The organism is Micromonospora sp. CPCC 206171, from assembly GCF_036906755.1.
In the GTDB taxonomy this organism is placed as follows: domain Bacteria; phylum Actinomycetota; class Actinomycetes; order Mycobacteriales; family Micromonosporaceae; genus Micromonospora; species Micromonospora purpureochromogenes.
In genome coordinates this window covers 1-55,575 of sequence record NZ_JBAKHT010000029.1, presented here as the reverse complement: position 1 = coordinate 55,575, position 55,575 = coordinate 1, and the positions used below count along the sequence as shown (strand labels likewise).

The 55,575-nt window shown below is 73.6% G+C and carries 56 protein-coding genes (1 of these 56 only partly in view); 29 read left to right on the top strand and 27 right to left on the bottom strand.

The window, feature by feature from the left end:
* From V6U89_RS25710 to V6U89_RS25700, 3 genes are all read left to right on the top strand, one after another.
* Positions 1-111: the end of a peptidoglycan recognition protein family protein gene (locus V6U89_RS25710; RefSeq protein WP_334574407.1), read on the top strand. 1,023 nt of this gene lie to the left of the window's left edge; 111 of the gene's 1,134 nt are visible here — the last part of the coding sequence; the start codon falls outside the window, past its left edge; the stop codon is at positions 109-111.
* A 325-nt stretch (positions 112-436) separates the two neighbouring features.
* On the top strand, positions 437-850 hold the full coding sequence (locus V6U89_RS25705; protein ID WP_334574405.1) for a VOC family protein: 414 nt from the start codon (positions 437-439) through the stop codon (positions 848-850).
* Between the two features lie 73 nt (positions 851-923).
* Positions 924-2,498 (top strand): FMN-binding glutamate synthase family protein, encoded by a 1,575-nt coding sequence (locus tag V6U89_RS25700; RefSeq protein WP_334574403.1) that lies wholly within the window; start codon positions 924-926, stop codon positions 2,496-2,498.
* Positions 2,499-2,502: 4 nt separating this feature from the next.
* On the opposite strand, the gene V6U89_RS25695 is transcribed toward V6U89_RS25700, so the two are convergent.
* Positions 2,503-3,216, bottom strand: a complete 714-nt coding sequence (locus V6U89_RS25695) for an RraA family protein (protein WP_334574401.1) — start codon at positions 3,214-3,216, stop codon at positions 2,503-2,505.
* 80 nt (positions 3,217-3,296) lie between these two features.
* A complete protein-coding gene (locus V6U89_RS25690; protein WP_442933987.1) occupies positions 3,297-4,070 on the bottom strand; it encodes a dienelactone hydrolase family protein in 774 nt (257 codons plus the stop codon).
* Between the two features lie 76 nt (positions 4,071-4,146).
* On the opposite strand from V6U89_RS25690, the gene V6U89_RS25685 reads away from it, so the two are divergent.
* Together V6U89_RS25685 and V6U89_RS25680 are read left to right on the top strand one after the other, a co-directional pair.
* Positions 4,147-4,671, top strand: coding sequence for a GNAT family N-acetyltransferase (locus tag V6U89_RS25685; RefSeq protein ID WP_334574399.1), 525 nt, complete (start codon positions 4,147-4,149; stop codon positions 4,669-4,671).
* Between the two features lie 40 nt (positions 4,672-4,711).
* Complete coding sequence (locus tag V6U89_RS25680; RefSeq protein WP_334574396.1) at positions 4,712-5,071, top strand: hypothetical protein; 360 nt, start codon at positions 4,712-4,714, stop codon at positions 5,069-5,071.
* 35 nt (positions 5,072-5,106) lie between these two features.
* Here the strand turns inward: V6U89_RS25680 and V6U89_RS25675 are convergent, their stop codons facing one another.
* The 4 genes from V6U89_RS25675 to V6U89_RS25660 form a co-directional block, all read right to left on the bottom strand.
* Positions 5,107-5,901, bottom strand: a complete 795-nt coding sequence (locus V6U89_RS25675) for an ABC transporter permease (RefSeq protein ID WP_334574394.1) — start codon at positions 5,899-5,901, stop codon at positions 5,107-5,109.
* A complete protein-coding gene (locus V6U89_RS25670) occupies positions 5,898-6,878 on the bottom strand; it encodes an ATP-binding cassette domain-containing protein (protein ID WP_334574392.1) in 981 nt (326 codons plus the stop codon). The genes V6U89_RS25675 and V6U89_RS25670 overlap by 4 nt, the downstream gene beginning before the upstream one ends.
* Positions 6,879-7,028: 150 nt before the next feature.
* Complete coding sequence (locus tag V6U89_RS25665; RefSeq protein ID WP_334574390.1) at positions 7,029-7,874, bottom strand: DUF4097 family beta strand repeat-containing protein; 846 nt, start codon at positions 7,872-7,874, stop codon at positions 7,029-7,031.
* Positions 7,875-7,912: 38 nt separating this feature from the next.
* On the bottom strand, positions 7,913-8,446 hold the full coding sequence (locus V6U89_RS25660) for a toxin-antitoxin system HicB family antitoxin (RefSeq protein WP_334574388.1): 534 nt from the start codon (positions 8,444-8,446) through the stop codon (positions 7,913-7,915).
* Positions 8,447-8,585: 139 nt separating this feature from the next.
* On the opposite strand from V6U89_RS25660, the gene V6U89_RS25655 reads away from it, so the two are divergent.
* Positions 8,586-9,032, top strand: a complete 447-nt coding sequence (locus tag V6U89_RS25655; RefSeq protein WP_334574386.1) for a ribosomal maturation YjgA family protein — start codon at positions 8,586-8,588, stop codon at positions 9,030-9,032.
* Positions 9,033-9,128: 96 nt separating this feature from the next.
* Here V6U89_RS25655 and V6U89_RS25650 read toward each other — a convergent pair whose 3' ends face one another.
* Positions 9,129-10,265 (bottom strand): CaiB/BaiF CoA transferase family protein, encoded by a 1,137-nt coding sequence (locus tag V6U89_RS25650; RefSeq protein ID WP_334574384.1) that lies wholly within the window; start codon positions 10,263-10,265, stop codon positions 9,129-9,131.
* Between the two features lie 187 nt (positions 10,266-10,452).
* Between V6U89_RS25650 and V6U89_RS25645 the strand changes: the two genes are divergently transcribed.
* Complete coding sequence (locus tag V6U89_RS25645) at positions 10,453-11,250, top strand: maleylpyruvate isomerase family mycothiol-dependent enzyme (protein ID WP_334574383.1); 798 nt, start codon at positions 10,453-10,455, stop codon at positions 11,248-11,250.
* Positions 11,251-11,399: 149 nt separating this feature from the next.
* Here the strand turns inward: V6U89_RS25645 and V6U89_RS25640 are convergent, their stop codons facing one another.
* A complete protein-coding gene (locus V6U89_RS25640; protein WP_334574437.1) occupies positions 11,400-11,510 on the bottom strand; it encodes a LuxR C-terminal-related transcriptional regulator in 111 nt (36 codons plus the stop codon).
* Here V6U89_RS25640 and V6U89_RS25635 point away from each other — a divergent pair.
* The gene (locus V6U89_RS25635) at positions 11,485-12,216 is read left to right on the top strand and encodes a hypothetical protein (protein WP_334574382.1); all 732 of its coding nucleotides are present in this window, start codon (positions 11,485-11,487) and stop codon (positions 12,214-12,216) included. The genes V6U89_RS25640 and V6U89_RS25635 overlap by 26 nt on opposite strands.
* Before the next feature lie 387 nt (positions 12,217-12,603).
* On the opposite strand, the gene V6U89_RS25630 is transcribed toward V6U89_RS25635, so the two are convergent.
* The 4 genes from V6U89_RS25630 to V6U89_RS25615 all read right to left on the bottom strand — a co-directional run bounded on the left by V6U89_RS25630 (position 12,604) and on the right by V6U89_RS25615 (position 16,262).
* Positions 12,604-12,885, bottom strand: coding sequence for a hypothetical protein (locus V6U89_RS25630; RefSeq protein ID WP_334574380.1), 282 nt, complete (start codon positions 12,883-12,885; stop codon positions 12,604-12,606).
* 130 nt (positions 12,886-13,015) lie between these two features.
* Positions 13,016-13,678, bottom strand: a complete 663-nt coding sequence (locus V6U89_RS25625) for a DUF2238 domain-containing protein (RefSeq protein WP_334574378.1) — start codon at positions 13,676-13,678, stop codon at positions 13,016-13,018.
* 186 nt (positions 13,679-13,864) lie between these two features.
* Positions 13,865-15,493: an MFS transporter gene (locus tag V6U89_RS25620; RefSeq protein WP_334574376.1), complete on the bottom strand. Its 1,629-nt coding sequence runs from the start codon at positions 15,491-15,493 to the stop codon at positions 13,865-13,867.
* A gap of 70 nt (positions 15,494-15,563) precedes the next feature.
* On the bottom strand, positions 15,564-16,262 hold the full coding sequence (locus V6U89_RS25615) for an SDR family oxidoreductase (RefSeq protein ID WP_334574373.1): 699 nt from the start codon (positions 16,260-16,262) through the stop codon (positions 15,564-15,566).
* Between the two features lie 114 nt (positions 16,263-16,376).
* Between V6U89_RS25615 and V6U89_RS25610 the strand changes: the two genes are divergently transcribed.
* On the top strand, positions 16,377-16,856 hold the full coding sequence (locus V6U89_RS25610; RefSeq protein ID WP_334574371.1) for a winged helix-turn-helix transcriptional regulator: 480 nt from the start codon (positions 16,377-16,379) through the stop codon (positions 16,854-16,856).
* A gap of 40 nt (positions 16,857-16,896) precedes the next feature.
* Here V6U89_RS25610 and V6U89_RS25605 read toward each other — a convergent pair whose 3' ends face one another.
* Complete coding sequence (locus V6U89_RS25605) at positions 16,897-19,914, bottom strand: ATP-binding protein (protein ID WP_334574369.1); 3,018 nt, start codon at positions 19,912-19,914, stop codon at positions 16,897-16,899.
* A gap of 439 nt (positions 19,915-20,353) precedes the next feature.
* On the opposite strand from V6U89_RS25605, the gene V6U89_RS25600 reads away from it, so the two are divergent.
* Positions 20,354-20,488, top strand: a complete 135-nt coding sequence (locus tag V6U89_RS25600; protein ID WP_334574366.1) for a hypothetical protein — start codon at positions 20,354-20,356, stop codon at positions 20,486-20,488.
* A 132-nt stretch (positions 20,489-20,620) separates the two neighbouring features.
* Here V6U89_RS25600 and V6U89_RS25595 read toward each other — a convergent pair whose 3' ends face one another.
* From V6U89_RS25595 to V6U89_RS25580, 4 genes are all read right to left on the bottom strand, one after another.
* A complete protein-coding gene (locus tag V6U89_RS25595) occupies positions 20,621-20,878 on the bottom strand; it encodes a hypothetical protein (RefSeq protein ID WP_334574364.1) in 258 nt (85 codons plus the stop codon).
* A gap of 54 nt (positions 20,879-20,932) precedes the next feature.
* Positions 20,933-21,523 carry a hypothetical protein gene (locus V6U89_RS25590; protein WP_334574362.1) on the bottom strand — a complete coding sequence of 197 codons (591 nt, stop codon included), beginning with the start codon at positions 21,521-21,523 and terminating at the stop codon, positions 20,933-20,935.
* 134 nt (positions 21,524-21,657) lie between these two features.
* On the bottom strand, positions 21,658-22,809 hold the full coding sequence (hflX, locus tag V6U89_RS25585; RefSeq protein ID WP_334574358.1) for a GTPase HflX: 1,152 nt from the start codon (positions 22,807-22,809) through the stop codon (positions 21,658-21,660).
* A gap of 330 nt (positions 22,810-23,139) precedes the next feature.
* Entirely contained in the window at positions 23,140-24,018 is an 879-nt protein-coding gene (locus tag V6U89_RS25580; RefSeq protein WP_334574356.1) for an alpha/beta fold hydrolase, read from the bottom strand.
* Positions 24,019-24,167: 149 nt separating this feature from the next.
* On the opposite strand from V6U89_RS25580, the gene V6U89_RS25575 reads away from it, so the two are divergent.
* The 4 genes from V6U89_RS25575 to msrA all read left to right on the top strand — a co-directional run bounded on the left by V6U89_RS25575 (position 24,168) and on the right by msrA (position 28,886).
* On the top strand, positions 24,168-27,548 hold the full coding sequence (locus V6U89_RS25575) for a BTAD domain-containing putative transcriptional regulator (protein WP_334574354.1): 3,381 nt from the start codon (positions 24,168-24,170) through the stop codon (positions 27,546-27,548).
* A 51-nt stretch (positions 27,549-27,599) separates the two neighbouring features.
* Complete coding sequence (locus V6U89_RS25570; RefSeq protein ID WP_334574352.1) at positions 27,600-27,920, top strand: hypothetical protein; 321 nt, start codon at positions 27,600-27,602, stop codon at positions 27,918-27,920.
* Positions 27,914-28,204, top strand: coding sequence for a hypothetical protein (locus tag V6U89_RS25565; RefSeq protein WP_334574349.1), 291 nt, complete (start codon positions 27,914-27,916; stop codon positions 28,202-28,204). The genes V6U89_RS25570 and V6U89_RS25565 overlap by 7 nt, the downstream gene beginning before the upstream one ends.
* Before the next feature lie 163 nt (positions 28,205-28,367).
* Complete coding sequence (msrA, locus tag V6U89_RS25560) at positions 28,368-28,886, top strand: peptide-methionine (S)-S-oxide reductase MsrA (RefSeq protein ID WP_179804930.1); 519 nt, start codon at positions 28,368-28,370, stop codon at positions 28,884-28,886.
* A 93-nt stretch (positions 28,887-28,979) separates the two neighbouring features.
* Here msrA and V6U89_RS25555 read toward each other — a convergent pair whose 3' ends face one another.
* Together V6U89_RS25555 and V6U89_RS25550 are read right to left on the bottom strand one after the other, a co-directional pair.
* Positions 28,980-29,597: a TetR/AcrR family transcriptional regulator gene (locus tag V6U89_RS25555; protein WP_334574346.1), complete on the bottom strand. Its 618-nt coding sequence runs from the start codon at positions 29,595-29,597 to the stop codon at positions 28,980-28,982.
* Between the two features lie 65 nt (positions 29,598-29,662).
* Entirely contained in the window at positions 29,663-31,882 is a 2,220-nt protein-coding gene (locus tag V6U89_RS25550; protein ID WP_334574344.1) for a molybdopterin-dependent oxidoreductase, read from the bottom strand.
* Positions 31,883-32,204: 322 nt separating this feature from the next.
* Here V6U89_RS25550 and V6U89_RS25545 point away from each other — a divergent pair, with 322 nt between their 5' ends.
* The 4 genes from V6U89_RS25545 (at position 32,205) to V6U89_RS25530 (ending at position 38,051) form a co-directional block, all read left to right on the top strand.
* On the top strand, positions 32,205-33,206 hold the full coding sequence (locus tag V6U89_RS25545) for a GGDEF domain-containing protein (RefSeq protein ID WP_334574342.1): 1,002 nt from the start codon (positions 32,205-32,207) through the stop codon (positions 33,204-33,206).
* Positions 33,207-33,376: 170 nt separating this feature from the next.
* Positions 33,377-34,921 carry a ricin-type beta-trefoil lectin domain protein gene (locus V6U89_RS25540; RefSeq protein ID WP_442933986.1) on the top strand — a complete coding sequence of 515 codons (1,545 nt, stop codon included), beginning with the start codon at positions 33,377-33,379 and terminating at the stop codon, positions 34,919-34,921.
* Between the two features lie 120 nt (positions 34,922-35,041).
* Positions 35,042-36,304 (top strand): family 16 glycosylhydrolase, encoded by a 1,263-nt coding sequence (locus V6U89_RS25535; protein ID WP_334574340.1) that lies wholly within the window; start codon positions 35,042-35,044, stop codon positions 36,302-36,304.
* Positions 36,305-36,404: 100 nt separating this feature from the next.
* Positions 36,405-38,051 (top strand): beta-1,3-glucanase family protein, encoded by a 1,647-nt coding sequence (locus V6U89_RS25530; RefSeq protein WP_334574338.1) that lies wholly within the window; start codon positions 36,405-36,407, stop codon positions 38,049-38,051.
* A gap of 118 nt (positions 38,052-38,169) precedes the next feature.
* On the opposite strand, the gene V6U89_RS25525 is transcribed toward V6U89_RS25530, so the two are convergent.
* The gene (locus V6U89_RS25525; protein WP_334574336.1) at positions 38,170-38,652 is read right to left on the bottom strand and encodes an SRPBCC family protein; all 483 of its coding nucleotides are present in this window, start codon (positions 38,650-38,652) and stop codon (positions 38,170-38,172) included.
* Positions 38,649-39,011, bottom strand: a complete 363-nt coding sequence (locus V6U89_RS25520) for an ArsR/SmtB family transcription factor (RefSeq protein WP_334574335.1) — start codon at positions 39,009-39,011, stop codon at positions 38,649-38,651. Before V6U89_RS25520 ends, V6U89_RS25525 begins: the two co-directional genes overlap by 4 nt.
* Before the next feature lie 170 nt (positions 39,012-39,181).
* On the opposite strand from V6U89_RS25520, the gene V6U89_RS25515 reads away from it, so the two are divergent.
* The 3 genes from V6U89_RS25515 (at position 39,182) to V6U89_RS25505 (ending at position 42,193) form a co-directional block, all read left to right on the top strand.
* On the top strand, positions 39,182-39,379 hold the full coding sequence (locus tag V6U89_RS25515; RefSeq protein WP_334574333.1) for a hypothetical protein: 198 nt from the start codon (positions 39,182-39,184) through the stop codon (positions 39,377-39,379).
* Between the two features lie 63 nt (positions 39,380-39,442).
* The gene (locus V6U89_RS25510) at positions 39,443-40,786 is read left to right on the top strand and encodes a low temperature requirement protein A (RefSeq protein WP_334574433.1); all 1,344 of its coding nucleotides are present in this window, start codon (positions 39,443-39,445) and stop codon (positions 40,784-40,786) included.
* Between the two features lie 69 nt (positions 40,787-40,855).
* On the top strand, positions 40,856-42,193 hold the full coding sequence (locus V6U89_RS25505) for a serine hydrolase domain-containing protein (RefSeq protein WP_334574331.1): 1,338 nt from the start codon (positions 40,856-40,858) through the stop codon (positions 42,191-42,193).
* Positions 42,194-42,242: 49 nt separating this feature from the next.
* On the opposite strand, the gene V6U89_RS25500 is transcribed toward V6U89_RS25505, so the two are convergent.
* Entirely contained in the window at positions 42,243-42,986 is a 744-nt protein-coding gene (locus V6U89_RS25500) for a YqjF family protein (RefSeq protein WP_334574329.1), read from the bottom strand.
* Positions 42,987-43,148: 162 nt separating this feature from the next.
* Here V6U89_RS25500 and V6U89_RS25495 point away from each other — a divergent pair, with 162 nt between their 5' ends.
* Positions 43,149-43,883 carry an FkbM family methyltransferase gene (locus V6U89_RS25495; RefSeq protein ID WP_334574431.1) on the top strand — a complete coding sequence of 245 codons (735 nt, stop codon included), beginning with the start codon at positions 43,149-43,151 and terminating at the stop codon, positions 43,881-43,883.
* A gap of 85 nt (positions 43,884-43,968) precedes the next feature.
* Here V6U89_RS25495 and V6U89_RS25490 read toward each other — a convergent pair whose 3' ends face one another.
* On the bottom strand, positions 43,969-45,078 hold the full coding sequence (locus V6U89_RS25490) for an anti-sigma-D factor RsdA (protein ID WP_334574327.1): 1,110 nt from the start codon (positions 45,076-45,078) through the stop codon (positions 43,969-43,971).
* Entirely contained in the window at positions 45,075-45,647 is a 573-nt protein-coding gene (gene shbA / locus V6U89_RS25485; protein WP_334574325.1) for an RNA polymerase sigma factor ShbA, read from the bottom strand. Before shbA ends, V6U89_RS25490 begins: the two co-directional genes overlap by 4 nt.
* Positions 45,648-45,936: 289 nt before the next feature.
* Between shbA and V6U89_RS25480 the strand changes: the two genes are divergently transcribed.
* The 7 genes from V6U89_RS25480 to prfH all read left to right on the top strand — a co-directional run bounded on the left by V6U89_RS25480 (position 45,937) and on the right by prfH (position 52,736).
* Positions 45,937-47,154, top strand: coding sequence for a S8 family peptidase (locus V6U89_RS25480; protein WP_334574323.1), 1,218 nt, complete (start codon positions 45,937-45,939; stop codon positions 47,152-47,154).
* A 240-nt stretch (positions 47,155-47,394) separates the two neighbouring features.
* Positions 47,395-48,324 (top strand): hypothetical protein, encoded by a 930-nt coding sequence (locus V6U89_RS25475; protein ID WP_334574320.1) that lies wholly within the window; start codon positions 47,395-47,397, stop codon positions 48,322-48,324.
* Entirely contained in the window at positions 48,321-48,776 is a 456-nt protein-coding gene (locus V6U89_RS25470) for an ABA4-like family protein (protein WP_334574318.1), read from the top strand. Before V6U89_RS25475 ends, V6U89_RS25470 begins: the two co-directional genes overlap by 4 nt.
* Before the next feature lie 4 nt (positions 48,777-48,780).
* Positions 48,781-50,019: a sensor histidine kinase gene (locus V6U89_RS25465; protein WP_334574315.1), complete on the top strand. Its 1,239-nt coding sequence runs from the start codon at positions 48,781-48,783 to the stop codon at positions 50,017-50,019.
* Positions 50,016-50,642, top strand: coding sequence for a response regulator transcription factor (locus tag V6U89_RS25460; protein ID WP_334574312.1), 627 nt, complete (start codon positions 50,016-50,018; stop codon positions 50,640-50,642). Before V6U89_RS25465 ends, V6U89_RS25460 begins: the two co-directional genes overlap by 4 nt.
* Before the next feature lie 220 nt (positions 50,643-50,862).
* The gene (locus V6U89_RS25455; RefSeq protein WP_334574310.1) at positions 50,863-52,050 is read left to right on the top strand and encodes an RNA ligase RtcB family protein; all 1,188 of its coding nucleotides are present in this window, start codon (positions 50,863-50,865) and stop codon (positions 52,048-52,050) included.
* A complete protein-coding gene (prfH, locus tag V6U89_RS25450) occupies positions 52,047-52,736 on the top strand; it encodes a peptide chain release factor H (RefSeq protein WP_334574308.1) in 690 nt (229 codons plus the stop codon). Before V6U89_RS25455 ends, prfH begins: the two co-directional genes overlap by 4 nt.
* A gap of 140 nt (positions 52,737-52,876) precedes the next feature.
* On the opposite strand, the gene V6U89_RS25445 is transcribed toward prfH, so the two are convergent.
* The 3 genes from V6U89_RS25445 to V6U89_RS25435 form a co-directional block, all read right to left on the bottom strand.
* Positions 52,877-53,716, bottom strand: a complete 840-nt coding sequence (locus tag V6U89_RS25445; protein WP_334574306.1) for an amino acid ABC transporter ATP-binding protein — start codon at positions 53,714-53,716, stop codon at positions 52,877-52,879.
* Positions 53,717-53,721: 5 nt separating this feature from the next.
* Positions 53,722-54,516 carry an amino acid ABC transporter permease gene (locus V6U89_RS25440; protein WP_334574304.1) on the bottom strand — a complete coding sequence of 265 codons (795 nt, stop codon included), beginning with the start codon at positions 54,514-54,516 and terminating at the stop codon, positions 53,722-53,724.
* A gap of 81 nt (positions 54,517-54,597) precedes the next feature.
* Positions 54,598-55,416: a basic amino acid ABC transporter substrate-binding protein gene (locus tag V6U89_RS25435; RefSeq protein WP_334574302.1), complete on the bottom strand. Its 819-nt coding sequence runs from the start codon at positions 55,414-55,416 to the stop codon at positions 54,598-54,600.
* Positions 55,417-55,575: the final 159 nt, after the last annotated feature.

The following is a 55,575-nucleotide window of genomic DNA, read 5'->3' as shown; positions in this document are numbered from 1 at the left end:
GTCCAGGACATCCAGCGGTTGCACGGGTTGCCGGACAACGGGAAGGTCAGCACCAGCACGTGGTGTGCGCTGGTCGGCGGGGTGGTGCGCCAGTCGTTCCGCCAGGACTGAGTACGCGACGGGGCCGGGTGGAGCGGTCGGCGAGACGCCTCACCGGGCCCCGTCGGCGGGACCGGTGAGGACGGCCGGCCAGCTCCGCGCGTCCGCCCTGAGCCCGCCGCGGCACACCTGCGCGGCCGTCGGTTCCTGTCGGGGCGGCATGTCGTGGCGAGCGGCCCTCCCGGGTCGACCGCACGGCGGCGAACGCCGGCACCCCGGCCACCGCCGCCTGCTCCCCCGCGTCCCTGCCGGTCAGTGTCCCGATCGGCGGGTACGGCGCCATCGCACCCCGGACGGGTGGGACGATGCGCTGGTCACCAAGTCACGGAGGGGTGCCATGGCTACCCAGCTCAACCCGTACCTCAACTTCGCCGGCAACGCACGCGAGGCGATGGAGTTCTACCAGCAGGTCTTCGGCGGGGACCTGTCGCTGACCACGTTCCGCGAGTTCGGCACCGAGGACCCGGCGATCGCCGACCAGGTCATGCACGCCCTGCTCCGGACGGCCCACGGGCACGTGCTGATGGCCTCCGACATGCCACCCGGCATGGAGATCCGACGCGGCAACGCCAACACGGTCAGCCTCAGCGGCGACGACGCCGACGAGCTGCGCCGCTGGTGGGAGCAGCTCTCCTCCGGCGGCGTGGTCAGCGTGCCGCTGGAGAAGCAGATGTGGGGTGACGAGTTCGGCCAGTGCGAGGACCGGTTCGGCACCCCGTGGATGGTCAACATCACCCAGCCGCAGGCCTGACCCACGGCGCCGGGCCGCGGTAGCGCGCCGGCCGGCTGTTTGGGCGGCGGCGGGACCGGGGAGTGTGGCGGGCATGAAGTGGGCCAGTCGAGCCGTACCCGTCGTCGCCGCCGCTCTCGCCGGCCTCGCCGCCCGCGACGTCCTCCAGCGCGACCACGCGCTGCTGCGCAACTTCCCGGTGATCGGCCGGGCCCGCTACCTGCTGGAGTCGATCGGGCCGGAGCTGCGGCAGTACATCGTGGCCGGCAACAACGAGGAGCGGCCGTTCACCCGCGACCAGCGGCGCTGGATCTACGCCTCGGCCAAGCAGGAGAACAACTACTTCGGCTTCGGCACGGACAACGACATCGAATACACCCCCGGCTACCCGATCATCAAGCACCGCACCTTCGGCCGGGCCGTGCCGCCGTCGTCGCCGACGGCTGGGCACGACGTGCGGCTGCCGGCGGCGAAGGTGCTCGGCGGGGCGCGGGGGCGGGCGCGGGCGTTCCGCCCGGAGTCGGTCGTCAACATCTCCGGGATGAGCTTCGGCTCGCTCTCCGGCAACGCGGTCACCGCGCTGAACAAGGGCGCGGCGCTGGCCGGTTGCCTGCAGAACACCGGCGAGGGTGGGCTGTCGCCGTACCACCGCAACGGCGGCGACCTGGTGTTCCAGATCGGCACGGCGTACTTCGGCTGCCGCGACGAACGCGGCCGGTTCAGCCTCGACCGGCTCAAGGACCTGGTGGCCGGCGCCCCCGTCCGGGCGTTGGAGATCAAGCTCAGCCAGGGTGCCAAGCCCAGCCTGGGCGGGCTGCTGCCCGGGGCGAAGGTGTCCGCCGAGATCGCCGCGACCCGGGGCATCCCGCAGGGGCTGGACTGTGTCAGCCCGTCCCGGCACGCCGAGTTCACCGACTGCGACAGCCTGCTGGACTGGGTGGAGCTGCTCGCCGCCGAGACCGGCCTGCCGGTGGGCATCAAGTCCGCCGTCGGTGACCTCGGCTTCTGGGAGGAACTGACCACGCTGATGCGCGACACCGGGCGCGGCGTGGACTTCGTGACCGTGGACGGCGGCGAGGGCGGCACCGGCGCCGCGCCGCTGATCTTCACCGACTCGGTGTCGCTGCCGTTCCAGCAGGGCTTCGCCCGCGTCTACCGAACCTTCGCCGAGAAGGATCTGCACGAGCGGACGGTCTTCGTCGGGGCCGGCAAGCTGGGCCTGCCGGACAACGCCGTCGTCGCGTTCGCGCTCGGCTGCGACATGGTCAACGTCGGCCGGGAGGCGATGCTGGCGATCGGCTGCATCCAGGCGCAGAAGTGCCACACCGACACCTGCCCGACCGGCGTGGCCACCCAGAAGCCGTGGCTCGCCCGGGGCCTGGACCCCACCCTGAAGTCGGTCCGGGTCGCCAACTACCTGCGGACGCTGCGGCGGGACCTGGTGAAGGTGGCCGAGGCGTGCGGTGTCGAGCACCCCGGCCTGATCGACACCGACGCGGTGGAGATCCTGGACGGCCGGACCGCCTCCACCCCGCTGCGCGACGTGTACGGCTACCGGCCGGAATGGGGGCTGCCGTCGGCCGCCGACCGGGCGGAGATCGTCGCGCTGATGACCGGGGAGGCGCCCCAGGGCGGCAGCGCCCCGCCCTCGGCGACCGCGATGGGCTGACCGCTCACTCCTCGATCGCGCCGCCCACCGCCCGCAGGTGCTCGCGGAAGGTCAGCGACGGGTCCTCCGCCCGCCGGGCCAGGTACGCGCCGAAGCCCACCTGCGCCCGCAACGGCACGCCGGCGCGGATCAGGTCGGCCTGCCGCCGCTCGGTGTCCCGGATCGACTCGGCCAGGTCGAACAACTCCCCGGCCCGCTCGGCCGGCACGAAGAGCACCCCGTCGTCGTCGCCGAGGACGACATCGCGGCCGTCCACCGCCCACTGCCCCACCTCTGCCGACGCCAGCGCCTCCGGCGACCGGGCGTCGAGGCGCTGCGGACCGGTGGGGATCGCGCCCAGGCTGAACACCGGCAGCCCGACGGCGCAGATGTCGGCGGTGTCCCGGTGCAGGCCCCAGACCACCACACCGGTCAGGCCCGCCGCCCGCGCCTCCAGCACCACCAGGTCGCCGACGCAGCTCTCGTCGGTGCGCCCGCCGTTGTCGACGACGAGCACGTCGCCGGGGGACGCCCGGTCGATCGCCTCAAGGAAGATGTCGACGCTGCCGACGTGCCGGGCGGGCGTCACCCGGCCGGCGAGCCGCTCGCCGGGCAGGACGGGTCGTACGGCGGCCGGCGCGCAGCGTACCGGCACCCCGGCGCGCAGGCAGGCGTCGGCGACGTGGGCGGTGGTCAGCGCCGCGAACCGGCGGCGCAGGTCGGGGACATCGACGGTCATTTCCCGACCGTAGTGCGCCCGGCCCGGCCCGGTGGCCGGCCACTTCCGTACTCGTGGACTGCTTCCGGCGGCCCTGGCGGTCAGCGGCGGAAGGTCCGGTCGAGCAGGTCGAACAGGGCGGCCCAGTGCCGCTCGGTGGCCCGCTCGTCGTACGCCGGGGTGTCGGCCATGGCGTAGCCGTGGTGTGCGCCGGGGTAGACCTCGCAGCGGTGCCGGACGCCCGCCGCCGCCAGGGCCTTCTCCAGCGTCTCGATCTGCTCCGCGGTCATCGACCGGTCGTTGTCGGCGTGCCCGAAGTACAGCTCGCCGGTGACCGCGCCGACCGCCAGGTGCGGGCTGTCCGCCGCGTCGGTGACGATCCGGCCGCCGTGGAAGCTGGCCGCGGCGGCGAGCCGGTCCGGGTGCGCCTCGATCGCGCGCAGCGCAGCCGTCCCACCCATGCAGTACCCGGTGACGGCGGCCGGGCCGGACGTCACGCCGGGTTGGGCGGCCAGGAAGTCGAGGTAGGCGGCGGTGTCCCGGGCCACCACGTCCGGGGTCAGCGCCGTGATCAGCGGCATCAGCCGGCCGAGGAGCGCGCCGCGCTGCTCCGGGTCGCCGAGGCCGGTCAGGTCGACCAGGGGTGCCCGGCCGGCGCGGTGGAACAGGTTCGGCACCAGCACCACGTACCCTGCGGCGGCGATCCGCTGCGCCATCTCGGCCAGCCGAGGCCGCAGCCCGAACGCGTCCATGAAGAGCAGGACCGGCGGGAACGGGCCGTCCCCGTCCGGCCGGACCAGGTACGCGTCGGCGCCGCCGCCGCTGGTCGGCACGTCCACGGTCGTCGTCCGCACGGGCAGCCTGTTCGTCGTCACGTCCCGACGCTACCGAAGGTGGCGCCTGACGAAATGGGGTGGCCCGTCCCGCCCCGCTCCGGCAGGATCCGGACCGATGCTGATCAGACGTGAGACCCCCGCCGACATCGCCGCCATCCACGCGGTGCACACCGCCGCGTTCGCCTCGGCGGACGCCCCGGACGCCGTACCCGTCGAGGCCCCGCTGGTGGACGCGCTGCGCGCCGACGACGGCTGGCTGCCCGCCCTCTCCCTGGTCGCCGCCGACGCCGACGGGCAGGTCGTCGGGCATGTCGTCTGCACCCGGGGCACGGTGGCCGGCGCGCCGGTGGCGCTCGGCCTGGGCCCGCTCGGGGTGCTGCCCGCCTGGCAGCGCCGGGGCGTGGGGTCGGCGCTGATGCACGCGGTGCTCGGCGCGGCCGACGCGCTGGACGAGCCGCTGGTCGTGCTGCTCGGGCACCCGGAGTACTACCCGCGGTTCGGGTTCCGCCCGGCGGTCGACCTGGGCGTGACACCGCCCGGCCCGTGGGGTCCGCGGTACTTCATGGCCCGGCCGTTGAGCGCCTGGCGGCCCGACATCCAGGGCCCCTTCGAATACGCGAAGCCCTTCGCCGCCCTGTAGCGGCCTTCCCGCGCGCCCGCCGCTCGGGCATGCTGGGGAGATGGGAGAGGTGCTACCGATGCCCAGCTTCGGTGACCTGTTCACCGACACGCGGGGCGACGAGCGGACGATGCGGGTCAGCTACCACCCGGAACGCGGTGCCGTGGTGCTCTCACTGTGGAGCGGGCCCGTCTGCCGAGGCTCCTTCCGGCTGGCCGCCGACGACCTGGGCCGGCTGCGGGCCCTGCTCACCGCCATCGACGCGGACGCCGCGCGCCCCGCCGCCGGGTCGGGCGGCGCGCCGGCCACCGCCGGGGGCGAGGCCGCGGCGGAGGCCACCGAGGTCATCCAGACCGGCGACATCTCGGGTACGGCCCACCAGGCGGCGCTGCCGATCCTGCCCGTGCCGAGAGTCGCCTGAGACTTGTCCTCTCACCGCTCCAGGGCAGGACGGGCCTAGCGGGCCGCCCGCTTGTGGAACGAGTGCTTGGCCCACAGGTAGGACAGCAGCGAGATGGCGGCGCACCAGGCCAGTGCGATCGCCGCGCTGTTGCCGATTCCCGAGTCGAGCAACAGCCCGCGCAGCGTCTCGGTCACCGGCGTGAACGGCTGGTGGTCGGCGAACCACCGCAGGCCGGCCGGCATCGTGTCGGTTGGCACGAAGCCGCTGCCCAGGAACGGCAGGAGGATCAGGAACATCGGCAGATTGCTGGCGGTCTCGACGCTGTCGCTGACGAGACCGAGCGCCACCGACAGCCAGATCAGCGCGAACGTGATCGCGACGAGCACGCCGGCGGCGGCGAGCCACTCGAGCGGGGTGGCGGTGGGGCGGAAGCCGATGGCGAGTGCGACGCCGAGCAGGACGGCTATGCAGAGCATGGTCTGTACCAGGCTGCCGAGGACGTGTCCGGTCAGGACGGATGCGCGGGAGATGGCCATGGTGCGGAAGCGGTCGACGATGCCCTCGGTCATGTCCATCGCGATGGAGATGGCGGTTCCCTGGGCGGCCCCCGACACGGCGAACAGCAGCATGCCGGGAATCAGGTAGTTGATGTAGGCGCCGCGGTCGCCGCTCCCGCCGCCTGGAAGTCCGGCGCCGAGGGTCCCGCCGAACACGTAGACGAACAGCAGCAGCATGACAACGGGGAGACCGATCAGCATCCCGGTCAGCGAGGGGTAGCGCTGGATGTGGCGGATCTGTCGGCGGAACATGGTCGCCGAGTCGGTCAGGGTGTGGGCCAGGCTGGTCATCGGTCTCCCCCGGTGATGTCGTGTCCTGCGGCGGCGGATGCGGGCGTGCCGGTGAAGGCGAAGAAGACGTCGTCCAGGTCGGGGGTGTGGATCGACAGCTGTTCGACCTCGACGTGTGCGTCGTCGAGCCGGTCGAGCACGGCCCGCAGTGAGCGGACGTCGCCGTCGCTGGGGATCTGCAGGGTGAGGGCGACGTCGTCGCGCTGGGCGACGGTGAGTGTGCGAGCGGCGGTGTGCAGCGCGGTGGGGTCGGTGAAGCGCAGCAGGATGTGTCCGCCCGGGATGCGGCGCTTGAGTTCGTCGGGGGTTCCCTCGACGACGATGCGGCCGTGGTCGAGTACGGCGATGCGGTCGGCGAGCTGATCGGCTTCGTCGAGGTACTGGGTGGTCAGGAACACCGTGACGCCCTCGGCGACAAGTCCGCGGATGATCTGCCACATCGCGTGCCGGCTACGGGGGTCGAGGCCGGTGGTGGGCTCGTCGAGGAAGATCAGCCGCGGGTCGCCGACCAGGGTCATCGCCAGGTCGAGACGGCGGCGCATGCCGCCGGAGTAGACCGAGGCCGGCTTCTGCGCCATCTCACCGAGGTCGAAACGGTCCGTCAGCTGGGCGATGCGGCGCCTGCCCTCGGTGCGGCCGAGGTGGTGCAGGTCGGCCATCAGCTTGAGGTTCTCCGCACCGGTCAGGAGGTTGTCGACGGCGGAGAACTGGCCGGTCACACCGATCGCCGCCCGTACTCCGTCGGGCTCCTTGGTGAGGTCGTGGCCGGCGACCCGGATCGATCCGGCGTCGGCGGGCACCAGGGTGGACAGGATCCGCACCATGGTGGTCTTGCCCGCCCCGTTGGGCCCGAGCAGCGAGAAGACCGTCCCCTCGGTGACCATGAGATCGATGCCGTCGAGGACGACCTTGTCCCCGAACGTGTTGCGCAGGCCGGACACCGAGATGGCCGGCCGCGTCGCGGTTGTTACCGCCATTGCTCCTCCACTGATCAAGGGCTTGCACGAGTACGGAGGCGCGAGCCATCGCCGGTCGGGGCCGCACGGGCGGACCGGGGTACGAAGGCGCGCATCATCCCCGGTCCGGGCCGACCGCCCGCGACCGGATCACACGGTGGCTGGGACGCTTCAGGAGCGGTGGATCACGATGTCGCCGAAGGCGGTGCGGGCTCGCACTTCGGCCTTCTCGTCGGTGTCGGCGGGACCGGCGGCGGTGTCCAGGTCGTTGCGAACCTTGCCGAACTGGGTGTGCAGGTCGAGCCGGGCTGCGGTACCACGCCGGATACCGACCTCGATGCGCCCGGCTGCCGTGCGCAGCGTCGCCGACCCACGGACCAGCTCACCGATGCGGATGTCGCCGTTGGCGGTGTTCGCCGTGACCGAGGCGGCGGCGTGTTCGGCGGCGACGTGGCCGTTGGCGGCGCGGATCCGAAGCTCGCCGCCGGCGTCGCCGATCCACGTGTCGCCGTTGCCGTTCTTGAGTACGGCGTGCCCGCCGACGGCGCGGACACTGAGCTTGCCGGAGCCGGTCGTGATGTCGGCGTCGCCCGCCACGTTCTCGGCGATGGCCGCACCGAAGCCGGTGTGCAGGCCCAGCGTGGCGGTGTCCTCGACCTGCAGGTCGCCGGCGCCGGTCTTGAGGCGGCAGTCGGACAGCGACCCGGAACAGCTGATCCCCCCGACACCGAGCTTCCCGTCCACCTCAGAGCCGGCCGGTAGGTCGATGCTGACCTCGACGGAGCCGGTCCTACCGAAGATGCCGAAGCCGGGCTGCCTGGGGCCGCGGATCACGAGCCGGCCGGAGGCGTACTCCACCCGGGTCTGCGCGGCCGCACGCACGTCACGGTCGTCGGATTCGTCGGCCGGCCGCACGTGCACGACGGTGTCGGCCCGCGGACCGGCGGTGATCCGGACATCGCCGGCGACGAGTTCGACCGATGTCGAAATCGGTCCGGGGGTGTCGAAGGATGGCATGCTGCTCCCCTCTCGGGTAGTCGGTGGGGCCGGTGCCGCTAGCGCACCCAGCCGGTGAAGCGTTGACCGCCGGTCGGGGCGGCGGAGCGGTGCGGGGTGTCGGCCCGGCGGAGCTGGTTGTCGGCGTCGACGGCAGCGGCAGCAGCCCGGATCAGCCAGGTGTTGATCGAGACGCCGGCGCCGGCGGCCGCGTGCTCGACGCGCGCTTTGAGGTGCTCCGGCAGGCGCAGGCTGATCCGCACCGTCGCCTCGTCCTCGCCGTCCGCGGGTGGCACCGGCTTCGGCGGGGCCGCCGCTGCCGCCGCTGGCTCCTCGGCCCACTGCTCGGCCGGCGGTGGCGTCACCACGAAGCTCGGCTCCCGGTCACGCAGGCGCAGGTCAACCGAACCGGGCGCGAGGTCGCGAGTGATCTCGGTGGCCGCTTCGGAAAGCGCGTCCAGCAGGGCGAGCCGGATCGCGGACTCCAGCGGTGCGGTGAGCCGCTCGGCAAGTTCCCTGGCGTCGTCACCGCCCGCGGCGGCGGCCACCGCGAGCTGATGCCGGATCGCGTCGACGTAAGCGCGAAGTTCCATGACGCCACTATGGCATCATCTTGATGCCATATGCAAGGGAGATGATGCCATCGTGCGCAGGGCCGGCGGCTGTCGGACCACGTACCTAGGCCGAGGACGGAGGCGGCGTCTTCGACGTGCGGTGACTAGCATCCGTGAAATGTTGATCACGTCGAGGACGATCCGGCTGCTCATGCCGGTGGCGGCGGCGCTCTTCCTCGGCGTGGCCCTCGCCATCCGAGCCGTCGACGACGGCGCGTTGCGGCAGTATTCCGGCACCGCCCTGTACGCGTCGATGGTGTGGGCCGGAGTGCTGTTCCTGTGGCCGCGGCTGGCGCCGGCGCCGGTCGGGGTGATCGCGGTGCTGTTCTGCTGGATGGTGGAATGCGCGCAGCTCAGCGGGGTCCCGGCGGAGTTGTCAGCCCGGAGTCTGGTCGCGCGGCTGGTGCTCGGGGTCCAGTTCGATCCGGTCGATCTGCTCTGGTACCCGATCGGGGTGATCCCGCTGGCCGCACTCCACCGACGGGTGGCCCGTGGCGTCCCGCTCACGCCGCGCGGGCAGCAGCAGCCGGAGGGCTCTGCTCAAGGCAGTGGCATGTCTGAATGATCGCCTGCCGGGACCGCACATCCGGGTCGTCGGGCAGGCTCGTCGTCAGCCACCGTGTCGGCGTGGGCGGCCGCTGCCCGGGCCGGGCGGGGACGCTCAGCCGGTCAGCCAGGCGCGGATGTCGTCGCCGTGCTCGTCGAGGGCTGGCGGTGGCAGGTCGTAGCGGGGCGGGGTTTCGGAGAACTCGATCGGGTGTCGGACGCCGGGCACGCCGCCGGCCGCCACCACGGGTTCGAGCCCGAGCTCCCGGGCCAGCGCGACGCCGCCGTCGACGGTGGTGATCGGGGCGCACGGCACGCCCGCCGCGGTCAGGGCACGGAACCACTCGTCCCGGGTCCGCCGGGCCAACCGCGCCACCAGGATCGGGCGCAGGGCGTCCCGGTGCACGGTGCGGTCCTGGTTGCGCCCGAAGCGGGGGTCGTCGGGCAGCTCGGGCAGACCGAGCACCTCGCACAGCCGACGGAACTGCCCGTCGTTCCCGGCGATGACGACGAGGTCGCCGTCGGCGGTGGGCAACGGCTCGTACGGGAACAGGCTCGGGTGGGCGTTGCCCATCCGGTACGGGGCCGCGCCGCCGGCGACGTACCCGCTGGTGTGGTTGACCAGACCGGACAGCGCCGAGGAGAGCAGGTTCACCTCGACGTGCTGGCCGACGCCGGTGCGGTCCCGGTGGTGCAGGGCGGCGAGGATGCCGACCGCCGCGTGCAGGCCGGCGATCACGTCGAACACGGCGACGCCGGCCTTGTACGGCGGACCGTCGGGGTCGCCGGTGAGGCTCATCAGGCCCGACGCCGCCTGGACCATCAGGTCGTAGCCCGGTAGGTGCGCACCGCCGTGGGCGCCGAAGCCGCTGATGGAGGCGTAGACGATCCGGTCGTTGCCGGCCGCCACGCTGGCGTAGTCGAGGCCGAAGCGGCGCAGCCCACCGGGGCGGAAGTTCTCGATCATGACATCGGCGCGGCGGGCGAGCTCCCGCGCGACGGCCAGGTCCTCGGGGTCGGCGAGGTCGAGCGCGATGGAGCGCTTGTTGCGGTTCACGCCGAGGTAGTAGGTGGAGACACCCTCGCGCGCCGGCGGCGTCCAGGCCCGGGTGTCGTCGCCGCCGGGCCCCTCCACCTTGATCACCTCGGCGCCGAGGTCGGCCAGGAGCATGGTCGCGTACGGCCCGGCGAGGATGCGCGAGAAGTCCGCGACGAGGACGCCGTCGAGCGGCCCGGTCCGCTGCTCCCCCATCACCGCTCCCCTTCTCCGCCGTGGCTGCCGCTCGTCGACTGGATGGAGGACCACGATGGCACACCGAGGGTGCGTACCAGCAATGGAGCAGGATCGACCGATCGTTTCAGAATGAGGACACCGCGCCCTCCGCGTCGGCGGTGACACTCGCTGTCCGGTTGCCGGAGCATGGTGATAGACAGCCGGCGTGGACAAGACTCTGGAGTTCCCCGACCTGCTGCGGCTGATCGACGAACGGTCGACCGCCTTCCGCGCCGCGGTCGCCTCCGCGCCCAGCCTCGACGTGCAGGTACCGACCTGTCCCGAGTGGACGCTGTTCGATCTGGTGCAGCACCTGGGCGAGAGGCGCCGCTCCTGGGCCGCCACCGTCGCCGCAGGGCCTACCGCCTCGGCCAGGTCCGCATCGGAGGGCCCGGCTGCGCCTCGGGAGCGCGAGGCCCTGCTGGCCTGGCTGGCCGCATCGACGCAGCAACTGCTGGACGCATTGCGAGCGGCCGGCCCGGATCGCGGTTGCTGGACGTGGTGGGGTACGTCGCAGTCGCCGCGGACCTGCGGTGCCGTCGCCCGGCACCAGCTCCAGGAGATCGCGGTGCACACCTACGACGCCCAGGTCACCCTGGGCGCCCCGCAGCCGCTGCCGGACGAGGTCGCACTCGACGGTGTCGAGGAGTTCCTGTCCACCTGCTGCGCCACCACGACCGCCTGGCCGCACGAGCCCGCTGCCGTCGATTACCACGCCACCGAGGGCCGCTCCTGGCGCAACTGGCTCTCCGCCGACGGCGCACGGGCCGCCCGCCGGCCCACACCCGGCACAGTGCCCGCCACCCCTGGCGGCGAGGACCCGGACGCGGCTGACGCCTCCGCCCGAGGCACGGCCAGTGAGCTGGTCCTGGCCTTCTACGGCCGTATTCCGGTGGACTCCTTAAAGCTCGAGGGCGACCGGCGTCTCTTCGACCTGCTCATAGCCTGGGAACCGGATGAGTAGGACGTGACGATGCGCCACATCGTTCCGGTGCTGAAGCGGGGTAGCCGGCGGCGTCGCTGACAGCGTCCGTCGTCCGGACGCCGGGGGTCGGGGCGCGGCGGGCGGCCGTCGGGGTGCCGGCGACGCGGACGGGCCGGCGGCCGGCGGTGTCAGGAGAGGGCGCGGGCCAGCTCGGTCCGGGAGCGGATGCCGAGTCGGTGGAAGATGTTGCGCAGGTGGTGGTCGACGGTGCGGGTGGAGAGGAACATCCGCGCGGCGATCTCCCGGTTCGTGGCGCCCTCGGCGGCCAGTTGGGTGATCCGCAGCTGCTGTCCGGTCAGCAGTCGGGCCCCCGACGGGTCCGGCGCGCCGACCGACTCTCCCGCCGCCCGCAGCTCGGCGGCCGCCTGCTCGGCCCAGGTGGTCGCCCCGATCAGGGTGAACGCCTCCCGGGCGTCGTGCAGGTGCTCCCGCGCGTCCCGGGGTCGCCGGCTGCGCCGCAGCTCCCGGCCGAACAGCAGCTCGGTGCGCGCCCGCTCGAACGCGCCGGCGTCGGCCGGGTGCAGCCGCAGCGCGGCCCGGAACTCCCGCTCGGCCTCGGCGCTGCCCCGGGGCGCGAGCAGAGCGTGGCAGCGCGCGGAGAGGGCCCGGCGTGCTGCTGGCCCACCGGTCGAAGACGGCGAGCGCGGCGCCGGCCGCCGCCCGGTCTCCGCCGGCGGCGGCCGCCTCGACCAGGTACGGGGTGGCCATCACCTGGACGAGCACCTGCCCCCGGCCGGTGCCGGGCCGGGCCAGGGCGGTCAGCCGCGCCGCGGCGGCGGCGTGCCGGCCGGCGGCCAGATCGAGCACGGCGGGACCGCGCTCGTACGGGTTGTCGGCGGCCTGCGCGGCCGGCGCCGCGGCCAGGCCGCCCACGGCGGCCAGCACGGCCGCCACGGCCAGACCGGCGGCGCTGACGGCGGAACGGGGACGGGTGGTGGTTGGTGATGACACGTCGGGCACTCCCTGCAGTCGGGGGCATATCGACGTGGATCAGTGTTCGGTGGAGCGGGCGGTCCCCGCATCGGTGAAATCACCAGTCCCCGGGCGGGAGAAACCGTCCGGCCGGCGCAGCCCCGGGCAACTCGCGGCGCTCCGGGCGGCGGGCCGGTGACCTGGCTGGGAAGAGGGCCGGTCCGGTCGGCCTACGCGGCGAGCGGGCCGGGACGGCTCCCGCTCGCCAGCCGTCCCTGGCCCGGCTGGGGCGTTGTCCCGCCAGTGCTGCCGGAGTGTGCGGCCGAGGTGGCCGACGACGATTCAGGTGCCGATGGCCACGAGCGGGACGGGCCGGGAAGGCGGTCGTCATCCGGCCGGAGGCGGCGGACGGCGACGCGGTCAGCGCTCCTCCGCGTGGTGGGAGTGGACCGCCGGTTGGCCGGTGTAGTTGGGGCCCGCGCGGTCGTCGGCGCCCAGGAACCGGTACGGGAGGCGGAGCTCGCTGCGGCCGGTGCGGCTGATCCGGCGGCGGCGGGAGTCGTAGGCGAAGCCGGCGTCGTGCATCAGCGCGGTGAGGCGTCGCCCGGCCGGGCGCCCGTCGGCGAGCCGGATGCTGGACAGGTCCAGGTCGGCCACGAACCGTCCGTCGGGCGTCAGCCAGTCGGCGGCGCGGGCCAGCACGGCGAGCTTCTCCCCGACGTAGTGCAGTCCGTGCAGGCAGGTGATCAGGTCGAACGGCCGGTCCGGCGCCCAGGTGGCGACCGAGGCGCCGCGATGTCCAGCAGTGCGACGCCCGGCCGGCCACCGACCGTCACGCGGTCATCCTCGGCTGGTCGGGCCCCACCGACGACCGGCGGGGACCGGCGAGCGGCGGGAGTTGGCGGTCGTGCAGGCGGCTCAGCAGGGCCAGCGAGGTGATCGCGCCGGCCAGCGCCAGGAACATGTCCCACTGGGTGTCCCAGACGTCGCCCTGGGTGGCGAGGAAGTCGTCGGCCGCCGAGCCCGCGACCACCGCCGACCACCACTCGAACATCTCGAACAGGGCGCTGAAGGCCAGGCAGGCGCAGACCACGAGCGGCGCGAGCCACCGGCTGCCCCGCAACGGCGAGCGGCGGACCAGGAGCTCGCGGACCAGGATGGCCGGTACGAAGCCCTGCGCGAAGTGGCCGAGCCGGTCGTACGGGTTGCGGGACAGGTCGAACAGGTCCCGCACCCAGTTACCGACCGGGGTACGCGCGTAGGTGTGGTGCCCGCCGACGATGAGGATGATCGCGTGGGCCGCGAGCAGGCAGCACAGCAGTGTGGTCAGTGGGAAACGGCGCCAGGTGAGCAGCAGCACCGGGATCCCGACGATCACCCACACCGTCTCCAGCAGCCAGGTCAGCCGGTCGTACGGCCGGATGCCGGAGACGACCAGCGCGACGAGGACGACGCCCAGCAGCACCGGCGGGAGGAGGGCACGTGCTCGGGACACCGGCGACCGCCTGTTCGGGGCTGGCCGGGCCGGCCGGTCGCCGCCCGGGACGCCGACGATAGCAAGCGGCCCGGCCGATCCGGTCGGCCGCGAACCGCTCCCGTCCAACGGCCGGCCCGGGGCGCCCGCCCCGCCCGGCCGGGTGGGTGATGGCCGGTTCGCGGCCACCACCCCCCGCGAGCACGATCAGGTACCGCTCGGGTTCACGGCAGCCGCCTCGCCGCCGGTCGTCGGCCCGGGCTGGTGCCGGTGCGGCCGGTTACGGACGACGGCGAGCGCCAGGACGGCGGCGGCGAGGAAGACCAGGCCGTTGACCCGCAGACCGGCCTGCACGCCGGCGTTCAGGGACTCGGCGAGCGCCTGCCGCACCGGCCCGGGGGGCGTCGCGGTATCGCTGGTGCCGGCGCGCACGGCCGCCTGCACGGCCGTCCGCGTGGATTCGGGTACGCCGTGGGCGGCGAGCCGACCCGGCAGGTCGGCGATCAGCGTGGTGCTGAGCAGGGTACCCAGCAGCGACGCGCCCATCACGGCGCCGAACTGGCGGGCGGTGTTGACCGCCGCGGCGGCCATGCTCGCCTGCGGGGGCGCGACGCTGGCCAGCGCCGCGGCGGTGGCCGGCGCGGCGACCAGGCCGCAGGCGGCACCGAAGAGCGCGAGCAGCGGCCAGCTCTGGCTGAACGGGGTGCCCGGCGTGTGGGTGGACAGGCCCAGGCTGGCGAGGCCGCCGAGCAGCAGGCCGAGGGTGAGCGGTGCCTTGAAGCCGGTGCGGCGGATCGCCTGACCGGCGGCGAAGGCGGTGACCGCGTAGAGGCCGAACAACACCAGCATCCGCCAGCCGGTGTCGAGCGGGCTGAGCGCCTGGGCACGTTCGTGGAAGAGCACCAGCAGGATCGACACGCCGGTGAAGCCGAACAGCGACACGGCGGCGACGACCATGACGGCGCTGAAGGACGGCGACCGGAACAGCCGGACGTCCAGCATCGGCGCGGCGGTACGCAGCTCGACCACGACGAAGGCGACGAGTGCGGCGCCGGCGGTGAGCCACGCGGCCGCCACCGTCGGGCTGGTGTAGCCGTGACGACCGCCCTCGATCAGCGCGTAGACGGCGGCGGCGACGGCGAGCGTGCCCAGCAGCAGACCGGGCAGGTCGACACGGCTGGTGGGCTGGCGCGACTCGGCCACCCAACGGGTGGTGACGGCGAGGGTGAGCAGACCGAGCACCACGGTGGACAGGAAGACGCCGTGCCAGTGGACGTGCGCCAGCAGCGCCCCGGCAATGAGCGGGCCCACCGACAGCCCGACGCCGGACGCCGCCGCCCAGGCGGTGATGACCTCGGTACGGCGGTGCGGGTCGGTGAACGTCACGCCGAGGATCGCCAGGCTGTTCGAGAGGATCAGCGCGCCGCCGGCACCGGCCGCGAGCTGTCCCGCGACGACCCAGCCGGGGGCGGTGGCCAGGGCGACCACGGCAGCTCCGGCCATCATGGCGGCGACGCCGGCACTGAACATCCGCTTGCGGCCGTACCGGCTGCCGAGCGTGGCGGCGGAGAGCACGAGGCCGGCCAGCATGAGGGTGTAGGCGCTGGGGATCCAGACCAGACTGGTCGGGTCGACCCGCAGGTCCCGCTGGATCGTGGTCAGCGCGGAGACGGTCGCGGTGAGGTGGAGGAACGTGACCATCGCACCCAGGCACATGGCGACGAGGGTCGCCGCGTGCGAACCACGGGCGGTCGTCCGCCCGGTGGGTGCGGCGGCGGGCGGGCCGGGCGTGGTGGGCGCCCGCCAACCCGTCGTGGCGGTCTGCGGTTCGGGCACAGCTACTCCTTGCAGAGGTGATGGGGTCGGCCGGACGGTCCGCGCCGGCGCGGGTGCAGGCGGTGTCCGGCTACGGCAGCTGCGGGTAGAGGGCCGCGACTCCGCCGGAGAGCCCGGCGAGTACGCCTCGGCTGACGTCGTCGGCGACGATCTCGTACGCGTCCGCGGCCAGTTGGTCGACGGCGTACGCCGCCACGTCGGCCGGGTCGGCCTTGGGGGTGGTGACCGCCCGGGCCATGTCGGTGTCCATGTAGCCCACGTGCAGGCCCGCGACGCGGATCTTCGCCGGGGCGAGCGTGAGGCGCAGCGAGTTGGTCATGCCCCACTCGGCGGCCTTGGCCGCCACGTAGGCGCCGTCGGTGGGCAGCGCGAACCAGGACAGCGCGGACAGCACGTTGAGGACGGTGCCGCCACCGTTGCGCTCGATGACGGGGGCGAAGGCCCGCACCACGGAGAGGGTGCCGAGGTAGTGCGTCTCCAGCTCCAGGCGGATCTGGTCCAGGTCGCCGGTGAGCAGGTCGGCGCCGGTCGACGTGCCCGCGTTGTTCACCAGCAGGGTGACGTCGCCGGCGGTCGCCGCGGCCGCCGCCACGGATGCGGGGTCGGTGATGTCCAGCGCCAGCGGTCGGGCGCCCGGGAGGTCGATCAGGGCCGGGTTGCGGGCCGCCGCGTACACGGTGGCGCCCCGGGCGAGCAGCTCGCTGGCCAGGGCACGGCCGAAGCCCCGGTTGGCGCCGGTGACCAGTGCGGTGGTGGCGGAGATGTCCATGATAATCCTGTCTGTGAGGTTCGCTGCGCGGGTCTGGCTTTCCCTGAGAAAAGTCAGCTCGCCCAGTGAAGCACCTGACTAGCGTCAACGCAAGTCAGCCCGTAGGCTGGGGGCATGCAGGATCTGCGGGACGATCGGGAGGCGTGGTCGATGACGAACTGCTCGATCGCGCGGGCCATGGACATCGTGGGCAGCAGGTCGGCGATGCTGATCATGCGGGATGCGTTCCTCGGCACGCGCCGTTTCGACGACTTCGTCCGCCGGGTGGGCATCGGCGAGCCGGCGATGGCCGCCCGCCTACGGGAACTGGTCGGCGCCGGCCTGCTGGAACGGACGCCCTACCGCGAGCAGGGGCAGCGCACCCGGTACGAGTACCAGCTCACCCCCAAGGGGCGCGAGCTGCTGCCGGTGATCACGGCGCTCCGCCAGTGGGGGGACACCTGGGCAGCCGACGAGAGCGGCCCGCCGGTGCTGGCCACCCACCGGGACTGCGGGTGCCGGGTCCGCGCCGTGCTCCGCTGCGAACAGGGTCACGAGGTCGACCACGGCGACATCGCCCTGCTCGCCGGGCCGGGCCTGATCCCCCGGGACTAGACCGGCGGCGGGTGCGCCCAGTGGGTGGTGCGCACCCGGGTCAGCCCTGGTCGTCGGTGAGGCGACGCTCGATGGTCACCGTCGTGCCGGAGGCGGTCGACATCAGCCGCACGTCGCCGAAGGCGTTCATCAGGGTGGCGCCGCGGCCGCGGTCCATCGCCGACCGCCGGTCCCGCCAGGTGCCGAAGTCGCGGACGGTGAGCCGGGCGGTGCCGGCGCCGACCTGGAGCCGGACCCGCACCTCGGGTCGGGACGGCTGCTGCGCGTGCTCGACGGCGTTGTTGAACGCCTCGGACGCGGCCACCAGGAGGTCCTGCACGACGTCGGGGTCCACGTGCAGCGCCTCCAGCGAGCTCCGCACATCCCGCCGCATCGCCGAGGCGGCCCTCGCCTCCGAGGGATAGCTCCATCCGGCGTCCACCACGGACGCCGGCGCGTGGCCGTTCGGAACCCGCAGGGTGGCCGGCGCTCCGGCGGGGGCAGCGGGCCGCCGGGGGCCCGCTTCCGGATGGCCGGGGACGGCCGCGGCCACCTCGGACGAGACCGCGTCCATCGTCCTGGCCACCGCGGGCGCAGGATTCGGGGCTGCCCCGGCGGTACCGGCCAACGACGGCGTGGAGTCCGCCGCCCCGGCGGGGGCCGCACTGGCGGAGGCCGCTCCGGCGAGGGCTGCCCCGGCGGTACCGGCCAACGACGGCGTGGACTCCGTGGCCGCCTCGGCCGAGGAGGCCTCGACCGGGCCGGTGGCCGGCGGAGCAGGGCTCGGGGCCGCAGCGGCGGGACGGGTCGACGGCGGCGGTTCCGGACGGCCGTCCTCGGCGTCCGGTGTCCGCAGGCGCCGTCGCGCACCCTCCAGGGTGGCCCGTATCCGGGCGACGAGGTCGGCCGCGGTGAAGGGCTTGACCACGTAGTCGTCAGCGCCGAGGTCGAGGCCCTCGACGGCGGCGTCCGCGCCGGCGCGGGCGGAGAGCACCACCACGGGCAGCGCCCGGGTGTCCGGCTGTTCCCGCAGGGTGCGCACCAGGGCGAAGCCGTCGACCTCGGGCATCATCACGTCGGTCAGCACCAGGTCCGGCGGGTCCCGCCGGATCGCGTCGAGGGCCTGCCGACCGTTGCCGACCATGTCCACCCGCCAGCCCTGCGCGGTCAGCAACCGGGCCAGGTACGCGCGCATGTCGGCGTTGTCGTCGGCCACCAGGATCCGCACGCCCCGCCCGTCGTCGGGCAGCGTCCCGGACGACCCCTCCTCGCCCGGCTCGGGCCGGACGGGGTCGACCAGCCAGCCACTCGCCTCCTGCGTGACGGCGCGGGCGGTGTCACCGAGGTCGCTCACCGCCACGGTGTCGGCCGTGCCGCCGTGCAGCGCCGACCAGGGCAGCGCCACGGTGAAGGTGCTGCCGCGCCCGAGCTGGCTTTCCACCCGTACGTCGCCGCCCTCGAGCCGGGCGAGTTCGCCGACCAGTGCCAGCCCGATGCCGGTGCCCTCGTGGCTGCGGGAGCGGGCCCCGTCCACCCGGTGGAAGCGCTCGAAGAGCCGGGGCATCTCCTCCTCGGCGATGCCGATGCCGGTGTCGGCGACGGTCAGCCGCAGCTCCGTGGGGTGGGCGTGCAGCCCGACGCTGATCCGCCCCACGAACGTGTGCTTCAGGGCGTTGGACAGCAGGTTGGTGACGATGCGCTCCCAGTTGGCCGGGTCGAGCGCCACCGGCCGGGGCAGCGGCGGGCAGTCCACGTCCAGGCGCAGCCCGGCGCGTTCCACGGCCGAGCGGAACACGCCGGCCAGTTCTGCGGTCAGCTCCGGCAGGTCCACCTGCCGCGCCCGGCTGCGGGCACGCCCGGCCTCCAGGCTGGAGAAGGTCAGCAGGCTGTTGACGAGGGTGAGCAGCCGGGTGGCGTTGCGCCGGGCGGTGTCCACCCGTTCCCGCTGTTCCGGTGGCAGCGGGTGCCGCTCGTCGGCGAGGGCGTCGGTCAGCGGGCCGAGCATCAGCGTCAGCGGCGTACGGAACTCGTGGCTGACGTTGGTGAAGAAGCTGGTCTTGACGCGGTCGAGCTCGGCCAGGGCCTCGGCCCGGCGACGTTCCTCCTCGTACGCCCGGGCGTTGCGCACCGCGACGGCCACCTGCTGGGCCAGCAGGTGGAAGAACGACCGGTACGCCTCGTCCAGGGCGCGGCTGGGGCTCACCCCGGCCACCAGCACCCCGAGGGGCTGATCGGCCTCCGCGGAGGGCAACGGCAGCGCCACGGCGGTGGCCGCCGGGTCGTCGAACGCCCCGGCCGGCAGCGTCATCAGCTGGGCGACCCCGTGGACCTCGGTGGTCGCTCCCCCACCGGCGGCCCACAGTCCCCACGCCGGGTCGTCGTCGGCCACGACGTCGGGCAGCACGGCAGCCACCGGGCCGTCACCGGTGCAGGCCATCCGGTGCAGCGCCGCACCCTCCCGCAGGTAGATCGCGGCGAACGGTACGTCCAGCCGGTGCCCGCCGATCGCCTCGACCAGCCGGGCGCAGGTGTTGGCGACGTCCACCGTGCGCCCGTCGCCGCGCACCGAGAGGTCGCGCAGCAGTCCCAGCCGTCGTTCCCCGACCACCTGCTCGGTGACCTCGCTGCACACGGTGAACACGCCGACGGTCCGGCCGTCGTCGTCGCGGGCCGGGGCGTGGGAGACGCTGAAGTAGGCCTCCTCCCGGTAGCCCGACCGGTCGAGGAGCAACTGGAGGGCGGGCACCCAACTGGCCACGCCCGTCGCCATCGCGTCGCGGATCAGCGGCGCGAGCACGTCCCAGCCCTCGGCCAGGGTGGTCCGGACATCGTCGCCGAGCGCACCCGGGTGCTTGTCGCCGATCAGGGCGGAGTAGGCGTCGTTGTACAGCTGGGTGAACTGTTCGCCCCAGAGCAGCAGCATCGGGTACCGGGAGGACAGCACGATCCGCACGGCGGCGCGCAGGCTCTGCGGCCAGGACTGGACGGGGCCGAGCGGGGTGGCAGCCCAGTCGAGCCGGGCCATCAGCCGTCCGGTGGCGCTGCCGCCGCCGAACAGCTCCTCGGTGGGGCTGGTCACGTTCGAGTACACCTCATCGCCGTGCCCGTACCCCGTCATCGGCCCCGCCGAACCTCGCTGCCCGGGACGACGGTCGCGGGCCCGGTCGCAGCGCAGCGCCCGAGGTCGGACGGCGCGCCGCTCGGAAATTCGCCGCCGACCGCCAGCCGCCCCGCTCCGGCACCCACGCCCCCTCGCTCGCTCGACCCTGATGCCACCGCGCGAGCAGGGAAAATGACCCCGAGCCGGAGCAAGGCCAAAGGTTACCGCCGCCCGGGGTGTCCGGCGAGCAGCCGACCGGGTGTCGCTACGGCGGCTTGGGAAACGGGGGCGCGGTGCGGGCGGCCGAGTGACGAAGGCCACGTCCTCGGGTGACCGGCCGGCGGCACCTGTCGCACCCGCTGCGACGCTCCGGCCAGGGAGATGACCCTGCAGGTGACGACGGGGTCCGGGTGCGCTGGTGGTGGTCGACGGGCGGGTCCGGCTCGCGCTCAGCTTCATCGTCACCGACCGGATCATCGGCATCGAGGTGGTGGCCGACCCGACGCAGCTGGCCGTGCTGGACCTCGTCCCCGGTGCGACGGAGGCCCGCTGACCGCGACGATCGACGCCACCCCCGGCACCGCTCAGGCCGGCCCAACACTCCGAGGTGGGTACCGGCGGGCGGCGTTCGGCCCGGGACCGTCACCTCGGTGGCCGTACCGCCGGGCCCGGGATGCCGGCCCGGTCAGTCCCGGCGGTCCTCGTCGCCCGGCCCGACCACCTGGCGCTGCTCCAGGGCGTCCGCGGCGGTGGCGTCCTCAGGCAGGGACGTCGACGGCAGCGCGTGCTCCCCCGGCACCGAGGCGCCCTGCTCGGCCAGGTCGGCCTCGGTGGCGTCCGGTTGCGGTTCCGGCGGCTCGTCGGGCTGCCCCTCGTCGAGCAGCGGCTGCCGCTGCTCGAGCGCGTCGGCCTCCGGCGGCACGTCGAACGGTCCATCGGTCATGCCGACGCTCCTCTCCCCGCCGGTCCCTCGCGGGGCCGGCCTCGTGACGGCGGGTCAGTCCGGCAACAGCCGCCGGAGGACACCCTTGCCGGTGGCGCCCATCCGGTACGACTGCACGAGGTACGAGCCGCAGACGATGTTCGCGCCCGCCAGCGCCGGCACGACGAACTGCGCCCGGCGCTGACGCCGCTGCCACGTCGCGATCTCCGCCGGCGTACCTGCGGCCGGCACCGTGGCGTCGTGCACCTCGAGGCGGTCGCCCCGCTGGTGCGCCGCCTCGGCCAGCTGACCGATCCGGTTGCCGCAGTAGGCCGAGTAGGCGGTGGCCACGGCACCGGCGACGGTGATCCCCGCCTTCAACGCGCCCACCGTGCCGAATCCCTTCTGCAACGCGATGCGGCGTGTGCCGACCTGGGTCAGCCGCAGGCCGGCGAGCAGGGTCGCGCCGATGCCGAGCCACTGCACCGGGCTGAACCGGTTCCAGGCGGACTCGGCGACCCGGATCCGGTCGATGCCCTGCTGCAGGTCGCTGCCGGACTTGTTGACGCCGGCGACGCCCATGACGGTGCCGCCGAACCACAGCGCGGAGCCGACGTCGTGGACGGCCTGGGCGACGGCATGGTTGTCGGTCGCGGTCACCTGCATCCCGCACTCCTCAGCTCTTCGGGCACGTTGCCCTTCGTCCCGATTGAAGCACTTTCGCCGAGGTCGCCACGCCCTGTTCCCCGACCCACCAATCTCCGGGGCAGCACGTCCTCGGGCGGGCTGCCGCCGAACGGTCAGCGCCCGGTCAGGCGGCGGGCCAGCGTCCGGCGCAGCTCGTCGATGCCCGCGCCGGTCAACGCGGACACCGGCACCGCGTCCGGGTACGCGCGGCACAGCGCGTCGACCCACTCCGGCGGCGCAATGTCGATCTTGTTGAGCACCAGTAGTTCCGGCACCTGGCCCGCGCCGATCTCGTGCAGCACGCCGTGCACCGTGGTGATCTGGCCGAACGCGTCGGGCGCGGACGCGTCGACCACGTGCATCGCCAGGTCGCTGCGGGTGACCTCGTCCAGGGTCGAGCGGAACGCGTCGACCAGTTGGTGCGGCAGGTGCCGGACGAAACCCACGGTGTCGGTGACGGTGTAGGTCAGCTCGCCGGTGCTGATCCGCCGTACCGTCGGGTCGAGGGTCGCGAAGAGGACGTCCTGCACCTGGGCGGCCGCGCCGGTGAGGCGGTTGAGCAGGGCGGACTTCCCGGCGTTGGTGTACCCGGTGATCGACACCGAGGGGATCTGGTTGCGGGCCCGCCGCCCCCGGGTGCGTTCCCGCCGCCGGGCCAGTTCGCCGGCGTTGCGTCGCAGCCGGGTGGCCCGCTGGCGCAGCGTCCGGCGCTGGGTCTCCAGCCGCATCTCACCCGGTCCGCGCACACCGATGCCGGCGCCGCCGGCGACCCGGCCACCACCGACGCGGGACATCGACCGGCCGTCGCCGCGCAGCCGGGGCAACTGGTACGCGATCTGCGCCAGCTCCACCTGCACCCGCCCCTCGCTGGTGCGGGCGTGCTCGGCGAAGATGTCCAGGATCAGCGCGGTGCGGTCCACCACCCGTACCCCGACCCGTTCCTCCAGGTTCCGCACCTGGCCGGGGCTCAGCTCACCGTCGGCGATGACCAGTTCGGCCCCGGCGCGTTCGGTGGCGGCGGCCAGCTCGTCGACCTTGCCGGAGCCCAGGAAGGTGGCCGGATCCGGCTTCGGGCGGTGCTGCACCACCGCGTCGGCGACGTTGAGGCCGTCGGTGTCGGCGAGCCGTCGCAGCTCCTCCAGGGACACCTCACTGCCGGGGCCGTTGCCGCCCGCGCCGTCGTCCTCGCGCACCGCGACCAGCACCGCCGTCGGCCGTTGCCGGGAGGTCTCGGCTCCCGCACCGAGCAACCAGGTACCCGCCATCGTCCACCTCACCTCGCCTCGCCTCGCGCCGGACTACGGCCTACCCTGGCCGCCGCCGACCATGCCGCCGACGCCCTGCCCAGCCCAGCCGTCAGGTCGCATCGAGGTCCGAATCCACCCAGGCCGGGACATCCGGTCGCACCCCGGGTGAGCGAGCGACCAGGGAGGAGCGGCCTGGTACGGAGACGGCCCGGGACCCGGGACCGGAGCGACCCGGGACCAGAGCGACCCGGGACCAGAGCGACCCGGGACCAGAGCCCCCCGGGACCAGAGCGGCCAGGGGACGCCGGCGGGCTCCGGGCGGGGCCACTCGCCCGGAGCCCGCGCCGGTCATCGGCTCAGCAGCCCCCGGAGGGCCTTGACGACCTCGGCGGGTGCCTCCTCGGCCATGAAGTGCCCGCAGGAGACGGTGCGGTGGTGCAGGTCCGGCGCCCAGGCGCGCCACCGGCCGGCGGCGTCGAAGCCCAGCGCGGTGCCCCAGTCCTGCTGCAGGACGGTCACCGGCATGCGCAGCTGCCGGCCGGCGGCGCGGTCGGCGGTGTCGTGCTCCACGTCGATGCCGGCGGACGCGCGGTAGTCGGCGACGATGGACGGGACGGCCTGCCGGGACGCCGCCAGGTAGGCCGCCCGGACCTCGGCGGGGATGGCGTCGGGGTCCCGGGTCCAGATGTCGAGGAAGTGGCCGAAGAAGGCGTCCGGGCTGGCGGCGATGAGCTGCTCGGGCAGCCCGGGCGGCTGGGCCATCAGGTACAGGTGGAAGCCGACGGCGGCGGACGTGCCGCGCATGACGTCCCACATGTCCAGGGTCGGCAGGACGTCGAGCGCGGCCAGGTGGGTGACCGCCTCCGGGTGATCGAGACCGGCCCGCACGGCGACCAGTGCGCCACGGTCGTGGCCGGCCAGGGCGAAGCGGTCGTGGCCCAGGGCGCGGGCGAGCGCGACGATGTCGTCGGCCATGGTGCGCTTGGCGTACACCTCGGGGCCGCTCGCCGCGGGCTTGTCGCTGGCACCGTAGCCGCGCAGGTCGGGGCAGATGACGGTGTGGTCGGCGGCGAGGTCGGCGGCGACGTGCCGCCACATGAGGTGGGTCTGCGGGAAGCCGTGCAGCAGCACGATCGGGCTGCCCGAGCCGCCGACCGCGGCGTGCAGGGCCACGCCCTCGGCGACGGTGACGCGCTGATGATCGAATCCGTTGATCCTGGGGTTCACTGGGATCTCTCCTGCTCGTTCGGGTGTCCGTCGACCGACCGGGGGCAGGGCCCCGCGACCGGTCCTCGGGGTCGAGCCTGACCGGGGGCGATGAGCAGCGGATCAGCAGCGGATGAGTGCCCGGCTGGGCGGTGCCTAGAGTGGGTGCCATGAGCTGGCGGGCGGGGGCACCGGCGGTGACGTTCGGCGTGCTGGGGCCCGTGCAGGCGATCGGCGCGGCCGGGCCCGTACCGCTGCGGGGTCCGCGTCACCGGGCCGTGCTGGCCCGCCTGCTGGTCGCGCGGGGCCAGGTGGTGTCGGTGGACCGGCTCGTCGGTGACCTCTGGGAGACGCCACCGGAGCAGGCGGTGGCCGCGGTCCGAACCTTCGTCGCCGATCTGCGCCGGGCCCTGGAGCCCGAGCGGGCACCCCGCCAGCCGGCCCGGCTGCTGGTGACCGCGCCTCCCGGTTACGCGTTGCGCGCCGCTCCCGAGGCGGTGGACGCGTGGCGGTTCGAGACGGCGGTCACCGAGGCGGGCCGGCTGATCGGGGACGGCGACGCCGGCTCCGCACTGGCCCGGCTGACCGATGCCCTCGCCTGCTGGCGTGGCCCGGCGTACGCGGAGTTCGCCGACCAGGGCTGGGCGCGCGCCGAGGTCACCCGGCTGGACGAGCTGCGGATGCTGGCGGTGGAGCGCCGGGGCGAGGCGCTGCTGGCGCTGGGGCGGGCCGCCGAGGCCGCCGTCGAGCTGGAACAGCACGCCGCCGCGCAGCCGCTGCGCGAGGACGCCTGGCGGCTGTGGGCCACCGCCCTGTACCGGTCCGGTCGGCAGGGCCAGGCGCTGGCCGCACTGCGCCGGGTTCGGGAGACCCTGGTGGCCGAGCTCGGCCTGGACCCCGGCCCCGGGCTGCGCCGGCTGGAGGCCGACATCCTCGCCCAGGCACCGCACCTGGACCCGGCGGCGCCGGCGCGCCGGGCCGGCCGCCCCGATGACGGGCCGGCCCCGGACGGCCCCCCGGCGCCGGGCGGCGGCAGGGTGCCGGTGCCGGCGGAGGCGCCCGGCGGCGGATTGCCGGCGGAGGCGCCGCGTACCTTCGTGGGCCGGCGGGAGGAGCAGGAGCTGCTGGGGGCCGCGGCCGCAGCGGTGACCCGGCACCGCCGGCCGGCCCTCGCCCTGGTCTCGGGCGGAGCGGGGGCGGGCAAGACGGCACTGGCCGAGGCGCTCACCCGGCGGCTGGCCGGCGACGGCTGGGCCACCGCCTGGGGACGCAGTCCGGAGTACGAGGGCGCGCCGGTGGCCTGGCCGTGGACCCAGATCACCCGGGCGCTGGCCGTCGCGGACCCGTCATCGGGCGGCCCGACGGAGGAGCCGGCGGTGGCCCGGTTCCGCCGGCACCGGGCCGCCGTCGACCTGCTCACCGCGGCGGCCGGCCGAGGACCGGTGCTGCTGGTCCTCGACGACCTGCACCGGGCCGACGAGGACACCCTCGACCTGCTGGCCGCGCTGTTCGCGGAACCGGAGCCGGTCACCGGTCCCGTCCTCGTCGTGGGTGTCTTCCGGTCCACCGGGATCGGCCCCGAGCTGACGGCCGCCCTGGCCCGCCTCGCCCGCAGCGAACCGGTCCGGGTCTACCTCGACGGTCTGACCGCACCCGACACCGGCGAACTCGCCCGGGCGGTCGCCGGCCGGGACCTCGACCCGCCGACCGTCGACCTGATCCACCACCGCAGCGGCGGCAACCCGTTCTACGTCCGGGAGCTGGCCCGGCTGCTCGCCACGGAGGGCCCGGCGGCGCTGGAGGCCGTCCCACCCGGGGTCCGCGACGTCATCCGCCACCGCCTGGCACAGCTGCCCGGCCCCGCCCGCACGGTGGTGCAGCAGGCGGCCGTGCTCGGGCGCGACGTCGACCCGGACCTCCTGGCCGCGATGACCGGCGACGAGGTGGCCGTCCTGGACGCGCTGGACGACGCGGTGCGCGCCGGCGTCCTGACCGAGCAGGGCCGGGCGGCGCGGTTGCGGTTCGCGCACATCCTGGTCCGGGACACCGTGTACGGCGACCTGTCGGCGCCGCGCCGCAGCCGCTGGCACACCGCCGCCGGTACCGCCATCGAGCGGCTGCACCCCGACGACGTCACCGCCCTCGCGCACCACTTCTCCCGAGCCGGGACGCGGGCGGTCGCGCCGCGCGCCGCCCGGTACGCCTCCGCCGCCGCCGAGCAGGCCGAACGCCGCTCCCTCCCGCACCTGGCCGCCCGGCTGTGGCAGCAGGCGGTCGACGCCCACGAGCTCGCCGACGACGATCCGCACGGCCGGCTGCGGGCGCTGATGGGGCTGGGCCGCACGCTCGCCGTCGCCGGGCAGCTGGACCGGGCACGCCGGCACCGGGGCGCGGCGCTCACCGCCGCCGAGCGGCTGGACGACCCCCGGGTGACCGCTGACGTCCTCGCGGCCTTCGAGGTGCCCGCGATCTGGACCCGCAACGACGACGACCGCCTCGCCCACCGCATCGTCGAGTCCGCCGAGCGCACCCTGGCCGCCCTCGGCGGGGACCGGCCGGCGGATCGCAGCCGCCTGCTGAGCACGCTGGCGCTGGAACTGCGCGGCGGCACCACGGACCGGGGACACCGGGCCGCCCTGGCGGCGGAGGAGATCGCCCGGCGCCTGGCCGATCCGGCGCTGCTGGCGTTCGCTCTCAACGCCCGCTTCATGCACACCTTCGCCCGCGCCGGCCTGGCACCGCAGCGGGCGCGCATCGGCGCGGAACTGGTCGAGCTGGCCCGCGAGCACGAGCTGGTGACCTTCGAGGTGCTCGGGCACCTGGTCCTGCTCCAGGCCCGCTGCGCGCTCGCCGATCTCGACGCCGCCGACGCCCACGCCGCGGCCGCCGACCGCCTCGCCGACCGGTACGAGCTGCCGCTGGTGGGCGTCTTCACCCGCTGGTACGCGGGGCTGCGCCTGGCCGTCGGCGGGCAGGTCGCCGCCGCCGAGGTCGCGTACCGGGCCGCCCACGCGAGCCTCCCCGCCGCCGGGATGCCGGGCATGGAGAACGGGCTGCTCCCACTCGCGCTGCTGTCGCTGCGGCTGCCGGACCCGGCCGCCGGTGACCGGCCGGCCGACCCGCGCGGGCCCGCCGACAGGTGGCAGCGCGCGGACTGGGGACCGCACGAGCCCTGGGTCCGGCCGCTGGTCCTGCTCGCCGCCGGCTGCCGGGACGAGGCCGGCGCGGCGCTCGGCGCCCTCCCCGAGTCACCGCACGACCTGCTCCGCGAGGCGCGGCTGTGCCTCGCCGCCCGTGCCGCGCTCGCCCTCGACGACCGCACCACCATGCGGTACGCGTACGCGGAGCTGCTGCCCGCCGCCGACGAGCTGGCCGGCGCGGGCAGCGGGGTCCTCACCCTCGGGCCGGTGGCCGGACACCTCGCCGACCTCGCCACCGCGCTGGGCCGTCCCGACGACGCCGCCGCCCATCGCCGTACGGCCGCGGAGGTGGTCGCCCGAGCGCGCCGACAAGCGGTGACCGTCGATGGGCCGGACATCGACAGATATTGACGCTCTTGATACCGTGGCTGGCAATTATCTTCCCAGTGACGGGAGATGGGCATGCCCCGACGAATCCTGCACGGAGTCGCCGTCCTGGCCGTCGGCACCGCGGTGGCCACGCTCGGCGCCGTGCCGGCGCAGGCCGATCCGGTGGTGCCCCGGCACGCCGTGGTCATCTGCCAGAGCGCCAGCTTCTACGACAACTACGACTCGGTCAGCGGCCCCTACGGCCTGAAGCGGGTCCTGCCCTACGGCAACAAGATCGGCCACACGCCCGGGGCGCACCCGGTCTACAACGGCTGGGCCGCGACCTTCGACTTCGGCCCCAATGACTGGGGCTACCTGCGCATCGAGTGCATCGGGGGGTACGACTCATGGTGAGCCGATCCGTCGCCCGCGCGGTGGCGACCGTGCTGGCGGGAACCGTCGCCCTCGTCGCCGCACCGGTCGCGGCGCACGCCGACACCGGCACGATCGGGCAGCGCGAGACGGTCTGCGCCGCCGACCTGTTCGTCCGCACCCAGCCCAACGGCGCCTGGATGGGCACCCTGTACCGGGGCCAGACCTTCCTCGTCGAGGGCCCGCGCAGCGGCGGCTACGTCTACGGCTTCGCCTACGGGCACATCAACCGCCGCGGCTGGGTCCAGGACGGCTGGTTCTGCTGATCCGGCGGAAAGCCCGCCCGGCGCGGCGCGGGTCGCCCGTACCGGCCGCCAGGTTTCTCGTCGGTCGGCATGGTGGCAGCCGGAACGGGAAGGCCAGGATGGCCAGCAGGACGCACCGGGTCCCGAGGTACGAGCCCGAGCACCCGCACCGGAGGGCAGAGCGATGAGCGAGACGACGGAGAAGGCGATCCTGGCCGGCGGCTGCTTCTGGGGGATGCAGGATCTCATCCGGAAACGCCCTGGCGTGCTCGCCACCAGGGTGGGATACACCGGCGGAGACGTGCCGAACGCCACGTACTACAACCACGGCACCCATGCCGAGGCGATCGAGATCGTCTACGACCCCGAGAAGCTGTCCTACCGGGATCTTCTCGAGTTCTTCTTCCAGGTCCACGACCCGACCACGAAGAATCGTCAGGGCGGCGACGTGGGAGTCAGCTACCGGTCGGCCATCTTCTACACCGACGAGCAGCAGCGGCAGGTCGCGGAGGACACGATCGCCGACGTGGACGCCTCCGGCCTCTGGCCGGGCAAGGTGGTCACCGAGGTCACTCCCGCCGGCCCGTTCTGGGAGGCCGAGCCCGAACACCAGGACTACCTGGAGCGCAATCCCGGTGGTTACACCTGCCACTTCGTCCGGCCGGACTGGAAGCTCCCCCGTCGAGGGGAGAAGGCCGCGTAGCGGCCGGCTCTGCTCACCCGGCTGGCCGGCGAACGACGGGCGCGGCCAGCAGCGGCGCGGCTCGACGGGCGCGACCGGCCCGGCAACGCATCGTCACCGGGACGGCCCCGGGTCAGCGGGCGGGTCCGGGCGCAGCGAGGCGAGCAGCAGGTCGGCGAAGTGCGCGCCGACCTGCTCGGCGGTGAGGCGGCCGTCGGTGCGGAACCACGCGCCGAGGTGGTGCACCGCGCCGAAGAAGTAGTCGACGGCCAGGTCGGCCGGGACGTCGGCGCGGAAGGCCCCGGCGCGCTGGCCCTCCTCCACCAGCTCGCGGAAGCGTTCGTGGTACTCCCGCCGGGCCGCCCGCACCGCGCGCCGGCGGTCGGCCGAGAGCAGGTGCATCGACTGGAGGAAGATCGTGGCGTCGTCCAGGTTGGCGATCGCGGTGACCACCACGTCGGCGGCGGCCGCCCGCAGCCGCAGCGCCACCGGCTGGTCGCGGGCCATGATGGCCTCCAGGCGCTCGCGCTGCATGCGCAGCAGCCGCTGGTAGATCTCCTGGAGCAGGTCGTCCTTGGCGGCGAAGTAGTGGTACATCGCGCCCTTGGTGACCCCGGCCGCCTCGACGATCTCCTGGACCGAGGTCTTCTCGAAGCCCTTCTCCGCGAACAGCCTGGTGGCGACCGCCAGCAGCCGCTGCGGCAGCGCCTCCCCGTCCCCCGTCCGACCCACCGGTGCTCCCGCCCTCCCGGGCCGCCCGCCGGCCCGGTGCGCCAGCGTACGCACAGCGCCGCCGATCAGGCCGGCTGGACGCGCACCGGGATGCCGTTGAGCACGACGTTTCCGGAGAGCGGGTCGACGGCCGTCTCGTCGGTGAGCACGTTGCTGTTGACGCCGGCGTGGGCCCGGGCCACCGCCTGCCGGGTGCCGGGCACGTCGTGGCCCCACCCGTGCGGCAGGCTGACCACCCCCGGCATGGTGTCGGGGGTGACCTCCACGGCCACCACGAGCGAGCCGACCCGCGAGGTGACCCGGGCGTCCGCCCCGGCGGCCAGCCCGAGCTTCGCCGCGTCCTCCGGGTGCACCTGCAACGTGCAGCGGTCGCGGCCCTTCACCAACGCCGGCACGTTGTGCATCCAGCTGTTGTTGGACCGCAGGTGCCGGCGTCCGACCAGGACGAAGCCCTCCGGGGGCGCGTCGCGGGCGGCGCGCAGCCGGGCCACGTCGGCGGCGATCGGCGGCGGGCACAGCTCGACGGTGCCGCTCGGGGTGCGCAGCACCTCGGGCAGCCGCGGTCGCAGCGCCCCGAGGTCGACGCCGTGCGGGTGCTCCAGCAGCCGGGTCAGGGACAGCCCGTCCGGTCGCTGCCCGAACCGGTCGCCGTACGCGCCGAGCCGCAGCCGCGCGTCGAGCAGGCGTTCGGCCGGCCGGTCCCCGGCGACCAGCGCCCGCAGCTCCTCCGCGGGCCGGTCCAGTGCCTCGGCGGCGTCGGCGAGCACCTGGCCGAGCAGCTGTTCGTGCAGCCCCGCCGGGTCGGCGTCGGCGCCCTGCCCGGCGGCGATCAGCGTGAGCCGGGCCAGGATGTCGCACTCGTCGAGGCTGTCGGGCGCCAGCGGCAGGGCGGGCGGCGAGTAGCTCGCGACGTTGCGCACGGCCAGGGTGAGGAACGCGAAGTCGTAGTGGCCGGCGCGGGCGGGGTCGGGTGGCGGCAGCACCACGTCCGCGTGCCGGGTGGTCTCGTTCAGGTACGGGTCGACGCTGACCATGAAGTCGAGCGAGGCGAGCGCGCGGTCCAGCCGCTCGCTGTTGGCGGTGGAGAGCACCGGGTTACCGGCGACGGTGATCAACGCCCGGATCCGGCCCTCCCCCGGCGTCTCGATCTCGTCGGCGAGGGTGGCGACCGGCAGTTCGCCCTTGACCTCGGGCAGGCCTCGCACCCGGCTGGCCCAGCGCCCGGTGCGGAACCCCTTGCCGGGGCCGGCGGCCCGGGTTCGCTGGTGGGCGGCGAGCGGGAACATCGCCCCGCCGGGCCGGTCGAGGTTGCCGGTCAGCACGTTGACCACGTCGACCAGCCAGCTGGTCAGCGTGCCGAACGCGACCGTGCAGGTGCCGACGCGTCCGTAGACGGCGGCGGTGGGGGCGGCCGCCAGTTCCCGGGCGAGCTGCCGGATGCGCGGCGCGGGCACCGCGCACCGGTCGGCCACCCGCTCGGGCGCGAACGCGGTGGCCAGTTCCCGGACGTCGTCCAGGCCGGTGACGTGTTCCGCCAGCCGGCCGAGCCGGACCAGGTTCTCGTCGAAGAGCGTGTGCACGAGGGCGAAGAGCAGCAGCGCGTCGGTGCCGGGCCGGATGGGCAGGTGCTCGTCGGCGGCCGCCGCGGTGCGGGTGCGTCGGGGGTCGACGACCAGGAACCGGCCGCCGCGTGCCTGCAACGCCCGCAGCCGGCCCGGGAAGTCGGGCGCGGTGCAGAGGCTGCCGTTGGACTCCCAGGGGTTGGCGCCGAGCAGCACCAGCAGGTCGGTGCGGTCGAGATCGGGTACCGGGATGGTGTTGGGGTCGCCGTACAGGTAGCCGGAGGAGACGTGCTTGGGCATCTGGTCGACGGTGCTGGCGGTGAAGACGTTGCGGGTGCCGAGCGCCCGCAGGAGCGGGCCGGCGTAGAGCCCGCCGGCCATCGTGTGGACGGTGGGGTTGCCGAGGTAGGCGGCGACCGCGTCGCGGCCGCCGGCCCGGGCGGCGGTCAGGCCGGCCTCGACGGCGGCGAACGCCTCGTCCCAGCCCACCTCGCGCAGCGTGCCGTCGACCCGCAGCAGCGGTCGGCGCAGGCGGTCCGGGTCGGCGAGGAGCTGCGGGAACGCGGCCCCCTTCGGGCAGACGAAGCCGTGGCTGAAGACGTGCTCGCGGTCGCCCCGGGCGTGCGTCACCCGGTCGTCGGCGATGGTCAGGGTCAGCCCGCAGGTCGCCTCGCAGAGCGGACAGGTGCGGTACGCGGTACGCGTCGCGGTCGTTCCCGGCATCGCGGGCCCCCTCGGGATGGAATACCGACTGGTCGGTATGGTGGCACGCCGGCGGATGGCTGTCATCCCCCGCGACCGGCCAGCGCGGGGCGCAGCGGAACGGGCACGCACAGTGCGGCGGCCGACCGAATTCGGCCACCCGCGCGCTGGCCAGGGCAGATGCGCCGTTTCGGGTATTGACGGTGATGTAACGCACATCATTGAATGGCGGCGTGGCAGGGCCCCTCCGCGCAGCGGCCTCGACACGTACCACCGACATGGCCACCCCGACCGTTCGCGCTGCTGCCTCCTCAGCAGCCGTCGTCAGGGTGCGGTGGGCGGAGTGAACGAGCGCCGGCGAAGGATGCTGCTCACCGCGGCGTTGCACGTGGTCTCGCACGGCATCGCCGTCCTCTACTGCCTGATGACGCCCGGCGAGCCGCATCGGCCCCTGATGCTCGCCGCCTACAGCTGCGGGATGGCGTCCGGCGCCGTCGGCATCTGGGCGGCACGAACGGTGACCACGAAGGCCGCCGGCTACCGGGTCTCGTTCACCATCCTGCTGGTCACCATCGCCATGGCGGCGCTCGGCGCGTACTGCGACGGCGGGGCCGCCTCACCGGCCGCCCTGGGGTTCGTGACCACCACGGTGTTCGTGGCCACCTACACCCCGCACCTGCGGCTGATGATGGCGCTGGAGGCGCTCCTGCTCGCGTCGTACCTCGCCGTGGCCGCCCTCGGGCAACCGCCACGGCCCGGCCACGTCTTCCTCTACATGGCCGGCATGCTGGTGCTGATCTCGGTCTGCGGCACGCAGACCCGGAAGCTGGCGCGGCAGCGGTCCCAGCTGCGCGCCCTGGCGGCGCTGGACCCGTTGACCGGCGCCCTGAACCGGCGCGGCCTGGCGGACTTCACCCAACACCTGTTCCGCAGGTGCGGTCGCGCCGGCCCGGCCATGCTCTGTCTGGATCTCGACGACTTCAAGAGCGTCAACGACCGTCTCGGGCACGCCGCCGGCGACGAGCTGCTGAAGCGGACGGTGGCGGCGACGCGGGAGGTGCTGCGCCCCGAGGACGCCGTCGCCCGGGTCGGCGGCGACGAGTTCGTGGTCGTCCTCAGCGACACCGACGAGGCGACGGCACGGACGGTGGCGGCCCGGATCGAGGCGGCGGTGCGCCTTCACACCGGCGTCAGCATCGGCGCGGCCACCGCCCCGCGCGACGGGGACACGCTGGAGACCCTGCTGCACGTGGCCGACCGGCGCCTCTACCGGGTGAAGCAGCAGCGCCGCGGCGGCGACCGGCCCGGCCACGGACTGCTGTCCACCGACACCGTCGGCGCGTGACGCCGCCGGCCGGCCACCGCCGGGCCGGCTGGCCGGGCGGGCGCGGGCGGGTCCGGGGCGGAGAATAGGCAACCTTCTTGACAGATTTGTTAACCATCGACAAACTTCATCGCGAGAGCGCTCTCTCCGCCCGTCCGCCGCCGCCCTCGCCGTACCCCCGGGAGGACCCCATGTCCCCACACCCGCGCGTGCTCGGCTCGTTCGCCGCCGCCCTCCTGCTCGTCGGCGCGACGCCGGCGGCCGGCGTCGCCGGCCCGCCGGCCACCACCGCCCCCACCCACCGCGCCGCCCCGGCGGACCTCCCTCCGGGGCTGGTCGACGCGATGCGCCGCGACCTGGGTCTCACCGCCGCGCAGGTGGGCGACCGCCTCCGCACCGAGGCCGCCGCCCCGGCGGTCGAGCGGCGCCTGCGCGCGAAGCTCGGCCCCGCCTTCGCCGGCGCGTGGCTGCCCACCGACGGAAAGCGCCTCACCGTGGCCGTCACCGATCCCGCGCTGGCCCCGGTGGTCCGCGCCGAGGGCGCCGACGTCGCCGTCGCCGGCCGCAGCGAGAGCACACTCGACGCGGTCAAACGGGCGCTGGACCGGCGACATGCCCGGGCCGACTCCCGGGACCTGCACGGCTGGCACGTCGACGTGGCCAGCAACAGCGTCGTCGTGACGGCCCGACCCGGCGCCACCGCCGCGGCCACCGCGTACGTCCGGGCCAGCGGCGTTCCCGCCGACGCCGTCCGGGTGGTCACCTCCCCGGCCGCCCCCCGCCCGCTCTACGACATCCGCGGCGGCGACCAGTACGTCATCAACGGCAACACCCTGTGCTCGGTCGGGTTCGCGGTCGTCGGGGGGTTCGTCACGGCCGGCCACTGTGGGCGCGCCGGCAGCCCGACCCTCGGCTTCAACAACGTCGCGCAGGGCACGTTCGCCGGCTCGTCGTTCCCCGGCGACGACTACGCCTGGGTGCGCACCAACAGTTCCTGGACACCACAGCCGTGGGTCAACACCTACTCCGGCGGCAACGTGACCGTGGCAGGGTCGCAGGACGCCGCCATCGGCAGCTCGGTCTGCCGCTCCGGGCGCACCACCGGCTGGCGCTGCGGCACCATCCTCGGTCGCAACGAGACCGTCGTCTACCCGCAGGGAGCCGTCTCGGGGCTGAGCCGCAGCAACGCCTGTGCCGAGGGCGGCGACTCGGGCGGCGCGTGGATCTCGGGCAACCAGGCCCAGGGGGTGACCTCCGGCGGCTCCGGCAACTGCTCCTCCGGCGGCACCACCTGGTTCCAGCCGGTGAACGAGATCCTCGGGGTCTACGGGCTGTCGCTCGTCACCACCGGCGGCGGGCAACGGATCGTCAGCAACTGGAACAACCGCTGCATCGACGTGCCCAACTCCAACTTCTCCGACGGCGTACCCCTGCAGACCTGGACCTGCAACGGCACCAGCGCCCAGGCCTGGACCTTCACCGGCGGGACGCTGCGGACCCAGAACAACAAGTGCATGGACGTGGCGTGGGGCTCCACCGCCAACGGCGCCACCATCCAGATCGCCAACTGCAGCGGCAACCCCGCCCAGCAGTTCGTTCTCTCCGCCGCCGGCGACCTGGTCAATCCCCAGGCCAACAAGTGCGTCGACATCACCGACTGGAACAACTCCGACGGCGCCCGCCTCCAACTGTGGGACTGCGCGGGCACCGCCAACCAGAAGTGGCGTCGCGGCTGACACCACCACTCCCCCGGCGCGGCGGACACCACCGACACCCCACCGATCCCGCCGCCGCGCCGGTCGCCTCTCCCCCGTCGAACCCACGACAGGTTCGCGCCCGTCCCGCAGGAGGTCCCCATGTTCCCCATCCGCATCCGCCGGCCACGCGCGCTCGCCCTCGCCGGCGCCGCGCTCGTCGCCGCCACGGTGGCCCTCGCCGTACCGGTCGACTCCCGTCCCGCCGAGGCGGCGATCGGCGGAATCACCTGGCAGGACGAATTCAACGCCGGGGCCGGCACCCCGGTCGACCAGAGCAGGTGGCGCTTCGACATCGGCGGCGGCGGCTGGGGCAACAACGAACGGCAGTACTACACCAACAGCACCAGCAACGCGGTGCACGACGGCCAGGGCAACCTGGTCATCACCGCGCGCCGGGAGAACCCGGCCAACTACCAGTGCCACTACGGCCGGTGCGAGTACACCTCGGCCCGGCTGCTGACCGCCGCCACCTTCACGCAGGCGTACGGCCGCTTCGAGGCCCGCATCAAGATCCCTCGCGGGCAGGGCATCTGGCCGGCGTTCTGGATGCTCGGCAACGACATGGGCAGCGTCGGCTGGCCGAACGCCGGCGAGATCGACATCATGGAGAACATCGGCCGGGAGCCGAACACCGTCTACGGCACGATCCACGGCCCGGGCTACTCCGGCGCGGGCGGGATCACCGGCAGCCGGACCCTCGCCGCGCCGCTCGCCGACGCCTTCCACACCTACCGGGTGGACTGGGAGCCGAACTCGATCGTCTGGTACCTCGACGGCGTCGAGTACCACCGCGTCGACCCCGCCCGGCTCGGCGGCAACCGCTGGGTGTTCGACCACCCGTTCTTCATGATCCTGAACGTCGCGGTGGGCGGCAACTGGCCGGGCTACCCGGACGCGTCGACCCAGTTCCCGCAGCAGATGCTGGTGGACTACGTCCGGGTCTCCGGCTACACCTCCGGTGGCGGCGAGCCGGTGCCGGGGACCACCCGGATCCGGGGCGCGGCGAGCGGCCGGTGCATCGACATCCCCGGCGCGAACCCGGTCGACGGGGCCAAGCTGCAGATCTGGGACTGCAACACCACCGCCGCGCAGGCGTGGACCTTCGCCGCCGACGGCACCCTGCGCGCCATGGGCAAGTGCATGGACCCGGCCTGGGCCGGCACCGCCAACGGCACCGAGGTCAACCTGGTGAGCTGCAACGGCAACCCCGCCCAACGCTTCACCCTCACCGCCGCGGGTGACCTGGTCAACCTCAGCGCCAACCGCTGCGTCGACGTACGCGACCGGGTCACCACCAACGGCGGCAAGCTCCAACTGTGGGACTGCACCGGCGCCGCCAACCAGAAGTGGTCCCGCGCCTAGACCCGGTCCGCGCCACGTACCCCGTCCCCACGCCCTTCGTCGGCCGGCCGCGACCCGGGTCGACGAGATGGTGCCCGTCCCCACCATCGAGGAGTTTCCCGTGACCCACAGACGCTCGTGCCGGGCACGACTCGCCGCCGCCATCGGCGCGCTGGCGGCGCTCGTGCTCGCCGTACCCGTCACCCTCACCGCCACCCAGACCGGGGCGCTCGCCGTCGGCCCCGACCTGCTCCCCGTCACCGTCGCCAACAACACCGGCCGCAGCGAGGCGGTCCACCTCTACATCCTGGGCACCGACATCCGCCCCGGCGGCGGCCTGGGCTACGTCAACGCCGCCGGCGCCTTCACCCGCTGGCCCGCCGGCGGCATCCCACCGACCCCGGCGCCGGACGTGTCGATCGCCGGCCCGCCCACCGGCGGCAGCGTCACCGTCCGGATCCCGCGCTTCATCTCCGGGCGCATGTACTTCTCGTTCGGCCGCAAGCTCGACTTCCGGCTCACCCCGGACGGGGTCGTCCAGCCCGCGCCGTGGGCGGCCGGCGACCCCAACCGGGACGTCCTGTTCGACTGGTCCGAGTTCACCTACAACGACGCCGGCCTGTGGTTGAACAGCTCGCAGGTGGACCAGTTCGCCGTGCCGCACGCCGTCTCCGTCACCAGCGGCAGCGGCGTCACCACGAAGACCGGCGAGCTGCTGAACAACGGCCGGAACACCGTCATCAACGCCGTCAAGGCGCAGCCGGCCTTCGCCCGCTCGGTCGTCACCCGCGCCGACGGCACCGTGCTGCGCGTCCTCGCGCCGGGCAAGGCCATGGACGCCGGCCTGATGGATCCCGCCTACCTCGACTCGTACATCAGCTCGGCGTGGAGCGCGTACACCAGCCGTACCCTCACGGTCGTGCCGCGCACCAACGAGCCGAACCGGCGGTTCTTCGGCCGCACCGTCGGCAGCACCATGGTCTTCACCGACTCGTCCGGCGCGCAGGTGGCGACGGTCGCCAGGCCGACCACCGGCAACGTCTGGGGCTGCGACGGCGTCTTCAACGCCCCGAACACCCCGCCGTTCATCGAGCCGGAGATCAAACGCACCCTCTGCACCGCGCTGAACCGCGGCACCCTCGGCCAGTTCGACACCGAGCCCCGGCTCGACGCCACCACCTTCTACAAGAACAGCGCCCCGAACCACTACTCCCGCATCATCCACGCCAACATGGCCGACGGTAAGGCGTACGGCTTCGCCTACGACGACGTCGGCGGCTTCGAGTCGCTGGTGCACAGCGGCGATCCCCGTTCGGCCGCCATCACCCTGACGCCGTTCGGCGCCGGCGGCCCGACCGGACCGCCGCCGACCACCCCGCCGGCCACCGGCGACCTGGTGGTCAGCAACTGGCACCAGAAGTGCGTCGACGTACCCAACTGGAACTTCGCCGACGGCCAGCGGCTCATCGTCTGGGACTGCCACGGCGGCACCAACCAGCGCTGGGAGTTCGTCAACGGCACCCTGCGCACCCAGAACAACAAGTGCATGGACGTCGCCTGGGGCTCCACCGCCAACGGCGCCGCCATCCAGATCGCGACCTGCTCCGGCAACCCGGCCCAGCAGTTCGTGCTCAGCGCGGCGGGTGACCTGGTCAACCCGCAGGCGAACAAGTGCGTGGACATCGCCGGCTGGAACCCGAACAACGACGCGGTGCTCCAGCTCTGGGAGTGCACCGGCGGCGCGAACCAGAAGTGGCATCGCGGCTGACGGCGGCCTCCCGCGATCCGGCGGCGGCGGCCGACCCCTGGCCGCCGCCGCCTCCGCGCGATCGGCCCGGCGTCGACCGCCCCGGCCGGTCCGCTCCGATGTGGGCCCCGATCGCGGGTCAGAGGGACTTCGCGACGTCCACCAGCTGGTCGAGCGCCGCGCCCCAGCCCTCGGTGAAGCCCATGTCCTCGTGCTGCTTGCGGGCCGAGGCGTCGGCGTGGATCGCCGTGGCGGTGTACCGCGTACCGGCGCCGTCCGGTGCGATTCGGACCACCGCGGTGAACGGGAAGCCGTCCTCGGCGACCTGCGGGCGGAACCCCGGGCCCAGGGCGGAGGTGAACACCAGCGTCGAGCCCTCCTCGACCACCAGGATGCAGCCGTCGCTGGGGAACTCCTCACCCTCCGGCGAGCGCATGACGGTGTGGAACCGGCCGCCGGGCTGGAGGTCGATCTCGCAGGACGAGGTCGACCAGGGCTTCGGGGCGAACCACCGCACGATCAGCTCGGGTGTGGTCCAGGCCTTCCAGACCAGTTCCGGGGCGACGTCGACGGTGCGCTCCAGGACGAGGTCGAGCTCCGGGTTCGTGGTGTAGGCGGTCATGTCTGCTGCTCCTTCAGGTCGTAGAGAAGTGAATCGAGTTGATCGAGGCGGCGGGTCCAGAGCGCACGTTGCGCGGCGAGCCAACCGTCGGCCCGCCCCAGCGACCCGGGCGCCAGGCGGTAGGTCCGCACCCGTCCCCTCTTCTCCGAGGTCACCAGGCCCGAGCGCTCGAGCACATTCAGGTGCTGGGTGAACGACGGCAGTGCCATCTCGAACGGACGCGCGAGGTCGCTGGTGGTGGCGGGGCCCCGGCCCAGGAGTTCGACGACGCGCCGGCGGGTGGGGTCCGACAACGCGTGGAACACGTCGTCCAGCGACGCGTCGACCGCGCCGCCACCATCGCCGGAATACTTAGCCATCCACCTAAGTATGCGGGGCGAAGGGCGGTCAGGTCCATACCCTGGCGGAAGTCGGGCTCCAACACCGGCGTCGACCGGTCCCCCGGGCATCGGTCGCACCTCGCTGCCGATGGCGGGCAGAGCGGTCGTACCGCCCGCTCCCGGCCCGGACACCACGTAGCGTCGATCGAATGGAGGTGCTGCTGCGCGGCGGGCCGGGTGACGGTCAGGTCGTCCCCGGCGGCGGGGAGACCGTCCGGTGGCAGGCCTGCCTGTACGAGATCACCTCCGAGCGGGCCTACCGGCGCGGGCGCGACCTGCGGGTGTACCGGCACCGCGTCGACTGCTGCGAGCCGTACGGCCGGGGCGCCGAGGACAGGTGCGAGTAGCGATCGAGCGAAGGGGCCGGCTGCCAATCCGGCCCCCGGCCGGTCCTCGGCTGGCACAGTGGGCTGGTGGGAAACCGGTGGCGCGGGCGACTGGGGCCGGCCGTCGGGATCGCACCGGGCGCCCGGGTGGACCGGTTCGAGGTCTTCTTCGACCTGGTCTTCGTCTTCTCCTTCTTCATCATCACCCGGGCCACGGCCGCCAACATCACCGGCCGGCAACTGCTGCACGCCATGCTCGTGCTGGCCGTGCTCTGGTGGTGCTGGGTGGTGCACAGCGTGGTGGCCACCCGGGTCCGGTTGGGCGAAGGCTTCGTCCCGGTGCTGATGGTCGCCGGGATGGCGGCGGTGTTCTGCTTCGCGTTGTCGCTGCCGCAGGCGTTCGGCGACCCGAAACAGACGGCCGCCGGGCCGATGGTGGTGGCGGTCAGCTACGTGGTGATCCGCGGGGTGCACCTGCTGCTGTACTGGCACGTCGCCAAGGAGCGGCCGGGCGAGCGGCGACTGCTGCTGAAGTACTCCCCGGAGCTGGTGGCCAGCACCCTGCTCCTGCTGGGCGCCGCGCTGATCCCGCCGCAGATCGAGGACGCGGGCCGGGCCGGGATGGTTCGGGACGGGCTGTGGGTCAGCGTCGTCCTGTTGCAGTACAGCGCCGGACTGGTCGCCGGCGCCTGGGGCTGGATGGTCACCTCCGCCGAACACTGGACGGAGCGCTACGACCTCATCCTGATCATCGCGCTGGGCGAGTCGATCATCTCCGTCGGCGTCGGCGGCAACCTCCTCGGCCAGCCGGTCACCTGGCCGGCGATCACCGCGGCCGTGCTGGGCATCGTCTTCACCGCCGCCCTGTGGTGGGCCCACTACGACGTGATCGCACCGGCGGCCCGAATCGCGCAGCACGTCGCGCTGGGGCACGCCCGGGTGTCGATGGCCCGCGACGCGTACGCCTACCTGCACCTGGTGATGATCGCCGGGGTGATCCTGTTCGCCCTCGGGGCCGAGGAGATCGTGCGGCAGATCGCCGACCCGTCGGTCAGCCTCGCCGAACCGGCGCACGGCCCCGGCGTACCGCTGCTGTTCGGCGGGGTGATCTGCTACCTGTGCGCGGACATGCTGTTCCAGCTGCGCACCCTGCGCACCCTGTCCTGGAGCCGGGTCGGCACCGTGCTCGTGCTCACCGCCGCCATCCCGGTCGCGACCCACCTGCCGGGACTGGCCGCCTTCGCCCTGCTGACCGCGATCTGCGTGGCGTTGGTGGCCGTCGAGGTGGTGGTGATGGCGGACGCCCGGCGAGCCCTGCGGCAGGCGGCCCTCCACGAGCGGACGACCTACGAGAAGCACGAGGCCGACTGGCGCGCCCGCTGGCACGAACAGGCCGCCGACGATCCACCCGACAATCCACCGGCCTAGCGGTCGGCGACCACGCCGGTGTTCCGGACGGCGCTGTCTCCGCACCCGCCGGCCTGGCATGATCCGACCATGCCGGTCAACCGTCGTTCGCTGCTCGGACTCGGGCTCTCCGCCGCCACCGCGGCGCTCGCCGGCTGCCGGGCGGCACCGCCCACGGGCCACGCCGGTGCGTGGCGGACGCCGGGCGCGTCGGCGCCGGGCCAGGGCGCCGCCGCGGTCACCGGGCCCGTCGTCCGCACCTCCCCGGTCAGCCGGCGACTGACCACCGTGCTCACCGGCTACCTGAAGCCGACCAGCCAGAACCCCGCCCACCCGATGTACGCCGGGGCGGTCGCGCTCGCGCTCAACGGCGGGCAGCCGTACGCCGAGGCGGCCGTCGGCGAGGCCCTGCGCTTCGGTGCCGGGCCGGTCCTCCTGCCGTCCGCCGAGCGGGTCCGGATGCGCACCGACTCCATCTTCGACCTCGCCTCGATCACCAAGGTCTACACCTCCATCCTCGCCCTGCGGCAGGTCGACAAGGGTCGACTCGACCTCGACACGCCGGTCGTGAGCTACCTGCCGGAGTTCACCGGCGCCGGCAAGTCGGCGGTCACGGTCGCCATGCTGCTCGCGCACACCAGCGGGCTCCCGGTGGGTGCCTCGGTGACCGGCTACGCCACGCTGGCCGAGAAGTGGCAGGCCGTCCTGGCCACCCCGCTGGTCAGCGGGGCGATCCCGGGCCGGGTGTTCCGCTATTCGAGCGTGGGGCTGATGGTCGTGGGCAAGCTGGTGGAGAAGGTGACCGGCCAACGGCTCGACCAGGCGCTGAAGACCGAGCTGACCGACCCGCTCGGCCTGCGCTGGACCGGCTTCAACCCGAACACCTGGCTCAGCGCCACCGACCGGGCCACCCGGCTGGTCGCCACCGACGCGCGCTCCTCGCGGGGACTGCTCCGGGGCGTGGTGCACGACGACGTGGCCAACCACCTGGGCGGCATCGCCGGGCACGCCGGCATCTTCAGCACCGCCCAGGAGGTCGCAGTCATCGGCCAGTTGCTGCTCGACGGCGGCACGTACGGCGGACAGCGGATCCTGGCAGAGAGCACCGTCCGCCGGATGCTGACCAACGCCAACGCCGGGCTGCCCGCCGTCGACCCGGAACGCCCGAACCGGACCGCCGACCACGGGCTCGGCGTGGTGCTGCACCAGCCGTGGTTCATGGGTCGGCTCAGCGCCCCCACGACCTTCGGGCACACCGGCTTCACCGGCACGTCGCTGCTGGTGAGCCCCGCCCGCCGGACCGTCTTCGTGCTCCTCACCAACCGGGCCCACCCGAACTGGAGCTGGGCCAACCCCGATCCGGTGCGGGTCGCGACCGCCAACGTCCTGGCCCGCCTGCCCATCCTGTCGGCCACCGGCACCAGATGACGGCGGCGCGGCGGTCCCGTCCCACCTCGCCGAGCGACGGGCGTCGCGGTCACCGGGTCTCGGGCAGGGTGACCGGCGGGCCGAACCGGACCGGGACGCCGGGCGAATAGAGCACGCTGGCCGGCGGTCCCGGCGGCGGCGGCAACCCGGCGGCGGCGACCAGTTCGTCGTCCAGGCTCAGCAGCTCGGCCCGGTGCAGCGGCCAGCGGGGATGCCAGTTCGGCAGGTGCAACGTGCGCCCGTACGCGCGGGTGTGCAGCCCCCAGCGGGCGGTGACGAAGTGCTCCAGCGGGGTCGGCTCGACGATCGGCTCCCCCACCCGTACCACCATCCGGCTCGACGCTCCGACCGGGCCGGGCCAGCGCCGCCGGCACCGGTAGGTGTAGCGGTCACCGTCGCGGTCCAGCCGCATCGCCGACCACAGGTACGGCAGTCGCAGCGTCGCCCGGGCGACCAGCACCGGCACCAGCCGGGACGCGTCGAGCGAACGGAACACCACGGCCCGCCGGCCGGTGCGGTCGACCGAGTAGAGCCGGACGTTCGTCTCCGCGAAGCTGCCGAAGTACGGCACCCCCGGCCCGGTGCCGAGGCCCAGCCCCACCATCCGGAAACCGATCAGGCCGACGTAGCTGAGCCCGTCGAGGGTGTCCGGACGGGTGCCGGCGGGCAGCAGGGGCGCGACCAGCTCCGGCGCGACCGCCCAGTGCAGGAAGGTGAGATGCTCCCAGCGCTGCCCCAGGATCGCCCGCCGGAACCGCTGCTCCGGGGCGCAGTCGACCGGCTCGATGTCCACCCACCCATCCTGCCCCGTCGGCGGCCGGCGGTCGGCTCCCCCACCCGGCCGGAGATCAGCTCACTGTTGTCGATTGCCGGCGTTTCCGGGCCCGGTCCGGGCTACGGTCGTCCGGTGAGGGCTCGTACCCGCGCGGTGGAGGCACTCAAGGCTGATCCGTCCATGTCGTCGCTGCGCCGGTCGCTGGAGTCCTACTACGGCGATCCGGCACGCGAGGCGGCGATGGACGAGTTCTACGCCCGCTTCGTCCGGCCCGGCGACGTGGTCTTCGACATCGGAGCCCACGTGGGCGACCGGACCGGCAGCTTCCGTCGCCTCGGGGCGCGCGTCGTGGCCGTGGAACCGCAACGCCTGTGCGTGCGCGCCATCCGGCGCATCTATGCCGGGGAGGACGACGTCGTCGTCGTCGAGGCGGCCTGCGGAGCGCACGACGGCAGCGTCCGCCTGCACGTCAACTCCCGCAATCCCACGGTCACCACGGCGTCCGCGCACTTCCTGCAGGCGGCGCACGGCGCCGGCGGCTGGGAGGACGAGGTGTGGGACGCCACGGTCGAGGTGGCCGCCACGACGCTCGACTCCCTGATCGACCGTTACGGCACGCCGACCTTCATCAAGATCGACGTCGAGGGCTTCGAGGAGGCGGTGCTGGCGGGGCTGAGCCGCCCGCTGCCCGCGCTCTCCTTCGAGTTCACCACGATCGAACGGGCCGTGGCGCGACGCTGCGTCGCCCGCCTCACCGCGCTCGGCTTCGAGGCATTCAACATCGCGTTCGGCGACGACATGGCCCTGGCCTTCGGAGAGTGGATGTCGGCGACGGAGCTGGCGGAGCGGCTCCGGTCGCTGCCCCACGAGGTCAACTCCGGTGACGTCTACTGCGTGGCATCGACCGCCGGGTAGCGCCCGTGCGCCGCCTCCTCCCCAGGGAGGAGACCGGACTCCGACCGATCGGGGGCGGTGTCGTCCCGGCCCCGTGCCGGCCGCGTCAGGCCCCTGATGGGTGGCTGGCCCTCCCCGGCCCGCTCGGGGAGGCCGGGGCGCGATCCGGCCCGGCCGGCAACGGCGTGGTCGCGGACGGCGGGGCGGACGGAGCGCCGACCGGCCGCCGGGGGCGCGTGACGGGCGCGCCGTCCGGGTGGGGCTTCCCGCCGGGCGGCAGGGCGGTGGGGGCCGGCGCCGGCGGCACCTGCCGTGGCGGGCCCCCCGTCGGGGTGTGCGGCCGGCCGTCCGGCGCCCCTCCGGCCGGCTTCTTCGGCCGGCCCGCCGGTGCCGGTGCGGTCGGTGTCGGCCGGGCCGGGGTGCGCGACGCCGCCGGATCGTCCGGCGGAGGCACTGGGACGGTGGACGTTGCGGGGTCCGTGGCGGGCGGCACCGGCACGGTGGCGGTTCCGTCCGGGTCGGACGGCACCGGCACGGTTCTGCTGCCGATGTCCGCGCCGGGCGTCGCCGGGGCCGTCGCGACCGGGGACGGCAGCAGGTGGCGGAGCTCGTCGATGTCGCCCCGCAGCCGGACGACTGTTTCGTCGTCACCGAGGCTGCCCAGCAGGACCGCGGCCCGCTCCAGGTGGTGGCGGGCGTCGGCGTACCGGCGGTCGGCGAGGTCCTGCCGGGCCTCGTCCAGGATCCGCCCGATTTCCCGTTCGGTGACCAGCGACTCGGCCCGGTCGGCGTAGACCAGCTCGGTGACCGGCCAGAACAGGCCGCCCGGTTCGGCCCGAGCTGCGCCCAGCCACAGTCCCCCGACGACGGTGAGCAGGCTGAGGGCCGCACCGGCGAGCGCCGTCCGCCGCCGTCCCCCGGGCCGCGCCGGAGCAGCGGGCCCGGCGGTTGCGGCGGGCCGGAGCCGGCGGGCCGGGAGTGCTGCGGACGGCGGAGCCGCCGGGGATCCCGTCCCCTCCCCGGACTGCTCCCGCTCCATCCTGGATTCCACCTGCTCGGCCCGCGCCACCAGCTCGGTGCGCCAGTCGGCGAGCAGGGCGGTCACCGGGTCGTCGGCGGGGTGGTCGGGGGGTGGCGGCTCGCCGCGGTTGAGCGCGTCGAACAGTCGGTCGTCCCGCAGGACCGGGTCGGTCGGCGGGGGTACGTCGCCGGTCACGGGATCATCCGGGCGAGGGTGTCGCCGGCGATGACGCGCAACCGGGTCAGCGCGCGATGCTGCGCCAGCCGTACCGCGCCTCCGGTCATACCGAGCACCGTACCGACCTCGTCGGCGGTCATACCCACCCCTAGCCGCAGCACCAGGATCTCCCGGTGCGTCGCCGGCAGTTGCGCCAGCAGGGCGCTGAGCCTGGCGCCCAGGTCAGCCGTGACAGCACGCAGCTCCGGGCCGGGGCGGGGGTCCGGCGCGTCCGGAACGGCCGCGACGCTGTCCGTACGGTCGCGGCTCGCGGCCCGACATGCGTCCGCGACCTTGCGGGCGGCGATGCCGTAGACGAAGGCGAGGAAGGGACGACCCTGATCGGTGAAGCGCGGCAGGGCGCGCAACACGGCGAGGCAGACCTCCTGGGCGACGTCCTCGGCGGTGGCGCCACCGGCGCCGACATGCCCCAGCCTGGCCAGGCTGTAGCGCACGACGATCGGCCTGATCCCCTCCAGGACCTCCGCGACGGCGGCCGGGTCACCGGCGGCGGCGCGACGTACGACATCGGGTGGCGGTGTGTCCATCGCGGTCGCGGGCCCTTCTCCGTGCAGCTGGATCGACGGTAGCCGTCCGCCGTCCCGCCGCCAACACGACGGTGATGAAACACCGCACCGACATCCGGCGATAACCCGGCAGGAGTACGAGCGCTCCGCCCACCTGGCCGCTGGACGCCAGGTCCGACGTTATGCCCCATTTTGTGCTGATTTATATATTTCCAATAACGAATGCCTCCGCCCTCTGGTTCGGGCGCGGCCGGCTGCGGCAACCTCGGCGTGGGCCAACCGCCCCTACCGCACGTGGAGAGGAACCCCCATGCGCAAGACACTGGGCGTCGCGATGCTGACCGGCATCGTCGTCGCCGCCTCGGCGACCGGCGCCACCGCCGCCCCCCGCGCCGAGACGGACAGCGGCTACATCGTCGTCCTCCGCGCCGACGCCAACTCGTCGTCGGTCGCCGCCGAGCAGGCCAGGGCCAACGGCACCACCGTCGGCCACGTCTACGAGCACGCCCTGCGCGGCTACTCCGCCCGGATGAGCGCGACCGCCGCCGGCCGCATCGCTCGGGACCCGCGGGTGCTCTTCGTCCAGCCTGACGGAGTGGTGACGGCCACCGCCCAGACCACGCCGACCGGCATCAACCGGGCCGACGCCGAGCTGAGTCCGACCGCGAAGATCAACGGCGCGGACGAGCGGGTCGACGTCGACGTGGCGGTCATCGACACCGGCATCGACCTCACCCACCCCGACCTGAACGTCTACACCGCCGGCGCCAAGAACTGCTCCACCGGCACCAGCGCGAACGACGGCAACGGCCACGGCTCGCACGTCGCCGGCACGATCGGCGCGCTCGACAACAGCATCGGCGTGGTCGGCGTCGCCCCGGGCGCCCGGGTCTGGCCGGTACGGGTGCTGAACAACGCCGGTAGCGGCACGTTCTCGGCCATCATCTGCGGCATCGACTACGTGACCGCGCACGCCAGCGAGATCGAGGTCGCCAACATGAGCCTCGGCGGCTCCGGCTCCGACAGCGCCTGCGGCAGCAACAAGGACGCCATGCACGAGGCGATCTGCAGGTCCGTCGCCTCCGGCGTGACGTACGTCGTCGCGGCCGGCAACGAGACCGACAACGCGGCCAACCACGTACCCGCCGCATACGACGAGGTCATCACCGTCAGCGCTCTCGCCGACTTCAACGGACTCCCCGGCGGCGGCGCGGCGGCCACCTGCCGCAGCGACGTCGACGACACCATCGCCGACTTCTCCAACTTCGGCGCGGACGTCGACCTGATGGCCCCGGGTGTCTGCATCTACTCCACCTGGAAGGGCGGCAGCTACAACACCATCTCCGGCACCTCCATGGCCAGCCCGCACGCCGCCGGTGGCGCCGCCCTCTACAAGGCGACCCACCCCACGGCCACCCCGAGCGCCGTGAAGTCGGCCCTCCAGTCAGCCGGCACCACCAACTACAGCTGGCCGGCGGGCGACCCGGACGGCGTCCAGGAGAAGCTGCTCAACGTCGCGACCTTCTGACCGACGCCCGACCGCCCCGGCCCGGATCCGGGCCGGGGCGGTCACCTCCGGACAGGCCGCCCGCCACCTCGACCGGCGGCGAGGACGTGGCCTCTCGCTCGGGGTACGCGGGCCGGCAGCCGTTCCCCGGTCCGATGTCGCGTCTCCTCCCCCGGGAGGAGACGCGGCTCCGACCGCCGGCCGCTTCCCGGGCCCGAGGTCGGGCGCGCTCGGGAGGCTGGTTCACGAGCATCTACAGGCATGACTACCGCACTGCGCCGGGCGGCACACTGGCACCGCCCCATGTTGGTCTTCGTCGCGGCAATGGCGGTGCTCGCCATCGTCGCCGCGATCGGCATCGGCGCCGATTCCCGCGTCCTCACCGGCGTGCCGATCTGGCTCAAGCCGTTCAAGTTCGCCGTATCGTTCGTGCTGTACGGCACCACCCTCGCCTGGATGCTCTCCCTGCTGCCGCGACGCAGCCGGACCGCGGAGCGGGCGGGCACGGTCATCGTCGCGATGTCGCTGGCCGAGATGGCGGTGATCGTCGGGCAGGTGCTGCGCGGCACGACCAGCCACTACAACGAGACGACCCCGCTGAACGCCGCGCTGTGGCAGGTGATGGGGGCGTCGATCATGGTGCTCTTCGTCGCGCACCTCGTCATCGGCATCGTGGTCCTGCGGCAGCCGATGGCGGACCGGGTCGCCAGGTACGCCGTCGGCTCGGGGCTCGGCCTGTCCCTGCTCGGCATGCTGGCGGCGATACCGATGGTGGTGCCCAGCCAGGACGTGGCCGCCGAGGGCATCGCCGGGGCGCACAGCGTGGGCGTACCGGACGGCGGGCCCGGGCTCCCGCTGGTCGGCTGGAGCACCACCGGCGGCGACCTGCGGATCGGGCACTTCGTCGGGCTGCACGCCCGGCAGGCGCTGCCGATCCTGGCGATCCTGCTGAGCCGGTTCCTCGGGACGTGGCTGGACGAGCGCAGCCGGGTGCGGCTGATGGTCGTCGCGGGCGCCGCCTACGGCGTACTCACGATGCTGTTGACCTGGCAGGCGCTGCGCGGACAGCCGCTGCTGCGGCCGGACGCCCTCACGCTGGCCGCCGCCGCGGCGCTGGTGGCCGCGACCGCGACCGCCGCCGCGCTGGTTCTCGCCGGCCGACGCCGCCCGGAACTGGCGCTGGCCGCATGACCGCGACGCTGTTCACCCTCACCTTCGCGCTGGCCGCGCCGTTCTGGGCGCTGATGCTGCTCCTGCCGCGCTGGTCCGGGACCGCCCGGATCATCTCGTCGCCGCTGATCGTGCTGCCGGTCCTGGTGAGCTATGCGCTGCTGGTGCTCCCGGCGCTCGCCGACGTGCTGCCGGCCGTGACGGCGCCGACCCTGCCGGGGGTGCGCGGCCTGCTCGGCAGCGCCGACGGCGCGGCGGCGGCCTGGGCGCACATGGTCGGGTTCGACCTGTTCGTCGGCCGGTGGGCCTGGCTGGACGCTCGGGAACGGGGGGTGCCGGCGCTGGTGATGGCTCCGGTGCTGGTGCTGACGATCCTGCTCGGGCCGCTCGGGCTGGCCGCCCACCTCGCTGTCCGGGCGAGGTGGGCCCGGCCGGCGGTCGTTCCGGCCCGCGAGCCGCAGCGCCTAGGCTGATCCGGTGGGGTGGGTGGGACGACTCTTCGACGCGCGCGACACGTTCGCGCGGATGCTGCTGCTGGACCTCAGCGGCGTCGGCTACCTGGTCTTCGGCGCCCACGCCGGACGCTCACCGACGACCACCCAGTGGAGCCTCGCGCTGGTCGCGTTCGCCGTCGGGCTGGTGTGCCACCGCCGGGCGCTGGTCAACCTGCTGGCGCAGGCCGCGCTGCTGGCGGTCGCCATTCAGCTCCTCGACGACACCACGATCAACCAGGTCGGTGCCAGCTGGGCCCTGCTGGAGCTGGCCATGCGGGCGGACCGGCCGCGGCTCATCTGGCTGGCCGCCGGGCTGCTGGCCGCGGTGGACCTGACCGACTCGATCGGCGACCCGCTCCGGCGGTTCCTCTCCGGCGTCTTCGGGCTGACCGTGGAGGTCGGCGTGCCGCTGCTGCTCGGCCTGGTCATCCGCACCACCCGGGAGCTCGGCCGGCAGGCCGAGGAGCGGGCGGCGGCCGAGCAGCGCCGACGTGAGTCGGAGAGCCGCGCCGCCCGCGCGGACGAACGCAGCGCCATCGCCCGCGAGCTGCACGACGTGGTCGCGCACCATGTGGCGTCGATGGTGCTGCGGGTGGGCGTGGCCCGGCACGTGCTGACGGAGCTGGATCCGCGGGTGGGCGCGGTCTTCGACGACGTGCACGGCACCGGGAGCGCCGCCCTGGCGGACCTGCGCCGGCTGGTCGCGGTCCTGCGCGACCCCGACGGGGTACGCGGCGACGCGGCGCTGACCGCGATCGAGCCGGCGGCGCTTCCGGCCGCCCTCGGCGCGGCGGTCGACCGGGCCCGCCAGGCCGGTGTCACCGTGGAGGCCGACATCGACCCGGCGGTCGGTTCGCTCGACGCCGTCCGGGGCCTGGCGGTCTTGCGGCTGACCCAGGAGGCGCTGACCAACGTGGCCAAACACGTCGGCACGTCCGCGCGGGCGCGCCTGGCGGTGTCCGTGGTCGACGGGGCCGTGCACTGGGAGGTCCGCGATGACGGGCGCGGCCGGGTGCCGGCGGCGGTACCGCCCGGCGGTGGCCACGGCATCACCGGCATGCGCGAGCGCGTCGAGGTCCTCGGCGGCCGGCTGGAGGCCGGCCCGACCGGCGCGGGTTGGCGGGTACGCACCGTGCTCCCGGCCGCCCCGTCGACCGCTCCCCCCGGCCCGCCGGTCCCCCGCGCCGGCTCGGCCGCACCCCACGAGACGGAGCTCGCATGATCCGCGTCCTGCTGGTCGACGACCAGCACCTCATCCGCGCGGGCCTGCGCATGCTCTGCGACGCCCAGCCCGACATCGAGGTCGTCGGCGAGGCCGACAACGGTCGCGACGCCATCAGCCTCGCCGCGCGGCTGGTGCCCGACGTCGTCGTGATGGACCTGCGCATGCCCGGCGTCGACGGGATCACCGCGACCAGCCGGATCCTCGCCGACCGCCCCGCCACCCGCGTGCTGGTGCTGACCACCTTCGGCGACGACGACCACCTCTATCCGGCCCTGACCGCCGGCGCCTGCGGGTTCCTGCTCAAGGACGCACCCCCGGCCGACCTGCTCGACGGCGTCCGCCGCGCGGCCGTGGGCGACAGCCCGTTCAGCCAGGAGGTGCTGCACCGCCTGGTCCAGCGCGCGGTGCACGCCCGCCCCGAGACGCCGCAGCCGGCCCCGGGACTGACCGCGCGTGAACAGGACGTGCTGAACCTCGTCGCCGAGGGGCTGTCCAACACGGAGATCGCCGACCGGCTGCACATCGGCGTCACCACGGTGAAGACCCACATCACCAGCCTGATGACCAAGACCAACAGCCCCAACCGGGTACGCCTGGCCCTGTTCGCCCGCGGCGGCTGAGCGACGCCTGCGCAGGCTGCAAGCGCGCGCTGTGCCGGAGGGTCTCGGGCCGCTGTCCCGCTCCCCCCGCGGTCGAAAGTCGCTTGCCGGGCACGGTGGGCTCCGGGATGGTGGTGTCCATGACGTTCTGACGGACAGCACCCCCTGCTCCAGGCCACCGCGGCGCCGACCGGCGCCGTCATGCCGCCCGTCCGTACCCTTCCGCGAGAAGCGAGCGTCCTTGTCTCAGCACCACTACCGGCGGGAGTCCCTGCCGCCGTCCACCCCGGCCACCGTCACCGTGTTCGCCTCCCCCACCAGCTGGATCGAGTCGAATGCCCTCGCGCAGTGCCAGCAGGTGGCCGCCCTCGACGGCATGATCCACGTCGCCGGCATGCCGGACCTGCACCCGGGCAAGGGCGCCCCCATCGGCGCCGCCATGGCGTCGACCGTGTTGTATCCGTTCCTGGTGGGCTCCGACATCGGTTGCGGCATTGCCGTCTTTCCCATCAAGCTCATGCGCGCCGTCCCCGAGAAGCTCGCCGCCCGATTCCCCGACCTCGACCGCCCGCTGGACCCCGAGCGGGATGCCGACGACCCGGCCTGGGCCGTCGTGAAGGGCGACGTTCCCGCCGGTCACGTCGAGGGCCTCGGAACGGTCGGCCGGGGTAACCACTTCGTCGAGCTGGCGCGGATCGACAGCGTCGTCGAGCCGGACCACGCGAGCCGTCTCGGGCTCGCCGCCGGCGACCTCGTTCTCATCGTCCACAGCGGTTCCCGAGGGCTGGGCGAGCGGATTCTGCGGGCGCACACCGAGGTCCACGGCGCGGGCGGCGCCCCTGATGCCGCCGCCTACCTGGCGATGCATGACGACGCCGTACGCTGGGGTTCGCTCAACCGGCGACTGATGGCCGCCCGGGTCGCCCATGCCCTGGGAACGGAACCCACCGAGCCGATCGTCGATCAGTGCCACAACCTGGTCGAGGTTCGCGACGGGGTCTACCTGCACCGCAAGGGCGCGGCGCCGGGTGACGGCCGCGACGTGCTCATCGCCGGTACGCGCGGCACTCCCTCCTACCTCGTGGCCGCCCACGCCGGCCCGGATGCCAACCACTCCGTCGCCCACGGCGCGGGCCGCAAGATGTCCCGGGCGGACGCCCTGCGCAGGGGCCGGGCCAAGCACACCGTCGAGGAACTGCGCCGTACCCCGGTGGGGTCGCTGGTGGTGTGCGGGGACCGTCAACTGCTCTTCGAGGAGGCACCCACTGCCTACAAACGCATCGAGCAGGTGATCAGCGACCTCGTCGACCACGACCTGGCCACCCCCGTGGCCACCACGGTCCCCCTGGTCACCTACAAGACGCCCGACATCGGGTCCACAGCCCGATCGGACCGCCGGAACCACCGCCGTGAGCGGGCCCGGCCATGAGCGTCCACCTGCTCATGTCCGCCGGGCGTGGCCCGCAGGAGTGCGCCTGGGCGCTGGCCCAGCTGCTGGGCCGGCTGGCGGCCGACGCCACCCGGCAGAATCTGGTGACCCATCGGGTCCAGACCGTACCCGGGGACCGGCCCGGCACCTACCGGTCGGCACTGGTCGAGATCTCCGGCGCCGGCGCCGAGGCGTTCGCCGCCTCGTGGAGCGGAACCCTGTGCTGGCAGGCCTCCAGCCCCTACCGCGCGGACGCCGGCCGGAAGAACTGGTACGTCACCGTCCGGCCGTGCCGGGTCGACAGCCCGGTCACGACCTTCACGGAAGCAGATGTCGACATCGTCGCCTGCCGTACCGGCGGCCCCGGCGGTCAGCACCGCAACAAGGCCAGCACGGCGGTACGGGCGACCCACCGTCCCTCCGGCCTCGTCGTCGTGGTCGACACCGAGCGGCAGTTCAGCCTCAACCGCCGCATCGCCATCCAGTTGCTGCGCCAGCGCATCGAGCACGGCGACGAGACAGCGCGGCGCGCCGCCACCACCGCCCGATGGCGCATCCACGACGAGCTCGTACGGGGCAACCCCACTCGCATCGAACGTCCACATCCGTCAGGGCAGGACACGGCCACACCGCATCGGCCACGCCGGCGACGGCGGCAGTCCGCACAGCCGCGCTCACCGCGGTAGGAACATCGCATCCGCCACCGAGGGGATCGGCACAGCGGAGCGGCGCTCAGGAGAAGCTGACGCGGGGCGGGTAATGCAGCGGCGTCCCCATGCCCGCCCTCCGGTGCGGTTCCGGCACGTCAGGTCACGATGAGCGGCTGTCACAGATTGTGGCGGTCGTCGGCCGGCAGGCGAGGCGGCTCCGGCGGCTCGGGCGACTGGTCGGGCTGACCAAGCTGCGCGACCTGGGTCGGATCGAGGACCCGGGAGAGGAACGAGCGGGTCCGTTCGTGCCGCGGCGCACCGAGCACCTCCTGCGGCGGCCCCTGCTCGACCACCACGCCGCCATCCATGAACACGACCCGGTCGGCCACGTCCCTGGCGAACGCCATCTCGTGGGTGACCACCATCATCGTCATGCCGTCCTCGGCCAGGTTGCGCATGACGGTGAGCACGTCACCGACCAGTTCCGGATCGAGCGCGGAGGTGGGCTCGTCGAAGAGCATCAGCTTGGGCTCCATCGACAGCGACCGGGCGATCGCCACCCGCTGCTGCTGCCCGCCGGAGAGCTGCGCCGGGAACGCCGTGGCCTTGTCGGTCAGGCCGACCCGCTCCAGGTTCTCCCGGGCGATCCGCTCGGCCTCCGCCCGGCCGCGCCGGAGCACCTTGCGCTGGGCGATGGTGAGGTTGTCCAGCACGGTCAGGTGCGGGAAGAGGTTGAACGACTGGAAGACCATCCCGATGCCGCGGCGTACGGAATCGATCTCGACATCCGGATCGGTCATCTCGACCCCGTTCACCCAGATCTTGCCGGCGGTCGGCTCCTCGAGCAGGTTCACGCACCGCAGCAGCGTCGACTTGCCGGAACCGGACGGCCCGATGACGCAGACCACCTCGCCGTGGCCGACCTCGAAGTCGATGCCCTTGAGCACTTCGAGCGGACCGAAGGACTTGTGCAGGTCGCGGATCTCGACGGCGGGCCGGGGTTGGGTGGTCGTCATGTTGGTCACCGAGCCTTGGCGTAGCGGAGTTCGAGACGTCGTACCACCTGGGAGAGGGGCAGCGTGATGACCAGGTAGGCGAACCCGGCCACCAGCAGCGGGGTGGCGTTCACCCGGTCGTTCAGCGTGTCCCGACCGAACTTGGTGACCTCGATGGTCTGCGCGGTCACGCCGAGCACGTACGCGAGCGACGAGTCCTTGGTGAGCAGGATGAGTTCGTTCGTCAGCGGCGGGATCACGACCCGAAACGCCTGCGGGATGACAATGGTGCGCATCGCGGTGAAGTGCGACATGCCGAGGGTGCGCGCCGCCTCCATCTGCCCCTTCGGCACGGCCTGGATGCCCGCCCGGATGGTCTCGGCCATGTACGCCGCGGCGGTCAACCCGAGACCGATCGCGATCGAACCGAACACGCCGCCCGGAATCTCGCGCTCCGGGAAGGCGATCGGAATGCCGTACCCGACGAGGAAGAGCACCAGCAGCGCGGGCAGACCCCGGAACAGCTCGATGTACGCGGTGGCGACCCAGCGGTACGGCGCCACCCGGGACAGCCGCATCAGCGCGAGGATGGTGCCGAACACGAGGCCGAAGGCGAACGCACCCAGCGTGTAGAGGATCGTGTTGCGCAGCGCGACGGTGATGATCGTCGGGAACATCGACTCGATGATGTCGACGCGGAAGAACGCCTCTCTGAGCCTGTCCCAGTCCGCGGCGAAGATCACCGCGGCGATGACGGCGATGAAGGCCAGGTACTGGAGCCAGAGGAACAGCCGCTCTCGCTGGCGGCGTCGCAGCTTCACTGTTCGATGCTCCTTGCTACGCACAGGTTGAATACGCGGAGGGCGCGCGACAGGCGCGCACCCTCCGGTCGTGGGGTTCGATCAGGCGGTCGGCCGCTTGCCGATCCACTTCTCGTAGACGGCGTCGTACCTGCCGTCCTGCTTGGCCTTGGCCAGCACCTCGTTGATCTTCTTGAGCAGTTCCGGGTTGCTGTCCTTCTTCACCGAGAACCCGTACTGCTCGCCGGTGTCGAACTCGGCCGCCACCTCGAAGCCGCCGGGGTGCTCCTTGATGTACTCGGTCCAGACCGGCAGGTCGTTGATGGCGGCCTCCACCTGGCCGTTGGCGAGGGCCTGCTGCAGGGCGGCGAGATCCTCGAACTCGACGAGTTGCAGGCCCTTCTCCTTCTCGAACTTCCGGGCGTAGTCACGGCCCGTGGTCGCTGCCTGGACGCCCAGCTTCTTGCCCTTGAGGTCGTCCAGCGACTTGAGCGGCTTGCCGGTCTTGACCAACATCGCCTGCGTCGCGTCGAAGTACGGGTCGGAGAAGTTCATCACCTTCTGCCGTTCCTCGGTGATCGTCATGCCGGCGGCAGCCGCGTCGCACTTGCCGGTGTTCAGGTCCTGGCCGGACTTGATCCCCTCGAACGGTGTATCGACGATCTTCTGTTCCACGCCCAGTTCCTTGGCAACCAGGTCCATCACGTCGACGTCGAACCCGATCACCTTGCCGCTGGGATCCTTGGACTGGAACGGCGCGTACGGCAGGTGGGTGCAGACGGTCAGCTTGCCCTTCTCGACGAGCTTGACCCCGCTGGCCTGGACCTCACTGTCATCCTTCTTGGCGCATCCCGCGCTCACCGCGAGGGTGGCGATCGCCACGATCAGGCCAGCCTTACGGACTGCGCTGTGGAAAGTCACGCTGTGTCCCTCCGGTTCGGCGCCCGTATGACAGGCAGCCACTGTTGGTGCAAAGACGATGTGACAGGCGACGGTACCTGATTCGGCAAGCCCTACCTAGTGCCTCGTCTTCGAACGTTGATCGTGTAATCCGTCGGTTCTGAGGATTCGTCCGGCAGT

Excerpts from the sequence above, each read along its gene's own strand:
- shbA (WP_334574325.1), bottom strand. The coding sequence starts at position 45,647 with ATGGACACACCGCCACCCGATGTCGTACGTCGCGCCGCCGCCGGTGAC.
- V6U89_RS25590 (WP_334574362.1), bottom strand. The coding sequence starts at position 21,523 with ATGCAGGTGACCGCGACCGACAACCATGCCGTCGCCCAGGCCGTCCAC.
- V6U89_RS25445 (WP_334574306.1), bottom strand. The coding sequence starts at position 53,716 with ATGACGACCACCCAACCCCGGCCCGCCGTCGAGATCCGCGACCTGCAC.
- V6U89_RS25520 (WP_334574335.1), bottom strand. The coding sequence starts at position 39,011 with ATGGCTAAGTATTCCGGCGATGGTGGCGGCGCGGTCGACGCGTCGCTG.
- V6U89_RS25470 (WP_334574318.1), top strand. The coding sequence starts at position 48,321 with ATGACCGCGACGCTGTTCACCCTCACCTTCGCGCTGGCCGCGCCGTTC.
- V6U89_RS25505 (WP_334574331.1), top strand. The coding sequence starts at position 40,856 with ATGCCGGTCAACCGTCGTTCGCTGCTCGGACTCGGGCTCTCCGCCGCC.
- prfH (WP_334574308.1), top strand. The coding sequence starts at position 52,047 with ATGAGCGTCCACCTGCTCATGTCCGCCGGGCGTGGCCCGCAGGAGTGC.
- V6U89_RS25695 (WP_334574401.1), bottom strand. The coding sequence starts at position 3,216 with ATGACCGTCGATGTCCCCGACCTGCGCCGCCGGTTCGCGGCGCTGACC.
- V6U89_RS25670 (WP_334574392.1), bottom strand. The coding sequence starts at position 6,878 with ATGGCGGTAACAACCGCGACGCGGCCGGCCATCTCGGTGTCCGGCCTG.
- V6U89_RS25575 (WP_334574354.1), top strand. The coding sequence starts at position 24,168 with ATGAGCTGGCGGGCGGGGGCACCGGCGGTGACGTTCGGCGTGCTGGGG.
- V6U89_RS25475 (WP_334574320.1), top strand. The coding sequence starts at position 47,395 with ATGACTACCGCACTGCGCCGGGCGGCACACTGGCACCGCCCCATGTTG.
- V6U89_RS25570 (WP_334574352.1), top strand. The coding sequence starts at position 27,600 with ATGCCCCGACGAATCCTGCACGGAGTCGCCGTCCTGGCCGTCGGCACC.
- V6U89_RS25535 (WP_334574340.1), top strand. The coding sequence starts at position 35,042 with ATGTTCCCCATCCGCATCCGCCGGCCACGCGCGCTCGCCCTCGCCGGC.
- V6U89_RS25480 (WP_334574323.1), top strand. The coding sequence starts at position 45,937 with ATGCGCAAGACACTGGGCGTCGCGATGCTGACCGGCATCGTCGTCGCC.
- V6U89_RS25515 (WP_334574333.1), top strand. The coding sequence starts at position 39,182 with ATGGAGGTGCTGCTGCGCGGCGGGCCGGGTGACGGTCAGGTCGTCCCC.
- V6U89_RS25685 (WP_334574399.1), top strand. The coding sequence starts at position 4,147 with ATGCTGATCAGACGTGAGACCCCCGCCGACATCGCCGCCATCCACGCG.
- V6U89_RS25615 (WP_334574373.1), bottom strand. The coding sequence starts at position 16,262 with ATGGACATCTCCGCCACCACCGCACTGGTCACCGGCGCCAACCGGGGC.
- msrA (WP_179804930.1), top strand. The coding sequence starts at position 28,368 with ATGAGCGAGACGACGGAGAAGGCGATCCTGGCCGGCGGCTGCTTCTGG.
- V6U89_RS25655 (WP_334574386.1), top strand. The coding sequence starts at position 8,586 with ATGTTGATCACGTCGAGGACGATCCGGCTGCTCATGCCGGTGGCGGCG.
- V6U89_RS25595 (WP_334574364.1), bottom strand. The coding sequence starts at position 20,878 with ATGACCGATGGACCGTTCGACGTGCCGCCGGAGGCCGACGCGCTCGAG.
- V6U89_RS25700 (WP_334574403.1), top strand. The coding sequence starts at position 924 with ATGAAGTGGGCCAGTCGAGCCGTACCCGTCGTCGCCGCCGCTCTCGCC.
- V6U89_RS25460 (WP_334574312.1), top strand. The coding sequence starts at position 50,016 with ATGATCCGCGTCCTGCTGGTCGACGACCAGCACCTCATCCGCGCGGGC.
- V6U89_RS25550 (WP_334574344.1), bottom strand. The coding sequence starts at position 31,882 with ATGCCGGGAACGACCGCGACGCGTACCGCGTACCGCACCTGTCCGCTC.
- hflX (WP_334574358.1), bottom strand. The coding sequence starts at position 22,809 with ATGGCGGGTACCTGGTTGCTCGGTGCGGGAGCCGAGACCTCCCGGCAA.
- V6U89_RS25540 (WP_442933986.1), top strand. The coding sequence starts at position 33,377 with ATGTCCCCACACCCGCGCGTGCTCGGCTCGTTCGCCGCCGCCCTCCTG.
- V6U89_RS25495 (WP_334574431.1), top strand. The coding sequence starts at position 43,149 with ATGTCGTCGCTGCGCCGGTCGCTGGAGTCCTACTACGGCGATCCGGCA.
- V6U89_RS25650 (WP_334574384.1), bottom strand. The coding sequence starts at position 10,265 with ATGGGGGAGCAGCGGACCGGGCCGCTCGACGGCGTCCTCGTCGCGGAC.
- V6U89_RS25680 (WP_334574396.1), top strand. The coding sequence starts at position 4,712 with ATGGGAGAGGTGCTACCGATGCCCAGCTTCGGTGACCTGTTCACCGAC.
- V6U89_RS25660 (WP_334574388.1), bottom strand. The coding sequence starts at position 8,446 with ATGGAACTTCGCGCTTACGTCGACGCGATCCGGCATCAGCTCGCGGTG.
- V6U89_RS25525 (WP_334574336.1), bottom strand. The coding sequence starts at position 38,652 with ATGACCGCCTACACCACGAACCCGGAGCTCGACCTCGTCCTGGAGCGC.
- V6U89_RS25565 (WP_334574349.1), top strand. The coding sequence starts at position 27,914 with ATGGTGAGCCGATCCGTCGCCCGCGCGGTGGCGACCGTGCTGGCGGGA.
- V6U89_RS25665 (WP_334574390.1), bottom strand. The coding sequence starts at position 7,874 with ATGCCATCCTTCGACACCCCCGGACCGATTTCGACATCGGTCGAACTC.
- V6U89_RS25705 (WP_334574405.1), top strand. The coding sequence starts at position 437 with ATGGCTACCCAGCTCAACCCGTACCTCAACTTCGCCGGCAACGCACGC.
- V6U89_RS25675 (WP_334574394.1), bottom strand. The coding sequence starts at position 5,901 with ATGACCAGCCTGGCCCACACCCTGACCGACTCGGCGACCATGTTCCGC.
- V6U89_RS25610 (WP_334574371.1), top strand. The coding sequence starts at position 16,377 with ATGCAGGATCTGCGGGACGATCGGGAGGCGTGGTCGATGACGAACTGC.